Annotated in this window: 51 protein-coding genes, 2 other RNA genes and 1 pseudogene (1 of these 54 running past the window's edge); 35 read left to right on the top strand and 19 right to left on the bottom strand. The window is 65.9% G+C overall.

The window, feature by feature from the left end:
* The 3 genes from NDN16_RS08615 to NDN16_RS08605 form a co-directional block, all read left to right on the top strand.
* Nucleotides 1-544, top strand: partial view of an ArsR/SmtB family transcription factor gene (locus tag NDN16_RS08615; RefSeq protein ID WP_251113209.1) — the 3' portion only. 452 nt of this gene lie to the left of the window's left edge; 544 of the gene's 996 nt are visible here — the last part of the coding sequence; its start codon lies off the left edge, out of view; its stop codon occupies nt 542-544.
* 14 nt (nt 545-558) lie between these two features.
* Nucleotides 559-1,473, top strand: a complete 915-nt coding sequence (gene metF, locus NDN16_RS08610; protein ID WP_251113208.1) for a methylenetetrahydrofolate reductase [NAD(P)H] — start codon at nt 559-561, stop codon at nt 1,471-1,473.
* 451 nt (nt 1,474-1,924) lie between these two features.
* Nucleotides 1,925-3,145 (top strand): ornithine decarboxylase, encoded by a 1,221-nt coding sequence (locus NDN16_RS08605; protein WP_251113207.1) that lies wholly within the window; start codon nt 1,925-1,927, stop codon nt 3,143-3,145.
* Between the two features lie 3 nt (nt 3,146-3,148).
* On the opposite strand, the gene NDN16_RS08600 is transcribed toward NDN16_RS08605, so the two are convergent.
* The 3 genes from NDN16_RS08600 to NDN16_RS08590 all read right to left on the bottom strand — a co-directional run bounded on the left by NDN16_RS08600 (nt 3,149) and on the right by NDN16_RS08590 (nt 5,722).
* Nucleotides 3,149-3,559, bottom strand: coding sequence for a DUF4112 domain-containing protein (locus NDN16_RS08600; protein WP_435301077.1), 411 nt, complete (start codon nt 3,557-3,559; stop codon nt 3,149-3,151).
* 108 nt (nt 3,560-3,667) lie between these two features.
* Nucleotides 3,668-4,861, bottom strand: a complete 1,194-nt coding sequence (locus NDN16_RS08595) for a lytic murein transglycosylase (RefSeq protein ID WP_251113206.1) — start codon at nt 4,859-4,861, stop codon at nt 3,668-3,670.
* Between the two features lie 90 nt (nt 4,862-4,951).
* On the bottom strand, nt 4,952-5,722 hold the full coding sequence (locus tag NDN16_RS08590; RefSeq protein WP_251113205.1) for a glycoside hydrolase family 25 protein: 771 nt from the start codon (nt 5,720-5,722) through the stop codon (nt 4,952-4,954).
* A gap of 192 nt (nt 5,723-5,914) precedes the next feature.
* Between NDN16_RS08590 and NDN16_RS08585 the strand changes: the two genes are divergently transcribed.
* The 27 genes and pseudogenes from NDN16_RS08585 (at nt 5,915) to NDN16_RS08455 (ending at nt 35,073) form a co-directional block, all read left to right on the top strand.
* Nucleotides 5,915-6,139 carry a hypothetical protein gene (locus NDN16_RS08585; RefSeq protein WP_251113204.1) on the top strand — a complete coding sequence of 75 codons (225 nt, stop codon included), beginning with the start codon at nt 5,915-5,917 and terminating at the stop codon, nt 6,137-6,139.
* Nucleotides 6,140-6,291: 152 nt separating this feature from the next.
* Complete coding sequence (locus NDN16_RS08580) at nt 6,292-7,011, top strand: TerB family tellurite resistance protein (protein ID WP_435301076.1); 720 nt, start codon at nt 6,292-6,294, stop codon at nt 7,009-7,011.
* Nucleotides 6,978-7,778 (top strand): peptidoglycan recognition protein family protein, encoded by an 801-nt coding sequence (locus tag NDN16_RS08575; RefSeq protein WP_251113203.1) that lies wholly within the window; start codon nt 6,978-6,980, stop codon nt 7,776-7,778. The genes NDN16_RS08580 and NDN16_RS08575 overlap by 34 nt, the downstream gene beginning before the upstream one ends.
* Before the next feature lie 209 nt (nt 7,779-7,987).
* Nucleotides 7,988-8,506, top strand: a complete 519-nt coding sequence (locus NDN16_RS08570; RefSeq protein ID WP_251113202.1) for a lytic transglycosylase domain-containing protein — start codon at nt 7,988-7,990, stop codon at nt 8,504-8,506.
* A gap of 49 nt (nt 8,507-8,555) precedes the next feature.
* An RNA gene (rnpB, locus tag NDN16_RS08565) (RNase P RNA component class A) lies at nt 8,556-8,948 on the top strand.
* A 463-nt stretch (nt 8,949-9,411) separates the two neighbouring features.
* Complete coding sequence (gene mraZ, locus NDN16_RS08560; RefSeq protein WP_251113201.1) at nt 9,412-9,855, top strand: division/cell wall cluster transcriptional repressor MraZ; 444 nt, start codon at nt 9,412-9,414, stop codon at nt 9,853-9,855.
* A complete protein-coding gene (gene rsmH / locus NDN16_RS08555; RefSeq protein ID WP_251113200.1) occupies nt 9,852-10,844 on the top strand; it encodes a 16S rRNA (cytosine(1402)-N(4))-methyltransferase RsmH in 993 nt (330 codons plus the stop codon). The genes mraZ and rsmH overlap by 4 nt, the downstream gene beginning before the upstream one ends.
* Nucleotides 10,844-11,200, top strand: coding sequence for a cell division protein FtsL (gene ftsL / locus NDN16_RS08550; protein WP_251113199.1), 357 nt, complete (start codon nt 10,844-10,846; stop codon nt 11,198-11,200). The genes rsmH and ftsL overlap by 1 nt, the downstream gene beginning before the upstream one ends.
* Entirely contained in the window at nt 11,197-12,843 is a 1,647-nt protein-coding gene (locus tag NDN16_RS08545) for a peptidoglycan D,D-transpeptidase FtsI family protein (protein ID WP_251113198.1), read from the top strand. The genes ftsL and NDN16_RS08545 overlap by 4 nt, the downstream gene beginning before the upstream one ends.
* An 83-nt stretch (nt 12,844-12,926) precedes the next feature.
* Nucleotides 12,927-14,378 (top strand): UDP-N-acetylmuramoyl-L-alanyl-D-glutamate--2,6-diaminopimelate ligase, encoded by a 1,452-nt coding sequence (locus NDN16_RS08540; protein ID WP_251113197.1) that lies wholly within the window; start codon nt 12,927-12,929, stop codon nt 14,376-14,378.
* Nucleotides 14,375-15,835, top strand: a complete 1,461-nt coding sequence (locus NDN16_RS08535; RefSeq protein WP_251113196.1) for a UDP-N-acetylmuramoylalanyl-D-glutamyl-2,6-diaminopimelate--D-alanyl-D-alanine ligase — start codon at nt 14,375-14,377, stop codon at nt 15,833-15,835. Before NDN16_RS08540 ends, NDN16_RS08535 begins: the two co-directional genes overlap by 4 nt.
* Before the next feature lie 2 nt (nt 15,836-15,837).
* Nucleotides 15,838-16,920: a phospho-N-acetylmuramoyl-pentapeptide-transferase gene (gene mraY, locus NDN16_RS08530; RefSeq protein ID WP_251113195.1), complete on the top strand. Its 1,083-nt coding sequence runs from the start codon at nt 15,838-15,840 to the stop codon at nt 16,918-16,920.
* Nucleotides 16,921-16,927: 7 nt separating this feature from the next.
* Nucleotides 16,928-18,313 (top strand): UDP-N-acetylmuramoyl-L-alanine--D-glutamate ligase, encoded by a 1,386-nt coding sequence (gene murD / locus NDN16_RS08525; protein WP_251113194.1) that lies wholly within the window; start codon nt 16,928-16,930, stop codon nt 18,311-18,313.
* Between the two features lie 19 nt (nt 18,314-18,332).
* Nucleotides 18,333-19,502 carry a putative lipid II flippase FtsW gene (gene ftsW / locus NDN16_RS08520; protein ID WP_251113193.1) on the top strand — a complete coding sequence of 390 codons (1,170 nt, stop codon included), beginning with the start codon at nt 18,333-18,335 and terminating at the stop codon, nt 19,500-19,502.
* A gap of 16 nt (nt 19,503-19,518) precedes the next feature.
* Nucleotides 19,519-20,622 (top strand): undecaprenyldiphospho-muramoylpentapeptide beta-N-acetylglucosaminyltransferase, encoded by a 1,104-nt coding sequence (gene murG, locus NDN16_RS08515; protein ID WP_251113192.1) that lies wholly within the window; start codon nt 19,519-19,521, stop codon nt 20,620-20,622.
* Between the two features lie 25 nt (nt 20,623-20,647).
* Nucleotides 20,648-22,063 carry a UDP-N-acetylmuramate--L-alanine ligase gene (gene murC / locus NDN16_RS08510; protein ID WP_251113191.1) on the top strand — a complete coding sequence of 472 codons (1,416 nt, stop codon included), beginning with the start codon at nt 20,648-20,650 and terminating at the stop codon, nt 22,061-22,063.
* Nucleotides 22,063-23,010: a UDP-N-acetylmuramate dehydrogenase gene (murB, locus tag NDN16_RS08505; RefSeq protein ID WP_435301075.1), complete on the top strand. Its 948-nt coding sequence runs from the start codon at nt 22,063-22,065 to the stop codon at nt 23,008-23,010. The genes murC and murB overlap by 1 nt, the downstream gene beginning before the upstream one ends.
* Before the next feature lie 136 nt (nt 23,011-23,146).
* On the top strand, nt 23,147-24,070 hold the full coding sequence (locus NDN16_RS08500; protein WP_251113190.1) for a D-alanine--D-alanine ligase: 924 nt from the start codon (nt 23,147-23,149) through the stop codon (nt 24,068-24,070).
* Nucleotides 24,058-24,966 carry a cell division protein FtsQ/DivIB gene (locus tag NDN16_RS08495; RefSeq protein ID WP_251113189.1) on the top strand — a complete coding sequence of 303 codons (909 nt, stop codon included), beginning with the start codon at nt 24,058-24,060 and terminating at the stop codon, nt 24,964-24,966. The genes NDN16_RS08500 and NDN16_RS08495 overlap by 13 nt, the downstream gene beginning before the upstream one ends.
* The gene (gene ftsA / locus NDN16_RS08490) at nt 24,963-26,291 is read left to right on the top strand and encodes a cell division protein FtsA (protein ID WP_251113188.1); all 1,329 of its coding nucleotides are present in this window, start codon (nt 24,963-24,965) and stop codon (nt 26,289-26,291) included. The genes NDN16_RS08495 and ftsA overlap by 4 nt, the downstream gene beginning before the upstream one ends.
* Nucleotides 26,292-26,421: 130 nt before the next feature.
* Complete coding sequence (gene ftsZ / locus NDN16_RS08485; protein ID WP_251113187.1) at nt 26,422-27,945, top strand: cell division protein FtsZ; 1,524 nt, start codon at nt 26,422-26,424, stop codon at nt 27,943-27,945.
* 274 nt (nt 27,946-28,219) lie between these two features.
* On the top strand, nt 28,220-29,188 hold the full coding sequence (gene lpxC, locus NDN16_RS08480; RefSeq protein ID WP_251113186.1) for a UDP-3-O-acyl-N-acetylglucosamine deacetylase: 969 nt from the start codon (nt 28,220-28,222) through the stop codon (nt 29,186-29,188).
* A 141-nt stretch (nt 29,189-29,329) separates the two neighbouring features.
* Nucleotides 29,330-30,235, top strand: coding sequence for an outer membrane protein assembly factor BamD (locus NDN16_RS08475; protein WP_285292527.1), 906 nt, complete (start codon nt 29,330-29,332; stop codon nt 30,233-30,235).
* 24 nt (nt 30,236-30,259) lie between these two features.
* Nucleotides 30,260-31,918: pseudogene (gene recN / locus NDN16_RS08470) on the top strand (DNA repair protein RecN); the annotation flags it as partial.
* A 13-nt stretch (nt 31,919-31,931) separates the two neighbouring features.
* Entirely contained in the window at nt 31,932-34,085 is a 2,154-nt protein-coding gene (ligA, locus tag NDN16_RS08465; RefSeq protein WP_251113380.1) for an NAD-dependent DNA ligase LigA, read from the top strand.
* 5 nt (nt 34,086-34,090) lie between these two features.
* A complete protein-coding gene (locus NDN16_RS08460) occupies nt 34,091-34,780 on the top strand; it encodes an AzlC family ABC transporter permease (protein ID WP_251113185.1) in 690 nt (229 codons plus the stop codon).
* A complete protein-coding gene (locus NDN16_RS08455; protein ID WP_251113184.1) occupies nt 34,777-35,073 on the top strand; it encodes an AzlD family protein in 297 nt (98 codons plus the stop codon). Before NDN16_RS08460 ends, NDN16_RS08455 begins: the two co-directional genes overlap by 4 nt.
* Nucleotides 35,074-35,124: 51 nt before the next feature.
* Here NDN16_RS08455 and NDN16_RS08450 read toward each other — a convergent pair whose 3' ends face one another.
* Complete coding sequence (locus NDN16_RS08450; RefSeq protein ID WP_251113183.1) at nt 35,125-36,135, bottom strand: TIM44-like domain-containing protein; 1,011 nt, start codon at nt 36,133-36,135, stop codon at nt 35,125-35,127.
* Nucleotides 36,136-36,387: 252 nt separating this feature from the next.
* On the opposite strand from NDN16_RS08450, the gene NDN16_RS08445 reads away from it, so the two are divergent.
* Entirely contained in the window at nt 36,388-36,903 is a 516-nt protein-coding gene (locus NDN16_RS08445) for a BA14K family protein (protein ID WP_251113182.1), read from the top strand.
* A gap of 58 nt (nt 36,904-36,961) precedes the next feature.
* Here the strand turns inward: NDN16_RS08445 and NDN16_RS08440 are convergent, their stop codons facing one another.
* On the bottom strand, nt 36,962-38,791 hold the full coding sequence (locus tag NDN16_RS08440; protein WP_251113181.1) for an aminopeptidase P family protein: 1,830 nt from the start codon (nt 38,789-38,791) through the stop codon (nt 36,962-36,964).
* A gap of 128 nt (nt 38,792-38,919) precedes the next feature.
* Here NDN16_RS08440 and NDN16_RS08435 point away from each other — a divergent pair, with 128 nt between their 5' ends.
* Entirely contained in the window at nt 38,920-39,162 is a 243-nt protein-coding gene (locus NDN16_RS08435; protein ID WP_251113180.1) for a hypothetical protein, read from the top strand.
* Between the two features lie 76 nt (nt 39,163-39,238).
* Here the strand turns inward: NDN16_RS08435 and NDN16_RS08430 are convergent, their stop codons facing one another.
* Both NDN16_RS08430 and NDN16_RS08425 read right to left on the bottom strand, forming a co-directional pair.
* Nucleotides 39,239-40,099, bottom strand: a complete 861-nt coding sequence (locus NDN16_RS08430; protein WP_251113179.1) for a 50S ribosomal protein L11 methyltransferase — start codon at nt 40,097-40,099, stop codon at nt 39,239-39,241.
* A 22-nt stretch (nt 40,100-40,121) separates the two neighbouring features.
* Nucleotides 40,122-40,748, bottom strand: coding sequence for an SCO family protein (locus tag NDN16_RS08425; protein WP_251113178.1), 627 nt, complete (start codon nt 40,746-40,748; stop codon nt 40,122-40,124).
* 60 nt (nt 40,749-40,808) lie between these two features.
* Here NDN16_RS08425 and NDN16_RS08420 point away from each other — a divergent pair, with 60 nt between their 5' ends.
* The gene (locus tag NDN16_RS08420) at nt 40,809-41,471 is read left to right on the top strand and encodes a DapH/DapD/GlmU-related protein (protein ID WP_251113177.1); all 663 of its coding nucleotides are present in this window, start codon (nt 40,809-40,811) and stop codon (nt 41,469-41,471) included.
* 9 nt (nt 41,472-41,480) lie between these two features.
* Here NDN16_RS08420 and NDN16_RS08415 read toward each other — a convergent pair whose 3' ends face one another.
* Together NDN16_RS08415 and NDN16_RS08410 are read right to left on the bottom strand one after the other, a co-directional pair.
* Nucleotides 41,481-42,650, bottom strand: a complete 1,170-nt coding sequence (locus NDN16_RS08415; RefSeq protein ID WP_251113176.1) for an MFS transporter — start codon at nt 42,648-42,650, stop codon at nt 41,481-41,483.
* A 12-nt stretch (nt 42,651-42,662) separates the two neighbouring features.
* Nucleotides 42,663-43,394: a class I SAM-dependent methyltransferase gene (locus NDN16_RS08410; protein ID WP_251113175.1), complete on the bottom strand. Its 732-nt coding sequence runs from the start codon at nt 43,392-43,394 to the stop codon at nt 42,663-42,665.
* Nucleotides 43,395-43,429: 35 nt separating this feature from the next.
* Between NDN16_RS08410 and NDN16_RS08405 the strand changes: the two genes are divergently transcribed.
* Entirely contained in the window at nt 43,430-44,233 is an 804-nt protein-coding gene (locus NDN16_RS08405; RefSeq protein WP_251113174.1) for a PhzF family phenazine biosynthesis protein, read from the top strand.
* Between the two features lie 19 nt (nt 44,234-44,252).
* Here the strand turns inward: NDN16_RS08405 and NDN16_RS08400 are convergent, their stop codons facing one another.
* The 4 genes from NDN16_RS08400 to NDN16_RS08385 all read right to left on the bottom strand — a co-directional run bounded on the left by NDN16_RS08400 (nt 44,253) and on the right by NDN16_RS08385 (nt 48,297).
* Nucleotides 44,253-44,834: a Fic/DOC family protein gene (locus NDN16_RS08400; RefSeq protein WP_251113173.1), complete on the bottom strand. Its 582-nt coding sequence runs from the start codon at nt 44,832-44,834 to the stop codon at nt 44,253-44,255.
* 268 nt (nt 44,835-45,102) lie between these two features.
* Nucleotides 45,103-47,691, bottom strand: a complete 2,589-nt coding sequence (locus tag NDN16_RS08395) for an ATP-dependent helicase (RefSeq protein ID WP_251113172.1) — start codon at nt 47,689-47,691, stop codon at nt 45,103-45,105.
* 58 nt (nt 47,692-47,749) lie between these two features.
* Nucleotides 47,750-48,076: a type II toxin-antitoxin system PemK/MazF family toxin gene (locus NDN16_RS08390; protein ID WP_251113171.1), complete on the bottom strand. Its 327-nt coding sequence runs from the start codon at nt 48,074-48,076 to the stop codon at nt 47,750-47,752.
* Complete coding sequence (locus tag NDN16_RS08385; RefSeq protein ID WP_251113170.1) at nt 48,073-48,297, bottom strand: antitoxin MazE-like protein; 225 nt, start codon at nt 48,295-48,297, stop codon at nt 48,073-48,075. The genes NDN16_RS08390 and NDN16_RS08385 overlap by 4 nt, the downstream gene beginning before the upstream one ends.
* Nucleotides 48,298-48,497: 200 nt before the next feature.
* On the opposite strand from NDN16_RS08385, the gene NDN16_RS08380 reads away from it, so the two are divergent.
* Nucleotides 48,498-52,175, top strand: coding sequence for an AsmA-like C-terminal region-containing protein (locus NDN16_RS08380; RefSeq protein WP_251113169.1), 3,678 nt, complete (start codon nt 48,498-48,500; stop codon nt 52,173-52,175).
* A 26-nt stretch (nt 52,176-52,201) separates the two neighbouring features.
* On the opposite strand, the gene NDN16_RS08375 is transcribed toward NDN16_RS08380, so the two are convergent.
* From NDN16_RS08375 to dgcA, 6 genes are all read right to left on the bottom strand, one after another.
* Nucleotides 52,202-52,426: a ribbon-helix-helix domain-containing protein gene (locus NDN16_RS08375; RefSeq protein WP_251113168.1), complete on the bottom strand. Its 225-nt coding sequence runs from the start codon at nt 52,424-52,426 to the stop codon at nt 52,202-52,204.
* Complete coding sequence (locus tag NDN16_RS08370; protein WP_251113167.1) at nt 52,423-52,614, bottom strand: DUF4169 family protein; 192 nt, start codon at nt 52,612-52,614, stop codon at nt 52,423-52,425. The genes NDN16_RS08375 and NDN16_RS08370 overlap by 4 nt, the downstream gene beginning before the upstream one ends.
* A 12-nt stretch (nt 52,615-52,626) precedes the next feature.
* The gene (locus NDN16_RS08365) at nt 52,627-53,208 is read right to left on the bottom strand and encodes an SspB family protein (protein WP_251113166.1); all 582 of its coding nucleotides are present in this window, start codon (nt 53,206-53,208) and stop codon (nt 52,627-52,629) included.
* A gap of 166 nt (nt 53,209-53,374) precedes the next feature.
* Nucleotides 53,375-53,731, bottom strand: a transfer-messenger RNA (tmRNA) gene (ssrA, locus tag NDN16_RS08360).
* A 5-nt stretch (nt 53,732-53,736) separates the two neighbouring features.
* Nucleotides 53,737-54,708 (bottom strand): FAD-dependent thymidylate synthase, encoded by a 972-nt coding sequence (thyX, locus tag NDN16_RS08355; RefSeq protein ID WP_251113165.1) that lies wholly within the window; start codon nt 54,706-54,708, stop codon nt 53,737-53,739.
* A 69-nt stretch (nt 54,709-54,777) separates the two neighbouring features.
* Entirely contained in the window at nt 54,778-55,761 is a 984-nt protein-coding gene (gene dgcA, locus NDN16_RS08350; protein ID WP_251113164.1) for an N-acetyl-D-Glu racemase DgcA, read from the bottom strand.
* Nucleotides 55,762-55,873: the final 112 nt, after the last annotated feature.

Genomic DNA, 55,873 nt, shown 5'->3' with positions numbered 1-55,873 from the left:
CGATCCCGTGGACAGGTTCCTGGATATCGGCACGGGAACGGGCCGGATGCTGGAGCTTATCGGTCCGCGCGCCCGGCAGGCCGTCGGCGTCGATGCCTCACGCGAGATGCTGGCCATCGCCCGCGCCAAGCTGGATGCGGCGGCGCTGTCCCACGTGTCGGTTCGCTTGGGCGATGCCTACCATCTGCCGGTCGAGCCGCTCAGCCACGACCTGATCGTCCTGCATCACGTGCTGCACTTCCTGGACGAGCCGGCCGCGGCGCTGCAGGAGGCCGCCAAGGCATTGCGCCCCGGCGGCCGGCTCGTGGTGGTGGATTTCGATGCGCATGACTGCGAATTCCTGCGTGAAGACCATGCCCACGCGCGTTTGGGCTTCAGCCAGGCCATGCTGGCCGGCTATTTCGAAGCGGCCGGCCTCACGGCAACCGATGTCCGGGCACTGCATCCCGGAGAGCGCGGACAACTGACCGTGCTGATATCCACAGCCTGCAAACCCGCACGCTCCAACTCGGCCTGCGCGGCGGCGCCGGCCCGATACGCATGACAGGAACGAACACCATGTCCGCTACGTCACCGGCTCAACGGTCGAACCTTCGTGTTTCCTTCGAGTTCTTTCCGCCGAAGACACCGGCGATGGAAGAGACGCTCTGGGCGTCCGTCCAACGCCTTGCGCCGTTGGAGCCGAGCTTCGTTTCCGTTACCTATGGTGCGGGCGGATCGACGCGCGAGCGCACCCACCACACGGTCAAGCGCATCCTGGAAGAGACCAATCTTGCGCCGGCCGCCCACCTGACCTGCGTCGATGCCTCGAAGGCCGAGGTGGACGAGGTCGTGCGGCAATATCGCGATACGGGCGTACGCCATTTCGTGGCGCTGCGAGGCGACAGCCAGGCAGGGGCGGGGGCCGCCTTCGTGGCCCGTCCGGACGGCTACAGGAACGGTGCGGAGCTGACTGCGGGGCTGAAGGCGATCGACCCGTCTTTCGAGATCTCCGTTTCCGCCTACCCCGAGAAACACCCCGAAAGCCCGGATTTCGCGACCGACATAGACCTGTTGAAACGCAAGGTCGACAGCGGGGCCAGCCGGGCGATCACGCAGTTCTTCTTCGACAATGATACGTATGAGCGCTACGTCGAGCGCGTACGGCGTGCCGGTATCTACGTACCGATCGTCCCGGGCATCGTGCCCATCCACGACTTTACGAAGATACGGCGTTTTTGCTCGGCCATCGGCGCCACCATTCCGGCCTGGCTCGCCGAGCGGTTCGAAGGGTTGGAGAACGATCCGCAGACACGGGCGCATGTTGCTGCGGCCGTGTGCGCCGAACAGGTGCTCGACCTGACTCGGCGCGGCATTTCGGATTTTCATTTCTACACGATGAACCGCGCCGACCTCGTTTACTCGATCTGCCATATCCTTGGTATGCGGCCCAGATCGGAGGCGGCGTCACCGCAGGACGAAGCCGCGGCCTGACGCCGGAGCGGACAAAAAAACCGGGGCCAGTACATGACCCCGGTTTCTTATCGTCGATTGTCAGGAGCAGCGGCAATAGCCGAAAGGGGTATCAGGAGATGACCCCGGTGACCAACGCACCGATAAAAATAAAGGCGGCCCCAATCATAACCATATTGAGCGATCGCGTGATTTCCATCGGATGTAACTCCCTTCTCACGGTGTGTTACAGTGTTAATCAATCCTGAATGAGCGTAAAGGCCAAAACGTTGCGGCACGGCGGCATGAATGGGCGCAAATGTCGCAATCGCTTAATTTAAAACGATAAAATCCGGCCATATTTTTCCGTGAACGACATGGCGCGCGCCGCCTCTCTTGCAGTGCGAAAACAGGCTCGCGTCACGCAAACGGCTTCATGATCGTGCAGTATGCACCATCTAGGGTCTCAGGATTCGCATGAGAGAGGGTAACGTTGCAGAAGTTCGATACAGCCATCGAGACCGTTCATACCTTGCGTCCGGACGTACCCGTATACTGCTTTAGACCAGAGGTCCTGACGCAGGATGCCCGCTCCTTCATGGATGCGTTCCCCGGTGAGACGGCCTATGCCGTGAAGACCAATGGCGAACCCATGGTTCTGGAGACGCTGGCGAAGGCGGGGGTGACGCTGTTCGACGTCGCTTCACCGGGAGAGTTCGCCGCGGTGCGCGCCGTGGCCCCCGACGCCGGCATGCTGTACATGCACCCGATCAAGGCGCAATCGGACATCCGGCTGGCTCTGGAAACATACGGTATCCGGGTCATGTCCCTCGACCACGAGGACGAGGTCGCGAAGATTCTCCGGGTCGTGCGTGCGCTGGACATGGACCCCGGAACGATCACGCTTTTCGTCAGGCTCCAGACGAAAGGGCATGCCGCCTATGAACTGTCCAAGAAGTTCGGCGCCGCGCCCGCTCATGCGGTGGAGTTGCTTCAGCGCTGCCACCGGATCGGATTTCGTACCGGATTGTGCTTTCATGTCGGTTCGCAGATCGAGGATCCGGAGACCTACGAGCGTGCGCTGGCATCGGCCGACTGGGTACGCAACCGCGCCGACGTGCCCTTGGCCGGGCTGGATGTCGGCGGCGGGTTTCCGGCGGAATACGGTTACGACCCGAAAAGGCGAAAGCCCGACATGCCTGGCTTTCCGGAGATCATGGCGCGGTTGCGGGCCGACCTGAACGAATGGGGTTTCGCGGATGTCCCCCTGGTGGCGGAGCCGGGACGGGTGATCGTCGCAAGAGCCTTTTCGCTGATCGTGCGCGTGCTGCTGCGCAAGGGCCGCAGGCTGTACATCAATGACGGCATCTGGGCGTCCCTATCGGATTCCTGGACCGGAAAGATCACCCTGCCGGCGCGCTTCATCCCCGATCCCGCCCGCAGAAGGCGCAACGGGGACCCGGACAAGATTGCCGCATTCAAGGTTTGCGGTGCGACCTGCGACAGCGTCGATATCCTGTCCCGTCCGTTCTGGCTGCCCGAGACGGTGGATACCGGCGACTGGATCGAGATCGGCCACATTGGTGCCTATTCGCTGTCGCTGCGCACACGTTTCAACGGCTTCTATCCCGATACGTTCGTGCATGTGACGACGCCCTTCGATGCCGGCGATGCCGCGCAAGGCTATGCCAGCCTGGAGACGATGGCCGATTGAGCGTCAGCGCCGGATGTCGTCATCTTCCAGGTCGTGGTGATCGAGGATGATCTGGATATTGCGGCGATGCGCCTTGTAATAAATATCGAAAGCGTCGCCGACCACCGGGACCGCGCCGAAGGCGGCGTCCACGCCGACATTGTACAGCATGGTCATCAGCTTGCGTTTCGGCAGCCCCAGTTGACGGGCCTCATTGACGATCAGGAGGCCGATAAGCGCCCCTCCGGCATCGCCGACGATCGGCACCATGCCCATCAGCGCATCCGCGCCGAAGCGAATGTTTGTGCCGGGCAGGCGGAGCGCGGTGTCCATGATGCGCGCCAGCATCGCCAGGCGTCGAATGCGGCGCAACTTCTCCTCGCGGCTCATGCCGCGGATGGCTTCACCCGGAAGGATATATTCGACAGTGGCCATTCGGCGCTCCCATCTGCAACTGGACATTGCATGATGTGGGCATTGCATCCTGCGGTATAAAGGGACGGCGGCCGGATTTCGGTTCCGGTCGCCGTCCGGGTGTTCGTCTCAAAGCGCGGACAGCAATTGCCGTGTCGGCCAGCCATCGGCCGGCATGCCCAGACGGATCTGCTCCTGCCGTACGGCGGCGCGCGTGTTGGCCCCCAGGATGCCATCCACCTTGCCGACATCGTGTCCGCGCGACACCAGCCGCTGCTGAAGCTGCTTCATCTGGTCGCCGTCGAGGCCCGGCTGCGGGTTGCCCTCATGGACAGCGGGCGCACCGGCGAGGCGCGTGCCGAAATAGCCGGCCGTCAAGGCGTAGACGAGCGAGTTGTTCCACGTCAGGTACACGTCGAAATTGGGAAAGGCCAGGAAGGCCGGCCCGCCGCGTCCCTGCGGCAGGACGATGGAGGCGGGGACGTCGTCGCGCTCCAGCGGCGTTCCGTCGGCCTTGGTGACGCCCAGCGCCGCGAAATTGCCGCGCGGCTCCCGGGAGACGAGGGCGGCCCGGTCGAACGGGAAATCTGCCGGCAGGCGCACCTCTTCCAGCCAGGGCTGGCCGCGCTGCCAGCCGAGATGCTGGATGAACTTGCCGGTCGTCATCAGGACGTCCGGCACGTCGGTCAGGAGGTTGATGCGCCCGTTGCCGTCGGCGTCGGTTCCGAAGGCCAGATAATCCTCGGGCAGCATCTGCGTCTGGCCGAGCTCTCCGGCCCAGGCGCCGCGCATCTGCGATGGCTGCAGGTAGCCGCGATCGACAAGCTCGATTGCGCCCATCAGATGCGGGCGAAACAGATCGGGTCGGCGGCAATCGTGCGACAGGGTGGCGAGGGCGTTCAGCGTGTCGAAATCGCCGAGGACGGCGCCGTAATCCGTTTCAAGGCCCCAGAAACTGGTGATGACGGCGGCGGGAACGCCGGTCTGCGCTTCCACCTCGCGGAAGACCGAAGCATATTTCTGCATCCGCTGCTTGCCGTTGGCCAGGCGATTCTTGTTCACCATGCGGCCCTGGAACTGCAGCCACGCCTGCTGGAACACGCCCTGGGCCCGGTCTCTCTGCAGCACCTTGGGATCCTGCCGCACCGAAGCCAGCGCCCTGTCGACGCCCGCCGGTGAAAGCCCACGGCCGATGGCCTCGCTGCGCACGCCCTGCATGAATGCGCCGAAATCGCCGCCGCATGCGGCGCCTTGCGCCATGGCGATCGAGGAACTGGCCCCGAGAAGAATAAGCGCGGCACCGAGCCGCTTGTCGGTGTTCATGATTTCAATTCCCGACAAATCTCGAATGCGTATGGCCTGAACGCCGTGAACATGGCCGTTTGAAGATCGACCGCAGAGCGCCCGGGCGGTTTACCGCCTTGTGTGTGACGAGAGCCACCGTTGCCAATCCTGGCGCGATCCGGAAAACGCATTGCGATCGACGTCCCCCTCGATGCCGGCCACGGTGCCCGTTGCCGTATATTGCCAGAAGTGGAAGTCGCGCGCCTCGTAGACGTTGTCCGGGTGGTCGGCCACCGCGCGCAGCCAGAACCGGTGGTTGGGATAGGTGCCCACCAGCCGGTCGCGATGAATGTCGATCGGCGCGTAGATGATGGGGCGCATCCCGTAATGGCGCTCCAGTGCATCCATGAAGGCGGTCATCTCGCGCTGCATCTCGGCGCGGTCGGGCCTTCGGGTGCAGGTGGGGGAATGCGGTGTCCATTCCACGTCGAGGACTGGGGGCAGGGATAGCGCGTCCTGGGGCACGTTCTTGATGAACCAGCGCGCCTGTTCGATGCCGGGCCGGCACCAGTAGAAGAAGTGGTACGCACCATGCGGAATGCCGGCATCGCGCGCGCCACGCCAGTTTTCGTGGAAGCGCTCGTCCAGCCGGTCGCCGCCTTCGGTGGCCTTTATATAGACGAACTCGACGCCATCGGCCCTTGCGGCGCGCCAGTCTACGTCGCCCTGGTACTTCGAGATATCGATGCCGTGGACGGGGTAGTGATCCGGCCGCTCTCCCGCAATGCGCGTCAGGCCGAGTTCGACCGGATCGAGGCTTGCCGTTCGGCAGCCCGAAATGCCGAGCGCGCCCGCGATGAGCAGAATTCCTGTCGCGATGACGCGCACGTTCAATTTCATACAGTCATCCGATCCTGCTCGATGTGACGGCGAAAATGGCCAAGCAGCCTTTCGTCAGGCTTGAGACGATTCTACGGCCATGGAGATCACGATCGTAAGATTGTGCAACATGCTTTGATCCGGCCTCTGCAACTCGATGCTCCCTACCCCTGTTGTGTTGCTGAAGGACGAACGGAACAGGACAAGAAAATCATGAGGAAGCCCCTTATCGCTCTTGGCGCGGCTGCGCTGCTTGGCCTTGCGGCGTGCTCCGACAACAATTCGACCGAGCCGGCTGCACCGCCCGCCGGTGGAACGACCCCGCCCGCAACCACGACGACGCCTCCGGCCACGACGGCTCCGCCGGCAGCCGAGCCCGCACCGGGCGGCACGACTGGCGGTACAATGGGCGGGTCGAGCGGAACCACCAACCAATAATTGCCTTTGCTGATATCATGGACGGAACCGGCAGTTTAGCACTGCCGGTTCATTGCTATTGGCGGTAGGTTTCAATCCGCATGGTCCACCGTTTATGATGGCCGCCGACGATTCCGAGCCGGCCTTTCCGGCATAAGGGTACAAACTGCCGCATGTCGATACTGACCACTCTTGGCGCCTTGATGCGGGATCTTGCCATCCAGGGTCTATCGGCGCTGGAGGCGATTTTCGAACGGCTGCGCGCGCTCTACGAGGGCGATGCCGAAACGCGCCGCCGCGTTGCCTTTTCCGTCGCGATGATCGCCTTGGCGGCCAAGATGGCCAAGGCCGACGGCGTCGTGACGCAGAACGAGATTTCCGCGTTTCGCCGTATCTTCGCGATTCCCGCCGAGGAAGAGCGCAACGTCTTTCGGCTCTACGACCTTGCGCGGCAGGATACCGCCGGGTTCGAGCTCTATGCGGCCAAGCTCCGGGGCCTTTGCAGCAACTCCTGCGACGGAGAATGCGCGATGCTGACGGATGTCCTGGACGGGCTCTTCTTCATTGCCGGTTCCGACGGGATCGTGCACGAGCGGGAACTGGCGTTCCTGGAGCGGATCGCCCAGATCTTCGGCCTCAGCGAAAGCGAGTTCGCGCGCATAAAGGCGCTGCACGTTCATGAGGGGGAGGGCAGTTCCTATGCCGTGCTAGGCGTTTCGCCGACCGATCCGATGCCCGTGATCCGCCGCCGCTATCTGGAACTGGTGCGCGAGAACCACCCGGATCGACTGGCTGCGAGGGGTGTGCCGCAGGAGTTCATGTCCATTGCGGTGGAGCGGATGAAGGCCATCAACGCCGCATGGGACAGCATCTCGCGGGTACCGGCCGCGTGACGTTTCCAGGCGACAGCCCGATCGTCGATCGCGTCGTAAGCTCTCCCAACCACGGAGAGCGGCGCGGCATCGGCAAGCCCGATATGCTGGTACTGCACTATACCGGCATGCGACCGGGCGATTCCCCACTGGACCGTCTGACCGATCCTTTAAGCGAGGTATCTGCCCATTACCTCGTCATGGAGGATGGCGAGATCGTCCAGATGGTGCCGGAGGCTCGCCGGGCCTGGCATGCCGGGGAAAGCTTCTGGCGCGGCGAGCGTGACGTCAATTCCAGGTCCATCGGGGTCGAAATCGTCAATCCGGGCCATAATCACGGCCTGCGACCTTACCCGGCGCAGCAGATCTCCCGCGTGATCGAATTGTGCAGGGATTGTGTCGCAAGATGGGCGATTCCCGCCGCAAACGTGGTGGCGCATTCCGATATCGCCCCGTCCCGGAAGGAGGATCCGGGCGAATTGTTCCCCTGGGATCAACTCTCCGCCGCCGGTATCGGCCTTGCCGTGGAGCAGGTTCCGGTGTCCGGAGGGCGGTTCCTGTCGCCAGGCGACAAGGGCGAGCCCGTCGCCGCCTGGCAGGCGATGCTGGCCGCCTATGGCTTCGATGTCGCGGCGGACGGAATCTACGGTGACACAACGCGTCTGGCCACCCTGGCCTTCCAGCGTCATCACCGTCGTACACGGCTGGACGGCATCGCCGATTCGAGCACGGTCGGCACAATGCACCGCCTCCTGTCCTGCCGGCTCGCGGGCGACCGCACACGTTGATCGCCGCGCCGTCATTGTGACACGCGTTAATATTCCGTGAACGCACCGACACATTGCCGTTTCTTTTCCTGACGAGAAACCGCCCTAACGGCAGTGGCGTCGCTTGCGGCGCCGATGCCGCTCGGCGCTGCAGCGTTTCTTGCCGCCGCAACAATCCGTGTGCCGGCTTTAATGCGTGTTCCGCAGCCGGCGATATCGACAGGACGATGATGAACAGACTGCCCCTTATGGCTGGGGTCGTGATGATGTCGCTTGCCGTCATCCCAGCCGCTCATGCCGATACCGCCTCTTCCACGTCCACCGCGCCTGTGGAAACAGGAGAGCCCGACAGGACCGTGGAAACCCCCTTCGCCGACATGCCCTATGCAGAGTTGATCGCCGCCGAGGCCGAGCGTGCCGGCGTGCGTCTCGAGCTTGCCCATGCGGTGATCTTCGTCGAAAGCAATTACCGGTCCGACGTTACCGGTTCGGCCGGGGAGGTGGGGTTGATGCAGATCAAGCTCGGCACCGCCCGCGACATGGGATTCAAGGGAAACCGCAAGCAACTGTACGATCCGGCGACCAACCTTCGCTACGGCATGCGCTATCTTGCTGGCGCCAAGGAAAAGGGCGGCGGCACCCTTTGCGGTACGATCCTGAAATACAATGCCGGGCATTATGCGAAGCGCTCCAACCCGACCTCGCGCCAGTACTGCCGCAAGGTGCAGGTGCGGATGGCCAGTTTCTGAAGCCAGAGCTGGCTTGACATTGGCGGCGCGCGGGCACAGTTTCCGCGCGCCAGCCGGCCGGGCGACCGCTGCCGCAAGGGCCGAAAGGCCGCGGAAGAGGAAAGTCCGGGCTTCACGGAGAATCGGTGCCGGGTAACGCCCGGCGAGGGTGACCTCAGGGAAAGTGCCACAGAAAGCAAACCGCCGGCGCGCCGCATGGCCCATCGGTAAGGGTGAAAGGGTGGGGTAAGAGCCCACCGCGCGCCTGGCAACAGGCGTGGCAAGGTAAACCCCACCGGAAGCAAAACCGAATAGGAACGACACGGCGCTTGCGCCAGCCTTCTCCGGGCCGGTCGTTCGGGTAGGTTGCTTGAGGCGCGGTGCGAGCCGCGTCCCAGATGAATGGTCGCCGCCCGGCCGCAAGGCCGGTGCACAGAACCCGGCTTACAGGCCGGCTGGCTCCTCGACCGCCTCCCTTTGCCAGCCCGGCCGAATTCGCCAGCCTGGGCAGCCATGGGCAGGCTGCAGCCGACGCCCCCAGGCACATGAATTATTTCAGTTTTTTACAGTCCAGGGCAGGCTCCGGAAGGGGCTCGTGTTCCTGGGTCGCGCAGTCTTGGGATCATTCCAAACTGTTGTTTTCAATCGAATATTTATAAGTTCAGTCGCGATGCCGACAGGCCTGGATGCCCGTTAGTGGGGGTAAATCCCATTGACGCCCACGTGATCCCATGGTAAACCAAATGACAATTCGGGGTGCCTGCTTTGGCGGGCGATCATCAGTTTGAAATTTCGGCATGCGGGCACGGTCGGCGCGGGGTGCGGTGCGTTCATTCGCGCTGCTGTCGGGGGTGCTTTGCCGAAATTTCGCTGAAAGCGGGGGTCGCATGGGATGCAACCGGTCGGAAAGGCAAGTGTGACGCTTGATGAACCGGTTTCTCTCCAACGCGGTCAACAATGTCGACTCCAAGGGGCGGGTCTCCGTTCCGGCGATGTTCCGGCAGGTTCTTGCGGCGAAGGGCTTTACCGACCTCTATGCGCTGCAGTCGATCGCCCATCCGGCTATCGACGTCGGGGGCATGGACCTTCTGGAGCGCTACGAGACCCGGATGGCCCAGGAAGACCCCTTCGGCGAAACCTTCGCCGACATGTCGCTCTTCGCCTACGGCGATGGAGCGTTTCTGAAATTCGATGCCGAGGGGCGTATCACGGTGACGGACTTCCTCCGCGCCCACACGGGGATTACGGACAAGGTCGTCTTCGTGGGTCGCAACGATTTCTTCCAGCTTTGGGAGCCGGAGCGGTTCGAGGCGCATCGCGCCGAGGCGCGGCAGCGTCTGCAGGCCATGCGGCCGGGGGCTGCGCGATGAGCGGGCCGCGTCATCTTCCGGTATTGCTGAACGAGGTGTGTGCGGCCATGGCCGTCGCGCCCGGCGATATCGTCGTGGACGGAACCTTCGGAGCCGGTGGCTACAGCCGGGCCCTTCTGGAGGCCGGGGCCACGGTGGTCGGCATAGACCGGGATCCCACCGCGATCGCCGCAGCCGGCGCCATGCGCGCCGAATTCGGCGCCCGCCTTCGCCTCGTGGAGGGTCGCTTCTCGCGTATGGAAGAGTATGTCGACGGCCTCGTCGACGGCGTCGTCCTCGATATCGGCGTCTCTTCCATGCAGATCGATACGGCGGAGCGGGGCTTCTCCTTCCAGAAGGATGGCCCGCTGGACATGCGGATGGAAGCAGGTGGTCCGTCCGCGGCGGATGTCGTCAACCGCCTCAAGCCCGGCGATCTTGCCCGGGTGCTCTCCTTCCTGGGTGAAGAGCGTCAGGCCGGGCGTATCGCCCGCGCCATCGAGGCGCGCCGCGCCGAGCGGCCCTTCGAGACGACGTCGGACCTGGCCGGGCTGGTTGGCAAGGTGCTGGGCCGGCGGCCGCAGGATAAGATCGATCCTGCTACCCGGACGTTCCAGGCGCTGCGCATCTACGTCAACGACGAACTCGGCGAGTTGATGAACGCGCTCGTCGCCGCGGAGGCCATCCTGAAGCCGGGCGGGCGCCTCGTGGTCGTGACCTTCCATTCGCTGGAAGACAGGATCGTGAAGCGGTTTCTGCGCGATCGCTCGCAAGCTGCTTCACAGTCACGGCATTTACCCGATCTTAGCCATGAGGATGCGACATTCGCGACGCGCAACAAGGCTGAAGGCGGCACGGCGGAAGAGATAGCGGACAATCCGCGCGCCCGCTCCGCCAAGCTTCGTTCCGCGGTGCGCACCTCCGTTCCGGCGCGGCAGGGGCCGCATGCCTATCGGTTCTTCGATCTACCCGCGCTGGCGGCATTGCCGCACTCCGGAGCACAACGCTGATGCTGAAGACGCTCGACATCATCCTCGTCGCCATCATGCTCTGCGCGGCCACATGGACGTTCGGCGTCAAGCACGAAGCGGAGTCCATCGAGGAGCGCCTGCGCAAGGTCGATGCCGAGATCGCCATGGAGCGCGACACAATCTCCCTGCTGGAGGCCGACTGGAGCCTGCTCAACCAGCCTTATCGGCTGCAGAGGCTGGCCGACGTCTTTGCCGCCGACCTGAACCTGAAGACGATCTCGCCCACGCAGATCGTCGGACCGGAAGACCTGCCGTCCGAGCCGGTCCCGGCAGCCCCGGAGCCGAGCGCATTCGAGGGTGGCCTGGCGGCCAATCAGCGAGGTGTCCTTCGATGAAGCTGCGGCGCCGCCTTCGCGATGAGCCACCGTTGAACAAGTCGCGGCTCGCCATCGCCATGATCGTCTTCTGTGGCGTCTACGCCGTCATCGGCGGGCGCCTGATGGCATGGGGCACTATGCCCGAGGCCGAGGCGTCGGCGCAGCGCCAGGCCGAGCCGGCCCTGCGTCCGGACCTCTTGGATCGCAACGGCGAAGTGCTGGCGACCGATATCCGCAGCGCGTCCGTCTTCGCCGAGCCGCGCCGTATCCGCGACATGGACGTGGCGGCCGAACGCCTCCTGGCCGCGTTGCCGGGCCTCGACGGCGAGACCGTGCGGGAAAGGCTTTCGCAGGGCGGCAGCTTTGCCTGGATCAAGCGGAACGTCACCCCGGCCGAGGCGCAGGCCGTGGCGAGACTGGGTGTCGACGGCATCGGCCTCCGTACGGAAAAGCGGCGCTATTATCCGGGCGGCAGCACGGCATCCCATGTGGTCGGCCATGTCGACGCCGACAATCGCGGCGTCGCGGGCATGGAAAAGTTCGTCGACATGCAGGCACGGGAAGGGCAGCGCCTTGATGAAGGCAGCCAGCCGGAGCCGGTGCGCCTGTCCGTCGACCTGCGGGTGCAGCATGTCCTGCGTGACGAGCTTGCCTCCGCGATGACGAAATACCAGGCGACGGCTGCCGGCGGCGTGGTCCTCGACGTCGAGACGGGCGAGGTCGTCGCCATGGCCTCGCTGCCCGACTACGATCCGAACAATCCGGACGCCGCCGATGCCGACGGCAGCGTCAACCGCATGTCGGCGGCGACGTTCGAGATGGGGTCCACCTTCAAGACGTTCACCACGGCGATGGCGCTGGAAAGCGGCAAGGTGGAACTGACCGACACGTTCGACGCGCGCGCGCCGATCCGCATCGACGGCTTTACCATTTCCGATTCCGGCGCGCAGAAGCGTCCGCTGACCGTGCCCGAAATATTCATGTACTCGTCCAATATCGGCGCCGCGCGCGAAGCCGAGGCCGTCGGCGTCGAGGGCCATCGCGCCTTCCTGTCCCGCATCGGCCTCCTGTCGCGCATGCAGACGGAACTGCCCGAGACGGCAACGCCCGTGCAGCCGCGCCAATGGCAGGCGATCCATTCGGTTACCGCCTCCTTCGGGCATGGCGTGGCCACGACCCCGCTGCAGACCGCCGCGGCGGGCGCCGCGCTGATGAACGGCGGCTATCTTGTCCGGCCCACCTTCCTTGCCCGCTCCCGGGCGGAGGCGGAAGCGTTGCGCGTTCCCGTCGTCAGCGGCCGGACGTCCGATGAAATGCGCTATCTGTTCCGTCTCAACGGCGAGCAGGGCTCCGGGAAATCCGCCCGCGTGGACGGTTTCGACGTCGGCGGCAAGACCGGAACGGCCGAGAAGATGGTCGACGGCCGCTATCGCGCCGACAAGCGGCTGAATGCCTATATGGCGGCATTCCCGATGGCGAGCCCCCGCTACGTGGTCTTCGTCATGATCGACGAGCCGCAGCGCGCCGCAGGAGAGCCCTATGCCACGGCCGGCTGGAACGCCGCGCCGACGACGGCCGGCATCATCCGCCGCGCCGCCGGTTTTCTCGATGTCCGCCCCGATTTCGGCAACGCCGGACGACAGCTTCTGGTGAGCTACTGATTCTATGCTATCGGGCGAATCGTTTGCCGGCAGCCGCGTGTCGGAGCCCGGCATGAGTGAAGAGAACGCCCGAGATGCCTGAGATGAAGCTATCAGACCTGGCCGACGGCCTCGCCGACATGGCGCCCGATACGGCGGCGATCCCGGTGGCCGGCATGAGCGCCGATTCGCGCAAGGTGCAGCCGGGCTTCCTGTTCGCCGCGCTGTCCGGAACGCGGCTCGACGGGTCCGTCTTCGTGGCGGAGGCCCGGCGCAAGGGCGCCGCCGCCGTCCTGGTGGAGGGCGATGTCCACGTGGCCGAAGGGTTGCCCGTGCTGCGGGCGGCCGATGCCCGCCATGCGCTGGCCGTCATGGCGGCCCGCTTCTTCCAAAGGCAGCCTGCCACGCTCGTCGCCGTCACGGGCACCAGCGGCAAGACGTCCATCGCCTCGTTCACCCGGCAGATCTGGGCGCGATGCGGGCAAAGCGCCGCTTCCATCGGAACGACGGGGGTCGTCAGCCCGACGCGCGACGAATACGGAACCTTGACGACGCCGGATCCGGTGGACCTGGCGCGGCTGCTTGCGGAACTGGCCGACGAGGGCGTCACCCACGCGGCCATGGAGGCATCCAGCCATGGGCTGACCCAGCGCCGGCTGGATGGTGTCCGGCTTTCCGCCGGCGGCTTCAGCAACCTAGGTCGCGACCATATGGACTACCACCCGACGGTCGAGCATTACTTCCAGTCCAAGATGCGGCTGTTCGACACGCTGCTGCCCCAGGGCGCGCCGGCCGTCATCTTCGCCGACGACGCCTTTTCCGAGCCGGCGGCGCGCGCGGCGCGCGCGGCGGGGCTGGCGGTGCATCTGGTAGGGCGCGGCGGAGACCTCCTGCGCCTGAAGCGGCTGGAGCTCGAGCGTGCACGGCAGATCGCCGAGATCGAGGCCGCCGGCGTCATCCATCGCGTCGTGCTCCCGCTGGCCGGCGAGTTCCAGATGTCGAACGCGCTCGTGGCCGCGGGGCTGGCCATCGCCACCGGAACGCCGGCCGGCAAGGCGCTGGCCGCGCTGGAGTATATCCAGGGGGCGCCGGGCCGTCTCGATCTTGCCGGCACCAAGCCGGGCGGCATCCCTGTCTTCGTCGACTATGCGCACAAGCCCGAGGCGCTGGAGAACGTTCTTTCCTCGGTGCGTCCCTTCACCACCGGCAAGGTCATCGTGGTGTTCGGCTGCGGCGGCGACCGGGACAGGCTCAAGCGCCCGATCATGGGCGAGATCGCCACGCGGCTGGCGGATACGGTGATCGTGACGGACGACAATCCGCGATCCGAACATGCCGATGCCATACGGGCCGAGATACTGGCCGCTGCGCCGGGCGCCATCGAGATCGGCGACCGCAGGGCCGCCATCGGGGAAGCGGTGCGGCTGGCCGTGCCCGGCGACACGGTCGTCGTGGCGGGCAAGGGCCACGAGGTGGGGCAGACGGTTGGCGATACGACCCACCATTTCAGCGACCACGAGGAAGTGGCGCGGGCAATTTCGGAGAACAGCCGATGACGGAGTCGCTCTGGACAGGCGAGGCGCTGCTGGCGGCCACGGGTGGCCGCCCGATCGGCAGCCTGCCGCCCTCGGTGACGGGCGTTTCCATCGATACGCGCAGCGTCAGGCCGGGCGAAGCCTTCTTCGCCATCAAGGGCGACCGCTTCGACGGGCATGATTTTTTGAGTGCCGCCGCCGCCGCCGGGGCGGGCCTGCTCGTCGTATCGGAGCGCAAGCTGCCGGCCTTGCAGCGGCTGACGACGCCGCTTCTGGTGGTGGACGACGTCCTGAAGGCGCTGGAGCGGCTTGCCGCCGTCGCGCGCATGCGCTCGCAGGCGCAGGTGATCGCCGTGACGGGCAGCGTCGGAAAGACGACGACCAAGGAGGCCTTGCGCCACGCGCTGTCGGCCTGCGGCACGGTGCACGCCTCTGCCGCGTCGTTCAACAACCATTGGGGCGTGCCGCTGTCGCTGGCACGGTTGCCGCAGGATGCCGACTATGCCGTCTTCGAAATCGGCATGAACCATCCCGGCGAGATCCGGCCGCTGGTCAAGCTGGTGCAGCCGCATGTGGCCATCGTGACGCTGATCGCGCCGGCGCATCTGGGCCATTTCCGGGACCTGGAAGAGATCGCCGATGCGAAGGGCGAGATATTCGAGGGCGTCGTGCCGGGCGGCAGCGCCATCATCAACGCCGACGACCCCTACGGGCCGCACCTGGCCGACCTGGCCCGGACGGCGGGCGTCACGCGCATTGCCCGCTTCGGCGAGGCGGGCACCGCCGATTTCCGCCTGATCCGCTTCCAGAAGCTGGACGACGGGGCCAACATGGAAGCGCGGATCGACGGCACGAATGTCGACGTGCGCATCGCCTCGGCCGGACGGCATATCGCGCAGAACATGCTGGCCGTGCTGGGCGCGGTCGACCTTGTCGGGGCGGATCTCGGCAAGGCAGCCGAAGCGCTGTCGGGCTGGCGCACGGGCAAGGGGCGCGGCGCGCGCCACGACGTGCCCGCCGGTAGCGGGATCATCCGCGTGATCGACGAAAGCTACAACGCCAATCCCGCCTCCATGCGGGCGGCGATCGCCGTCCTGGCCGGGGCGGAGCCGCGCAGCGACGGACGGCGCGTGGCGGTCCTCGGCGACATGCTGGAGCTGGGCGGCGAAAGCGCGCGGCTGCACGAAGAACTGGCGGAACCGCTTCTGGCGGCGGCGGTGGACGCGGTCTTCCTGACGGGCCCGGAGATCCGCCCGCTGCTGGACGTCATCGCAGGCCAGGCCGACGCGCAATGGCTGCCCGACCTCGAGTCGCTCGGCAGGTCGCTTGCCGCCTATCTGCGCCCCGGCGACGTGGTGATGTTCAAGGCATCCAACGGCATCGGCCTTTCCAGGTTGGTCGACGCGATGGTAGAGCCCCGGTCCGAGAGTTCGACAAGACAGGAAGCGGCGCCGCGCGTGTCCGCGCCGGAGGCCTGAGCGTGCTGACATACCTTGCCCATTTCGCGGAAGACGCGCAGATCTTCAACGTCTTCCGCTACATCACCTTCCGCACCGGCGCGGCGATGATCACCTCGTTCATCGTCGTCTTCCTGTTCGGCCCCTCCATCATAGCGACGCTGCGCATCCGGCAGGGGCGGGGCCAGCCGATCCGGGCCGATGGCCCGCAGACACATTTCAAGAAGGCCGGCACGCCGACCATGGGCGGGCTGATGATCTTGTCGGGCGTCATCGCGGCGACGCTGATCTGGGCCGATCTGCGCAATCTCTACGTATGGGCCGTTCTGCTGGTGACGGTCGGCTTCGGGGCGATCGGCTTCTACGACGATTACCTCAAGGTGACCAAGCAGAGCCACAAGGGCTTTTCGGGGAAGGCGCGGCTGGCGCTGGAATTCCTGATCGCGGGCATCGCCTCCGCCATCATCGTCTATGCCGGGTCGGACGATCTGGCGACGTCCATCCCCGTGCCCTTCTTCAAGCAGTTCCTGCTGGATCTCGGCATCTTCTATGTCGGGTTCGCCGCCTTCGTGATGGTGGGGGCCGGCAATGCCGTCAACCTGACGGACGGGCTGGACGGACTGGCCATCGTGCCGATCATGATCGCCGCGGCGGCGCTTGGCCTGATCGCCTATCTGGCCGGCAACGCCAATTTCGCCAACTATCTGCAGATCCACTTCGTTCTCGGCACCGGCGAACTGGCCGTCCTGTGCGGCGCGGTGCTGGGCGCGGGGCTTGGGTTCCTGTGGTTCAACGCGCCGCCGGCCGCCATCTTCATGGGCGATACGGGCTCCCTGGCGCTCGGCGGGCTGACCGGGGCGGTCGCCGTCGCCACCAAGCACGAGCTGGTCCTGGCCATTATCGGCGGCCTGTTCGTCATCGAGGCGCTATCGGTCATCATCCAGGTCGCCAGCTTCAAGCTGACCGGCAAGCGGGTCTTCCTGATGGCGCCGATCCACCATCATTTCGAAAAGCTGGGCTGGACGGAAAGCCAGGTCGTGGTGCGCTTCTGGATCATCGCCTTCATGCTGGCCTTCGTCGGCCTGTCCACGCTCAAGCTGCGGTGAGGCGGACATGATCGCGGCACGCACCTTCAAGGACCGCTCCATCGCCCTGTTCGGCCTGGGCGGTTCCGGCACCGCCACGGCGCTGGCGCTGGCGGAGGGCGGCGCGCAACTGACCGCCTATGACGACAACCCGGCGGCGGTGGCGGCGGCGGAGGCCGCCGGCCTTCCGGTCGGCGATCTGCACGATCTGGACTGGAGCTCGGTGGACGCCCTGGTTCTGGCGCCGGGCGTGCCGCTGACGCATCCGCGCCCGCACTGGAGCGCGGAGCTTGCCCGCGATGCCGGTGTCGAGATCATCGGCGACGTGGAGATATTCTCGCGCGAGCGGGCAGCCAGCGCCCCCGACGCGCCCTTCATCGCCATCACCGGCACCAACGGCAAGTCCACGACGACGGCGCTGATCGCCCACTGCATCGCGGCCAGCTGCCGCGACACGCAACTGGGCGGCAATATCGGCGTGCCCGTGCTGACGCTCGCCCCGCCGCAAGCCGGCCGTTTCTACGTGGTGGAGTGCTCGTCCTACCAGATCGACCTCGCACCCTCGCTGCATCCGACCGTCGGCATCCTCATAAACCTGTCGCCCGATCATCTGGACAGGCATGGGACGATGGAAAACTACGCCGCCATCAAGGAGCGTCTGGTTGCGGGCTCTCACACCGCCGTCATCGGCATCGACGACCCGTATTGCGCCGCGATCGCCGACCGGCTCGAGGCTGCCGGCCACAGCGTGCGGCGCATTTCGCGGCAAGGGCAGCCGGACGACGGTTACGGCTTCGACGGAACCGACGTCGTGCGCCGCATCGGCGGCGCTGAAACGGGGCGCTTCCGGATCGCCGGCATCGGCTCGCTGCGCGGCCGCCACAACGGCCAGAATGCCGCGGCGGCCATTGCGGCGCTGTCCGCCGTGGGCCTGTCGGACGCGGAGATCGCCGCCGGGCTTGCCGGGTTTCCGGGGCTTGCCCACCGCATGGAACAGGTGGGCCATGTCGGGCAGGTGCTTTTCGTCAACGATTCCAAGGCCACGAATGCCGACGCCGCGGCGCCGGCGCTGGCCAGCTTCGACAGGATCCACTGGATCGCCGGAGGTCTTCCGAAAGAGGGTGGCATCGCACCGCTGGAGCCGCTCTTCGGCCATGTCGCGAAGGCCTATCTGATCGGCGAGGCGGCGCCCGCCTTCGCCGCCACTCTTGGTAAACGAATTCCTTACGAAATATCCGGTACTCTGGATCAAGCGGTGGCAAGCGCCGCGCGTGATGCGTCGGGCACGGGCGGGGAGGAAGTCGTTCTTCTGTCTCCGGCCTGTGCGAGTTTCGATCAATTCCGCAATTTCGAGGTTCGTGGCGCGGCCTTCCGCGATGCGGTTTGCGCGTTGCCGGGTTTCCGGCCCATCTGACGCGACAAGGGGGTGTGGCATGGCCGTGAGCCGCGCGAAAAAAGGCCTGATTGCCGATTGGTGGTGGTCCATCGACCGGTGGCTTCTCGCCGCCTTCCTGATCCTGATGCTGGGCGGCATGATGCTGTCCTTCGCGGCCAGCCCCCCGGTGGCGGAACGCATCGGGCTGGAGCCGTTCCACTTCGTCAAGCGCCATGCCCTGTTCCTGTTTCCCTCGATCGCGGTGATGCTGGCCACCTCGTTGCTGACGCCGCACGGCATCCGCCGCATGTCGCTGATCATGCTGTGCGTGGCGCTGGTGACGATGGTTCTGGCGCTGTTCTTCGGCATGGAGGTCAAGGGTGCCCGGCGCTGGATGTCCTTCGGCCCCTTCAGCGTGCAACCATCCGAGTTCATGAAGCCCGCCTTCGTGATCGTCTGCGCCTGGCTTTTCGCCGAACGCGCGCGCCGGCCCGACGTGCCGGGCAACCTCCTGTCGCTGATGCTGCTGATCGTCGTGGCGGCGCTGCTGGTGGCGCAACCGGACCTCGGCCAGACAATCCTGACGGCGGGGGCGTGGGGCGGCCTCTTCTTCATGGCCGGCATGCCCTGGCTGTGGATCATGGTGCTGGGCGGCATCGGCGGGGTCGGCTTCTTCGGCGCCTATATCGCCTTTCCGCACGTCGCCAGCCGCATCGACCGCTTCCTGACGGGAGAGGGCGACACCTTCCAGACGGACACCGCGCGCGAGGCGATCATGCGCGGCGGCTGGCTGGGGCAGGGCCCCGGCGAGGGCACCGTGAAGCGCATCCTGCCCGACAGCCACACCGACTTCGCCTTTTCCGTCATCGCGGAAGAGTTCGGCATCATCACCTGCATGCTCCTGGCGGCGGTGTTCTGCTTCGTCGTCATCCGTGGCCTGCAGGTGGCCTTTCAGCAGCGCGACACCTTCGCCAGGCTGGCCATTTCAGGCCTCGTCATGCTGTTCGGCATGCAGTCGATCATCAACATGGCGGTGAACCTGCAATTGATGCCCGCCAAGGGCATGACGCTGCCCTTCATCTCCTATGGCGGCTCGTCCATGCTGGCCGTCGCCATATCGGCCGGCTTCGTCCTGGCGCTGACACGCAAGCGCGCTGAAAACTCGTCCCAGACCGACAGGCTGATGACGCGCACGCTGGCACTCGGCGGCACGTTGCAGCCGCGCTGACCTACAGGCATCGTCCATGACAAAACGCATCCTTCTGGCCGCCGGTGGAACCGGCGGTCATCTCTTCCCCGCAGAGGCGCTGGCGCACGAATTGGCCCGCCGCGGTCACGAGGTGCACCTGGCGACGGACGAACGGGCCGGTCGGTTTTCGGGCAGCTTCCCCGCAACGGAAACGCATGTCGTACCCTCGGCCACCTTCGGATCGCGCAATCCGGTGGCCGTGGCGCGCGCCCTCCTGAAGCTGTGGACAGGCCTGCGCACGGCCAGCGCCCTCCTGCGTCGCCTGAAGCCGGATGTCACCGTCGGCTTCGGCGGCTACCCCTCCGTTCCGCCCGTGCTTGCGGCCACGCAGGCCGGATGGCCGAGCATGATCCACGAGCAGAACGCCGTGATGGGCCGCGCCAACCGCTTCCTGGCGCGCCGGGTGGGACGCATCGCCGCCGGCATCCCCCAGGACAAGGCGCCGCAAGAGCTGCGCAACAAGATCGTCGTGACCGGGAACCCGGTGCGCCCGTCAGTGCTGGAGGCGGCAAAAAAACCTTACCGTCCAAGTGGTTCCGGAGAAGTTTTCAACTTGGTCGTGTTTGGCGGCAGCCAGGGAGCCTCGTTCTTTTCGCAGGTCTTGCCGGAGGCGATCGCGCTTCTCGACCCGACGCTGCGCGCGCGCCTTCGCGTGACGCAGCAGGCCCGCAGCGACGACGAAGAGCGCGTGCGCACCTATTATGCGGATGCCGCCATTCCGGCGGAGGTTTCGCCCTTCTTCGCCGACATGGCCGACCGGCTGGCCGCCGCGCATCTCGTCATCAGCCGCTCCGGCGCGTCCACCGTATCGGAGCTTGCCGTCATCGGCCGGCCGTCCATCCTGGTCCCGTACCCCTATGCGCTCGATCATGACCAGGCCGCCAATGCGGCCCGGCTGGAAGCGCAGGGCGGAACCATCGTCGCGCGGCAGGCCGACCTGACCGCCGAGCGGCTGGCCGCAATTCTGACGCGCCTTGCCGATGAGCCCGACGAAGCGGCCCGCATGGCCGATGCCGCGCGCGCGACCGGCATTCCCAACGCGGCGGAGTTGCTCGCCGATCTCGTAGAAGCTATGCCGCCCCGGACTGCCCGGTCCTGACAGAACGCTTGGAAAGGAAATTCCCATGAAGATGCCGCGCAATATCGGGCCGGTGCATTTCATCGGCATTGGCGGCATCGGCATGAGCGGCATCGCCGAGGTGCTGGTCAATCTCGGCTATACGGTGCAGGGGTCGGACCAGAGCGAGAACGCCAATGTGCAGCGCCTGCGCGACAAGGGCGTAAGCGTGCATATCGGCCATGACGCGGCCAATCTCGGCCAGGCGGAAGTGGTGGTTGTGTCGACGGCGATCCGCCGCGACAACCCCGAATTGGCCGCCGCGCGCGAGCGGCTCCTGCCCATCGTCCGCCGGGCCGAGATGCTGGCCGAGCTGATGCGCTTCCGGCAGGCCATCGCCATCGGCGGCACGCATGGCAAGACGACGACGACATCGCTTGTCGCCACCCTGCTGGATGCCGGCGGGCTGGACCCCACTGTCGTCAATGGCGGCATCATCAACGCCTACGGCACCAATGCCCGCATGGGCGGCGGCGACTGGATGGTGGTGGAGGCGGACGAATCGGACGGAACGTTCCTGAAGCTGCCTGCGGACGTGGCCGTCGTCACCAATATCGATCCGGAGCATCTCGATCATTACGGCACCTTCGACAAGGTGCGGGAGGCGTTCCGCGCCTTCGTCGAGAACGTGCCCTTCTACGGCTTCGCCGTGATGTGCCTCGACCATCCGGAGGTGCAGAAGCTGGTGGCCCAGATCGAGGACCGGCGCGTCATCACCTACGGCGAAAACCTGCAGGCGGATGCTCGCTTCCACAATGTGCGGGCCTCCGGAGCGCGCTCGACCTTCGATGTCACCATACGCGACCGCATCACCGGCGAGACGATCGAGATGCGGGACCTGGTGCTGCCCATGCCGGGGCGGCACAACGTGTCCAATGCCACCGCCGCCATCGTGACGGCCCATCGCATCGGCATGTCGGAGGCCGACATCCGCAAGGGCCTCGGACAGTTCGGCGGCGTCAAGCGCCGCTTTACCCATACCGGTACGGCCAACGGCATCGAGGTGTTCGACGACTATGGGCACCACCCGGTCGAAATCCGCGCCGTGCTGTCCGCCGCGCGCTCCGCGGCCAAGGGTCGGGTGGTCGCGGTGATGCAGCCGCACCGCTATTCGCGCCTGCAGAGCCTGTTCAACGATTTCGCGGCATGTTTCAACGATGCGGATACGGTCATTCTGGCGCCGGTCTATGCCGCGGGCGAGGAGCCGATCCCGGGCGTGGATTCCCGCGCGCTCCTCGATACGCTGAAACTGGGCGGCCACCGCGAAGCGCGGCTGATCGACGGTCCGGCCGAGCTGGCGCCGCTGGTCGCAAGCATCGCGGCTCCGGGCGACATGGTCGTGTGCCTCGGCGCCGGCTCCGTCACGCAATGGGCCTATGCCTTGCCCAGGGAACTGGAAGCACTGGCCTCGGAACCGGCCTGATGGACGGAGCCCGCCTCGAGGCGCGCCTGCGCCTGCCGTCCCTTCGCGGGCGGCTGACACCGGGCGCATCCATGGACAAAGTTACATGGTTCCGTACCGGCGGCCCGGCGGAACTCCTGTTCCAGCCGGCCGACGAAGAGGATCTGGCCGAACTCCTGGCGGCCGTCCCGACCGACATTCCGGTCACCGTGGTCGGGATCGGCTCCAATCTCATGGTGCGCGATGGCGGTATCGGCGGCGTCGTGATCCGCCTGCCGCCGAAGGGGTTCGGGCAGGTGGAGGCGGCGGGTGAGGGCCTGCTGCGCGCCGGCGCCGGCGCATCCGACAAACGCGTCGCCGCCGCCGCGCTGGAGCTCGGGCTTGGCGGGTTCCATTTTCTGCACGGTATTCCGGGCTCCATCGGCGGCGCCTTGCGCATGAACGCCGGGGCGAACGGGGTGGAGACATCCGAGCGCTTCGTTTCCGCCGCCGCCGTCGACAGGCAGGGGCGGCTGGTGCAACTGACGCCCGCCGACATGGCCTTCCGCTACCGGCATTCCGGCGCGGATGACGGGCTTATCTTCACGTCGGCGCTCCTTGCAGGCCCCTCGGACGGGGCCGATTCCATCCGCGCGGCGATGGAGGCCGTCCAGCATCACCGCGAGACGACCCAGCCCGTACGCGAAAAGACCGGCGGCTCCACCTTCAAGAATCCGCCGGGCACATCGGCCTGGAAGGAGATCGACCAAGCCGGATGCCGGGGGCTGCGGATCGGCGATGCGCAGATGTCGCAGATGCACTGCAACTTCATGATCAATACAGGTGCGGCGACGGCCCACGATCTGGAGCTTCTGGGAGAAACGGTGCGCCGCCGGGTATTCGAGACGTCCGGCATCCTGCTGGAATGGGAAATCCAGCGCGTGGGCCTGTTCCGGCCGGGGGCGGAGGTAGACCCGTTCGAGCCTTGAGCGGGCCGCACGGTTCGGGTGTCGGCGCATTTGCCTTACGATTTTATTGCCGACGCCGCGCCGGGTTAACCACCGCTTAACCATCCGCACAGCATGAATGGAAGGCGTAACCTTCTGTTGATGGAGTGCGGAGTCGATGCAGCGGCACGTGGCGGTTCTGATGGGCGGCCTTTCCAGTGAAAGACCCGTCAGCCTTTCCTCGGGCAAGGCCTGTGCCGACGCCCTCGAGGGCGAGGGCTATCGCGTGTCGCGCATCGATGTCGGGCGCGACGTCGCTTCGGTGCTGGCCGAACTGCGGCCGGACGTCGCCTTCAACGCGCTGCACGGACCGTTCGGCGAGGACGGCACCATACAGGGCATCCTCGAATATCTCGAAATTCCCTATACCCATTCGGGCGTTCTGGCCTCGGCCCTTGCGATGAACAAGGAGAAGGCGAAGGCGATCGTGGCCGGCTTCGGCGTCACCGTGGCCGAATCCATCCTCGTCGATCGCATGGAGATCGCACGGCAGCATGTGATGCCTACCCCGTATGTCGTGAAGCCGGTGGCGGAAGGCTCCAGCTTCGGCGTCGTCATCGTGCGCGAGGGCGAGGCTCATCCTCCGCAGCAATTGTCGGCCGTGGACTGGACTTTCGGCGATACGGTGATGGTGGAGCGCTACGTGCCCGGGCGCGAGCTCACCTGCGCCGTCATGGGCGACGAGGTGCTGGGCGTCTGCGAGATCGTTTCCAACGACCATGCCTTCTACGATTACGATGCCAAGTATGCGCCGGGCGGATCTTCCCATATCGTGCCTGCCGAGTTGCCGGACGAGATCACCGCGATGGTGGGCGAATTCTCCCTCGCCGCGCATCGCGCCGTGGGCTGCCGAGGCGTCTCCCGCTCCGACTTCCGCTACGACGACCGCAACGGCGCCTCGGGCGAGGTGGTGTGGCTGGAGGTTAATACCCAGCCCGGCATGACGCCGACTTCGCTGGTGCCCGATATCGCCCGTGCCCGTGGCCTCGAGTTCGGAAAGCTGCTCGACTGGATGGTGAGGGACGCGTCATGCCGCCGGTAAGACTGCGTCACGACCATTCCGACATGCGGCCGGCCGGCCGGGTGGCGATGCGCGTGCAGATCGCGCTGCGCCGCGTCTCGGGCTATGCGCGCCGCCTGCAGGCGCTGCCGCTGCCGAGCTTTTCGGTGCTGGCCACCGTCGTGCTCGGCTCCAGCGCCCTCTACGGCATGTCGAGCGGCGGGCACACGACCAAGGTCATCGATACGCTGGCCGAGCCCGTCGGCTTCGCCATCGACAGGGTCGATGTGACTGGCGCGTCCGAAACCTCGCAGATCGACATATTGCAGACCGTGTACGGGGTCGGCGCGCAAACCCTGCCGGCGCTCGACGTGGATGCGGCCCGCACCGCCCTGGAAGCCATGCCGTGGATAGAGACGGCTTCGGTGTCCAAGGTGTATCCGGGGCAATTGCTGGTCGAGGTGGTCGAGAAGCAGCCCTTCGCCATCTGGCAGCGCGGGCAGGACCTGACAATCATCGACCGTCATGGCGTGCCGATCGTGCCCTTTGCCACGACGCGCTACACCGAGTTGCCGCTGGTCGTCGGCGTGGGAGCGGATACGGCCGCCGCCGACCTTCTGGACGAAATCGAGCTGGTGCCCGAACTGAAGCCGCGCATCCGCGCCTATGTCCGCATCGGCGAGCGGCGGTGGGATCTTCGGCTCGACAACGGCGTCACCGTCCGCCTGCCGGAAGAGCAGCCCGTGGAAGCTGCCGCCGAAGTGGTGCGGATGGACCGCAGCTATGGGCTTCTTGCCCGCGATATCGCGGCGGTCGACATGCGTCTTCCCGACCGCATCACCATCAAGCTTACGCCGGAGGCGAAACAGCGGCGCGACGACGCAGCCGCCGAGCGCGCCAAGCTCGCACGCCAGGCCAAGAGGGGGAATCCGGCATGAGCCTGTTTCTGGGCGGAAAGGATGCGCTGCCGCGCATCGAAAAGCTTTCGCAGCGGCGGACGCACCTGTTTTCGATTCTCGACGTCGGGTCGTCGAAGGTCACGTGCCTGATCGCGCGGCTTCGTCCGCGCCCCGAAAGCGAAGTCCTGCCGAACCGCACCCATGTGGCCGAGGTGATCGGTATCGGGCATCAGCGTTCTCGCGGCATCAAGTCCGGCGTCGTCGTGGATATTTCCGCGGCGGAGCAGTCCATCCGCGCCTGCGTCGATACGGCGGAGCGACAGGCCGGCCTGACCATCGAAAGCCTCATCGTATCGGTGACGGCCGGCCGGCTCAAAAGCCTGCGCGGCAAGGCCGAGCTGACGGTGGCCGGAGCCGAGGTCAGCCCGGCCGACCTGCGCCGCGTTCTCAACCAGGCGGCGCGCACGCAGATGTCGCAGGGCCGCGTCGCCCTGCATTCGGTGCCGTTCGACCTTTCGCTCGACGGCGAGGGTGGGCTGGACGATCCCATCGGCATGATGGGCGAGGTGCTCGGCGCCGAGTTGCATGTGCTGACGGCGGAAGAGACGCCGTTGCGCAACCTGGAGGCCGCCATCAACCGCGCGCATCTCGTGGTCGAGGCCTTCGTGGCCGCCCCGTATGCGTCGGGCCTTGCAACCCTTGTGGAAGACGAGGCCCGGATGGGGTCGGCCTGCATCGACATGGGGGCCGGCACCACCACGATCTCCATCTTCCAGAACGGGCATTTCGCCTATGCCGACGCCATCGCCATGGGCGGCCAGCACATCACCATGGATCTGGCTCGCGGCCTGTCCATCCGCCCCGAGCAGGCCGAGCGGCTGAAAGTGATGCACGGCAACGCGCTGACCCAGCTGATGGACGACGGCGAGCCGGTTACGGTAGAGCCGCTGGCCGAAGACGACGGCGAGGGCGAGGTGCATGTGTCGCGCTCTCTCATTGCGCGCATCATCCGTCCCCGCGTGGAAGAGACGCTGGAGCTAATCCGCGACCGCATGGCCAGCTCCGGCCTCGGCCACGTCATCGGCAAGCGCGTCGTGCTGACCGGCGGCGCCAGCCAGCTCGCGGGCATGGCCGGTGCGGCCCACGACATTCTTCAGCGCAACGTGCGGCTGGGGCGTCCCGTCGGGGTCGCCGGCCTCAGCACGACCAACAAGAGCCCGATCTTCGCAACGTCGGTCGGGCTGCTGATCTACCCCCAGATCGCCTGGCAGGAATATGTCGCCGAATCGTCACCGCTGGATTTCGCCTTCGACGAAACCACGCGGGTCGGTCGGATCGGCTCCTGGCTCCGGCGTAGTTTTTGAGCTCCGCGTAACCGGTCCGCAAGTTTCAGGCGGGCCACCGAATGTACGGTGCACCCATACGCACTGGCAATACTTTGAAACGAACTGAGGCGCGCGCCGAGGCGGCCAACTGCGAAAAGGAAACCTTTACATGAGCATCAACCTGCAGAAGCCGGACATCACGGAACTCAAGCCCCGCATCACCGTGTTCGGCGTTGGCGGCGGCGGCTGCAATGCCGTCAACAACATGATCAATGCCGGCCTGGAAGGCGTCGAGTTCGTCATCGCCAACACCGATGCGCAGGCGCTGCGCTCCTCCAGGGCCGAGCGCGTGATCCAGATGGGCGTCGCCGTCACCGAGGGTCTCGGCGCGGGTTCGCAGCCGGAAGTCGGCCGCGCCGCCGCAGAGGAATCCCTGGACGAGATCTGCGATCACCTGCTCGGTTCGCACATGTGCTTCGTGACGGCCGGCATGGGCGGCGGCACCGGCACGGGCGCTGCGCCCGTGGTCGCCAGGGCGGCGCGTGAAAAGGGTATCCTGACCGTCGGCGTCGTGACCAAGCCGTTCCACTTCGAGGGCCAGCGCCGCCTGCGGATCGCCGAACTCGGCATCGAGGAACTGCAGAAGAACGTCGATACGCTGATCGTCATTCCGAACCAGAACCTGTTCCGCATCGCCAACGACAAGACCACCTTTGCCGATGCCTTCGGCATGGCCGACCAGGTCCTCTACTCGGGCGTCGCCTGCATCACCGACCTGATGGTCAAGGAAGGCCTTATCAACCTCGACTTCGCGGACGTCCGCTCCGTCATGCGCGAGATGGGCAAGGCCATGATGGGCACGGGCGAAGCCTCGGGCGAAGGCCGGGCCATGGCGGCCGCCGAAGCGGCCATCGCCAACCCGCTCCTGGACGAAACCTCCATGAAGGGCGCCAAGGGCCTGCTCATCTCCATCACGGGTGGTCGTGACCTGACCCTGTTCGAAGTGGACGAGGCAGCGACCCGCATCCGCGAGGAAGTCGACCAGGACGCCAACATCATCCTGGGTGCAACCTTCGACGAAAGCCTGGAAGGCGTCATCCGCGTGTCGGTCGTGGCGACCGGCATCGACAAGACGGCCGCCGAAGCCTTCGACCGCCAGCCGGAAACGCGTCCGGCAGCCGTTGCCCGCCAGGCCGCAGCCGGAGCCCCGGCCGCCCGCCCGACGCAGGAGGCCCCGGCCTATCAGCAACCGGTTGCGCCGGCGCCGCAGCCCGCTGCCTCCGGCTTCGATCTGGACGACGATTTCAGCCGCATGCTGACCGAGGAAATCTCGGAAGTCGCACCGCAGATGCCGGCGCGCCAGGCTGCCCCGCAGCAGACCCGCATGCCCCGCGTGGACGAGTTTCCGCCGGTCGTGCAGTCGGAAATGGACCGCCGCGGCGGCCACGATCACGACCATGCGGAAGAGCGCGGTGCCCTCGGCCTGATCCGCAAGCTGACGAGCGGTCTTTCCCGCCGCGAGGAGGAAGTCGAAGCGCATCAGGGCGAGCGTCGCCAGCAGCCGGAGCACAGCCCCTATGCGCCGCGGCGTGTGGCGGCAGACTCGGCGGCGCGCCCCGTAAGCCAGGTGCGCCCGCAGTCGGAAGACGAGCAGCTCGAGATTCCGGCCTTCCTGCGCCGCCAATCGAGCTGAAGTTTTTCAGCGGACTTCACAAAATAGTCGCATGAGACGAGCGGGTCCGCCCTGAAAGGGGCGGGCCCTTTCTGTTAAGATTATGAAAACACTCGATTTTACACTCGGTTAAGCTTGTCGCCGGTAACATGGGGAAAAGAAGCGTGATTTGGCCCGAAAGGGCGTAACTCCTAGTTTTCCGGCAACAAATCGGTTTCGGCTGCGCGTACATGGCGGCCGACGCCCGGGCCACAGCCCGACATGCTTTTCACAGAATGCATGCCATCGGCGGACCATGGGCGATTTCAAGGATACGAGTGTGGCGAAGCAGCAGCAAACGATCGGAGCCAGCATCGGCTTTCGCGGTGTCGGCGTTCACTCCGGTTCAGCCGTGGACATGACGCTTCATCCGGCCGACGCGAATACCGGCGTCGTCTTCCATCTCGGCAACGGGTCGGGGCGTGTGCGCGAGATCGCCGCCGTTTCCGCCAATGTCTCGTCCACCGATCTTGCCACCGTCGTCGGAGAGCCGGGCGGGCCGCATGTCGCCACCATCGAGCATCTCATGGCGGCGCTGTACGCCATGGACGTCGACAACGTGGTAATCGAAATGGATGGCGGCGAAATTCCCATCATGGACGGCTGCTCGACGGCCTTCGTGGAAGCCATCGACGAGGCGGGCCTCGTGTCCCAGTTGGCGGCGCGCCGTCATATCCGCGTCCTCAAGCCGGTTCGGGTAGAGATGGGCGGCGCCTTCGGCGAGTATCGCCCGCATGACGGCACGCGATTCGAAATCGATATCGACTTCGCTTCCGGCGCCATCGGACGGCAGAGCTTCTCCGGCGATCTGACCCCGTCGCTCTTCCGTGACGAGATTTCCCGGGCACGCACCTTCGGTTTCATGAAGGATGTCGAGCGCCTTTGGGCGTCGGGCCACGCGCTCGGATCCTCGCTCGAGAATTCGGTCGTCATCGGCGACGACGACAAGGTCATCAATCCGGGCGGCTTGCGCTACGTGGACGAGTTCGTGCGGCACAAGACGCTGGATGCGATCGGCGACCAGGCCCTTGCCGGTGCGCGTATCCTCGGCTGCTACCGGTCTTATCGCGGTGGCCACCGGCTCAACGCCATGGCGTTGCAGGCGCTTCTGTCCGATCCGGCGGCGTTCGAGATCGTCGAGATGCCGGTGCGCTCGGGCGGCCGGACCCGCGCGGAGCCCGCCGTGGCGGTGGCCGTGCCGGCTTTCGAAGCCCAGAAAATCTAGACTTCGCGTGCTTGGCCATGGGCGCCGCCTCAAAAAAGGCACGTTGAACGGCCTTGAAACATTGTCGGCTCCCTTCGCTGCAAGTAGAAGGGCGTCAGGGCGGGCGATCCGCCGCCGGGGATGCAGCAGGGGAACGTTCTAATGCGCCAATTCTTGCCCACAATCGGCCGGTCCAGCATCGTGCGGCCGCTCGCCGTTGTTCTTCTGGCGGGCGCCGTCTCCGGGCTTGCCGGCTGCATGTCCGGCAAGGACAACGACATCGACGCGCTGGCGCTCGCTTCGCAGACCGAGCCGGCCGACGTCCTCTACAATCAGGGCCTTGCCAACCTGGAGGCCGGGCGCCTGGGCGAGGCTGCCGCCAAGTTCGAGGCGATCGACCGCCAGCACCCCTATTCGGAGTGGGCCCGCAAGGCGCTGGTGATGCGCGCCTTCACCTCCTACCGCAATGGCGACTATGACGAGGCCGTCTCATCGGCACGGCGGTATCTGTCGCTTTATCCGGGTTCGGAGGAAGCGGCCTACGCACAGTACATCATCGGCCTGTCCTACTTCCGCCAGATGCCCGAGGTCACGCGCGACCAGACGGATACCGCACGCGCGGCGCTGGCCATGCAGGAGGTGGTGGACCGCTATCCCGATTCCGAATACGCGGAAGATGCGCGCACAAAGCTGCGCCAGGCGCGCGACCAGCTCGCCGGCAAGGAAATGCAGGTCGGCCGCTATTATCTGGAGCGGCGCAACTACATCGGCGCGGTGAATCGCTTCAAGAACGTCGTCGACAATTACAGCCAGACCCGCCACGTCGAAGAGGCGCTCTACCGCCTGGTCGAGGCGAACCTTGCCATGGGCATCCGTCCCGAGGCGCAGGCCGCCGCGTCGGTGCTGGGCCAGAACTTCCCCGAATCCGAATGGTACAAGGATGCCTACGCGCTGCTGCAGCGCGATGGCCTCGCACCGCAGGCGGGTACCGCCGGCTCCTGGTTCGGCAACGCCTCGCGCCGGCTTGCCGGCGGTGGTGCACAGGCCCCGGCCGCGCCGCAGGGCTGAGGGTGGGCGGGCATGGCGCGATAGATGCTCGTACACCTCGCGATCCGTGACATCGTCCTGATCGAAAAGCTGGATCTCTCCCTTGCGGGCGGCCTTTCCGTCCTGACGGGAGAGACCGGCGCCGGAAAATCCATTCTTCTCGATGCCTTGTCGCTGGCCCTCGGCGGGCGCGGCGACGGATCTCTCGTGCGGCACGGCGTGCAGCAGGGTGAGGTGACGGCCGTTTTCGATGTGCCGGCAAACCATGCCGCGCGGCTTCTTCTGGCCCGGAACGGGCTGGACGACGATGGCGACATCATCCTGCGCCGCGTGCAGAACGCCGACGGTCGCACGCGGGTCTTCGTGAACGATCGCCCGTCCAGTGTCGCACTCATGCGGTCCTTCGGCGAAACGCTGGTGGAAATCCACGGCCAGCACGACGACCGGGCGCTGGTGGATGCCAGCGCGCACCGCCTCCTGCTGGATGCCTTCGGCGGCCTGACGGCCAGCGCCGATGCCGTCACCGCGGCCTTCGAGGCGTGGCGCAGCGCGGAGGCGGACCTGCGTCGCCAGCGCGAGCGCATCGACGCCGCCGCGCGGGAAGCCGATTACCTGCGCGCCGCGGTCGAGGAACTGTCCGACCTGGCGGTCGAAACGGGTGAGGAAGAAATCCTTGCCGAGCGGCGCCAGACGATGATGCGTTCCGAGAAGATCGCCGGAGACGTCAACGAGGCCAACGAGGAATTGTCCGGCACGGGCTCGCCGATCCCGGGGCTCGCCAGCCTGCTGCGGCGCCTGGACCGGCGGCGCGACGAACTGCCGGGTCTGCTGGACGGGGCCATCGAACGGCTGGATGTCGCGCTTGACGCGCTTTCCGACGCGCAAACCGCGCTGGACGAGGCGTTGCGCCGGATCGAATTCGATCCGCGCGCGCTCGAAGCCACGGAGGAGCGGCTGTTTGCCCTGCGCGCCGCCGGCCGCAAGCATTCCGTGCCTGTCGATGAACTTCCCGCCCTGTGCGCGCGCATGGCCGCGGAGCTGGCCGAGTTCGACGCCGGTGAAGAGCGGGTCGCCACGCTGGAGCAAGAAGCTGCGCAGGCGCTGGATGCCTATCGGGCGCTTGCATCCGACCTGTCGGGCCGGCGGGCCGAAGCGGCCGCGGAGCTGGAGCGCGCCGTGATGGCCGAACTGCCCGATCTCAAGCTGGAGCGGGCCGCCTTCATCGTGGAGATCGGCACCGATACGCAGACCCCGTCGGCCTCCGGCTTCGATACCGTGGAGTTCTGGGTGCGGACCAATCCCGGCTCGCGCGCCGGACCGATGATGAAGGTAGCGTCCGGCGGCGAGTTGTCGCGGTTCCTGCTGGCGCTGAAAGTGGCTCTGGCCGACAGGGGCTCGGCGCCTACGCTGGTGTTCGACGAGATCGACACGGGCGTCGGCGGCGCCGTTGCCGATGCCATCGGCCGCAGGCTTGCCCGGCTTGCGCAAGGGGTGCAGGTTCTGTCCGTCACCCATGCGCCGCAGGTTGCGGCGCGTGCGGGCACGCATCTGTTGATTTCCAAATCCGGAGAGGAACGCGTGTCGACACGCGTTGCGGAAATGGACATGGATGCGCGGCGTGAGGAGATCGCCCGCATGCTGGCGGGGGAGCGCATCACCGAAGCGGCGCGCGCTGCCGCCGCGCAATTGATGGGTGAAGGAGGCGGGAGCGGTGATGCTGCGGGACAAGCCGGTGGAAAACCTGACGCTGGAAGAGGCGGCGGAGGAACTCGCCGCGCTGGCCGGTGAGATCCGGCATCACGACCAGCTCTACTATCTGAAAGACAGTCCGGCAGTTTCCGATGCGGCCTACGACGCCTTGCGCCAACGCAATCTGGCAATCGAGGCGCGGTACCCGGAGTTGAAGCGCGCGGACACGCCGTCCGAAACGATCGGTGCGCAGGTGTCGGAGAAATTCGGCAAGATCACCCATTCCGTGCCGATGCTGTCGCTCGACAACGCCTTTTCCGATGAGGACGTCGCCGATTTTGCAAGGCGCGCACGCCGCTTTCTCAAGCTGGCGGACGATGCTCCGCTGGCCATAACGGCCGAGCCGAAGATCGACGGTCTTTCCCTGTCGCTGCGCTACGAGGGCGGCCTGCTGGTCAGTGCGGCGACGCGCGGCGACGGAAGCGTCGGCGAGGATGTGACGGCCAACGCCCGCACCGTGGACGACATTCCGACGAAACTGAAGGGCAAGGTCCCTGACATCCTGGAGGTGCGTGGCGAGGTCTATATGAGCCACGCGGATTTCGCCCGGCTCAACGAGGGACGCGTCGAGGCGGGGCTTGCGCTGTTCGCCAACCCGCGCAACGCCGCTGCCGGCTCTCTCCGGCAGCTCGACCCGTCCGTCACCAGGGCGCGTCCGCTGCGGTTCTTCGCCTATGCATGGGGCGAATGCAGCGCCGTGCCCGGCGATACGCAGACGGAGGTGGTCGCCGCCATCGGCCGCATGGGATTTCCCGTCAACCCGCTGATGAAGCGCTTCGACGACGTCGACGGACTGATCGGGCACTACCATGCCATCGAGGAACAGCGCGCCGCGCTCGGCTACGATATCGATGGCGTGGTCTACAAGGTGGACGACCTCGCGCTGCAGAAGCGGCTGGGTTTCGTATCCCGTTTTCCGCGCTGGGCCATCGCCCACAAATTCGTGGCCGAGAAGGCGATGACCGTGCTGCGGGCCATCGACATCCAGGTCGGGCGCACGGGCGCGCTGACTCCGGTCGCCAAGCTGGATCCCGTCACCGTGGGTGGCGTCGTCGTTTCCAATGCCACCTTGCACAATGCGGATTATATCAGGGGCATCGGGCAGGGCGGGCAGAGCTTGCGCGACGGACGCGATATTCGTGTCGGAGATACGGTGGTGGTGCAGCGCGCCGGCGACGTGATCCCGCAGGTGCTGGACGTCGTGCCGGACAAGCGTCCCGCCGGGTCCACGCCCTTCGTCTTTCCGGATCGCTGTCCGGCCTGCGGCAGCCATGCCGTACGCGAAGAGGGAGAAGTGGTGACGCGCTGTACCGGCGGCCTTGTCTGCCCGGCGCAGGCAGTGGAGCGCATCCGCCACTTCGTATCGCGCAACGCCATGGATATCGAAGGACTTGGCGACAGGCAGGTGGAGTTTTTCCACGGGCTGGACGATCCTGCGCTGTGGATTCGCTCTCCCGCCGATATCTTCACGCTGGAGAAGCGGCAGGAAAAGTCGTTGACCCGGCTTGAAAATTTCGATGGGTTCGGCGCGCGCTCGGTGCGCAACCTGTTCGAGGCCATCGATGCGCGCCGCGATCCGCCGCTGCCGCGCTTCCTCTACGCGCTCGGCATCCGCCACGTCGGTGAAACCAACGCCCGGCGCTTCGCTCGCCATTACGGCAGCCTCGGCGCCTTCCGAGCGGCAGCAGAGGCGGCGGCGGTGCCGGCCGACCGCAAGGACGCCGGCAACGAAGCCTGGCAGGAGCTGAACGGCGTGGAGGGCATTGGCTCCATCGTTGCCGGCGCCGTGGTTGAGTTTTTCCACGAAGCGCATAACAGGGATGCCATCGATGCGCTGCTCGAGGCCGGGGTGAGGCCGCAGGACGAGGCCCGGCCGGCAGCGACGGTCGGTTCTCCGGTCGCCGGAAAGACGATCGTCTTCACCGGCGCGCTGGAGCGCATGTCGCGGGAGGAGGCGAAGGCGATGGCGGATGAACTCGGAGCCAAGGCGGTGGAATCCGTCTCCAGGAAGACCGACCTGGTTGTGGCCGGCCCGGGGGCCGGTTCGAAGCTCAGGAAGGCGGGCGAACTCGGCATCGAGGTCATCGACGAGGACGGCTGGTTCACCCTTATCGGGCGCTGACGGCCATGCTCGACATTCGCGAACTGCGCGCCGCCCTGCGCGACGTGGCGCCCGTGCTGGTGCCCATGGTGCCCTTCGGCGCGCTGTACGGCACCCTGGCGATGGACGGCGGCTTCACCGTGGCCGAGGCCATCGGCATGTCGGCCTTCGTTTACGCCGGGGCTTCGCAACTCGTGGCGCTGCAACTGCTGGCGATCGAATCGCCGCTCTGGGCCGTGGTGCTGTCGATGTTCATCCTCAACTTCCGCCATGTGCTCTATTCGGCGTCGATCGGGCGGCATCTCGGCGCCTTCACTCCGCTCCAGAAGACAGCCGGGTTTTTCTTCCTGGTGGACCCGTCCTATGCGGCCGCGGAGGCCCGGGCGCTGCGCGGCCGCCTGACGAAGACCTATTATTTCGGCTATGCGCTGGCGCTTTATGTGGTGTGGCAACTCTCCACCGCCGTCGGCGTCGTCTTCGGCGGGCTAATCGCTGACCCGCGCGTCTTCGCGCTGGATTTCGTGCTGCCCGTCTATTTCCTGGCGCAGACGATGGCCTTCCAGAATCGGGATGGATTCTTTCCGGTGGCCGGCGCGAGCTTCGCCGCATCGGCCCTCGTCTACATGACGCTCGGCGCACCCTGGCACGTGACGCTGGGTGGGCTGGCAGGCCTGGTCGTTGCGGCGGTACGGCGCCTTCCGGAAGACCCGGCATGAGCGGAATCTGGCTTCTGGTGCTCCTGGCGGCGGTGACCACCTATGCCACCCGTGTCGGCGGCTATCTCGTCCTGCAGCGGATGGGGCGCATATCGCCGCGTCTCGACGCCATTCTGAACGCCGTACCGGCGGCCGTGCTGCCGACGATCTTCGTCCCGGCCTTCGTGGACGGCGGGTGGGTGGAACGCTGCGTTCTTGTCCTGTGCGGCTTGCTGGCCGTTCGCCTGTCGCTTCTCTCGACCGTCGCCATCGGGACGGCCATCGTGATCGTCGCGCGGCTTGCCGGCCTATGAAAAAAGGCCGGTCGGTGGCGACCGGCCCTTGTTTTCGATTGCGGATGAAGCTCAGGCTTCCTGAATCGCGGTCAACTTCCATTCGTCGTGATGGTCGCGCAGGAAAGTCCAGACTTCCGTCGATTCGACCGGTTCGCTGTCCGAGCCCTCGACGATGTTCCCGCTTTGCCGATCGCGCAGAACCTGGATCATCGAGTAGCGCATCGCGACGGTGGCGAACTCACGCGAGCCTTCCTTCCAGCTTTCCGCAATGTCGCCCTGCAGAAGCTTGACGTCGCGGACTTCGCTTTTGACGCCGCGCGTGGCGTTCTGCGACAGCTCTTCCGAAAGATAGGACATGATCTCCGGCGTCGTGATCTCCCGGATTGCGGCATAGTCTTCACGGCCGAAGGCATCCTGCAACTGATAGAGACGCTGTTCGAAGATGCCGAGATCGTCCGGGGTAATCCCAAGCTCGTCCGGGTTGCCGCTGCGTTCCGGTGCCGACGCCGATGCCGCGCCCGTGGCGGCGCCGCCGCCCAGGCCGGCCCCGAGGTGGCGGAAATCGCGTCCGCCACCGGCGGCGGGATCCTGCCGCTCATAGTTCATGGCATTGCCGCGCTGACGCTGGTTGCCGGCCGTTGCGGTCTGCGGGCGCGAGCGGAACAGGCGCATCGCCAGCCAGATGACGCCGGCGATCAATGCGATCTGGACCAGAAGCGCCATGAAGCCGCCAAGGCCGCCGAAACCAGCGCCCATCAGCAGGCCGAAGAGACCGCCAAGCATCAGTCCGCGCATCAGCGGGCTGCCGAACAGGCCGCGATTGGCCGCAGCGCCGGCGGCTGCGCCTGTCGCGGCGCGGCCGGCATTGGGCTGCGCGGCGGTGCCGGGCGTGATGGAGCGCTGCACCGGAGCGGCCGAAGGGGCGGTATTGGTGGCGGGGGCGGACTGGAAGGTCCGTGCGCCGCGGCTGCCGAAGCTGCCGCCGCGCCGCGCCTCTGCATAGTCCACGGCCACGACCGAGAAGACGAGCGTGAAGATCGCGAGCAGGGCTCCAAAACGATATTTGTGCAGTGCAGCCATGCTGCGGCCTCCGATTCTTGTATCTGCTTGCTGCGATATAGTGTCGAGCGCACCTCCGCTTGAAGGGCCAGACAAGAAGTTCCGCCGCACCGGCGATCAATTTATCGCCAGCGCAGATCCATTTGGCCGCAGGCGCGTTAACCATCATCGGGATCTGAGCCGATGCCTCTGGCCCAGTCCAATGTCCGCATTCAGCGGCCATTCAGGTGACGGATGGTTGATAGGGGCGAAGGATCTCCAAGGAGACACGCCATGTCATTGGTTAAGAAGTTGAGTGGAAAAGCCCTGATCGTCGCAATGGCGATGGCGATGTTGCCGGCCAGCGTGGCCGTGCCGCAGAACGTCAATGGTGCGATGGGCAACGTCGTCGCCGGTCTGTTCGGCGCAACGCAAGCCAAGGCCGATCCCTGGCGCCAGCGCCATTGGGATCGGGGTGGCTATCGCGGTTATCATGGCCGCCGCGACTGGCGCGATTCCCGCCGCTGGGACCGCGGCCCGCGCTACTACCGGCGCGATCGCGGGAACGCGGCAGGCGCCGCGATCATCGGCGGCATCGTCGGGCTGGGGGTCGGAGCTGCGATCGCCAGCGCCAACCAGCCGCGCTACATAGAGCCTGCGCCGCGCCGTTATGTGCAGCCGCAGTACTCCTATGCGCCCCAGCCCTGGACCCGGGAGTGGTATCAATACTGCTCGCAGCGTTACCGGAGCTTCGATCCCGGCAGCGGCACGTTCCAGCCCTATAACGGGCCGCGCCGCATGTGCCGCTAGTCGGCAATCCGGCATTGCAACAGGCCCGCCGTCCGGACAGGACGGCGGGCCTTGCGCGTCAGCTGCCCAGCGGCGCCGTTGCGCCGGCCAGCCATGCGCGGTCGGCCTCGTCCGGCAGCAAGGGCGCAAGCCTGCTTCGGACCTCCGCATGGTAAGTGTCGAGCCATGCGCGCTCGGCCTCATCCAGAAGCTCGGCCATGATCAGTCGACGGTCGATCGGTGCGAAGGTCAGTGTCTCGAAGCCGTGCATGGGCAGGTCGCCGCCGTCGATTTCGGCCGGTGGCGTCACGAGAACGAGGTTCTCGATCCGAATGCCGAAATGCCCTTCTCGATAATAACCCGGCTCGTTCGACAGGATCATTCCGCTTTCGAGTACCGTTGCCCCGCGCCTGGATATGGACTGAGGCCCTTCATGGACGGCGAGGTAGGAGCCGATACCGTGCCCCGTGCCGTGCGCGTAGTCGCAACCGGCTTTCCACAAGGCCACGCGGGCCAGCGGATCGAGGTCCATGCCGCGCGTGCCGACCGGAAAACGGATCGTTGAAATGGCGATCATGCCCTTGAGGACCAGGGTGAATTTGCGGCGGCGCTCCGCATCCACCGTGCCGATGGAGACGGTGCGGGTGATGTCCGTTGTGCCGTCGCGGTATTGCGCACCGGAATCGATCAGGAACAGTTCGCCATCGCCGATCGTCCGGTTCGACCGGTTATTGACACGGTAGTGCGGCAGCGCGGCGTTGGGCCCGGCGCCGGCAATGCTGTCGAATGAGATATCCAGCAGCGGCATGCCGTCGCTTGCCGCCGTCTCCGTGCGGAACGCTTCCAGACGGCGCGCCGCGTCGATCTCGGTGATCGTGCCGCCGGGCTGGAGGTCCAGCCAGTGCAGAAAGCGCACCATGGCCGCCCCGTCCCGTAGATGCGCGGCGCGGCTTCCGGCGATCTCGATATCGTTCTTGCGCGCCCGCGGCAGCCGAGCCGGGTCGGGCTTCAGCACGACGCTCGCGCCGCTTTCCTCGATCAGCTCGACGATGCGCTCGGCTTCCAGGGCGGGGTCCACGAGAACCCTTTCACCGGCCCCGAAGCCTCGTAGGGCAGCGTCGAAGGCGTCCGGAGCGGCCAGGTCGGCAAGGGCGGAAAGATAATCCTTCACCGCGCCGTCCAGCTTGTCCGGGTCCATGAAGATGGTCGGCCTGCCGTCGCCGCGCAGGATCGCGAAGGAAAGGGGCAGGGGCGTGTGCGGTACGTCCTGGCCACGGATATTGAAGACCCAGGCGATCGAGGACGGATCCGTCAGGACGGCCGCCGTGCCGCCGGCCGCGCGCACGGTTTCCGCCATTTCTTCCAGCTTGGCGGCCGCGCTTCGGCCGGCGAGCGTTTCCGGATGCTGCACGACCTTGCCTTTCGGCGCCTGCGGCCGGTCCTGCCAGATACGGTCGATGGGGTTGTGCGGCAGGGGCACCAGCTTGAAACCGGCTTCCTCCGAGGCCTTGCGCAGCGCGGCGGCCTCTCCCTGCGTATGCAGCCAGGGGTCGAAGCCGATCGTCATTCCGGCCGCCGCACCGGACAGATATTTGGCCAGCGGCGTATCGATGGAGCTGGCAGTCTGCATCACGGCAGGGTCTACCTGCTCGCGCGCCTGCGTCGTGTACCGGCCGTCCACGAACAATGTCGCCGAATCGGCAAGCACGACGGCGTAGCCCGCCGAGCCGGAGAAGCCGGTCAGCCACGCAAGGCGCGCCGCGGCATCCGGAATGTATTCGCCCTGATGTTCGTCGGCGCGCGGAACGATGAAACCATCGACGCCGAGATGGGCGAGCTCGGCGCGAAGAAGTTCGAGGCGGTTGGCGCTGGCGGCCGAGCTTGCGCTCTCTTCGAATGACTGGAACACCGCTGATGGCCTTTCGGGACATATGAACAAATGATGAAGACGATGCGAGAATCGCCTTGCGGTTTGCGAAACGGACCTATGCAACGGGAGGCATAGCTCGATCCGGCGCAATGACGCATATAGGGTTCATGAGAGGTTACGAAGACCTTTCCGCAGAGGCTTCCGACATGTTGACGACCCAGACCCACCGCCCCACGCCCGTTTCTCCGCGCCTTGCCTTCACGTCGCGTCGGATCGCCAGCGCAGAAGGCCGCCGGATCCCGTCTCGTCTGCAGGTTGCCGGCGGACGTGGTCTCCAGATGGACGAGATGGTCAGTCTTCTGGGCCGCCGGGGTTCCTTCTTCGAGGTTGCGGCGCCCGAACGGCACTGATTTCCCGGTTCGGCAGCCCTTCATCGGCACTATGCTTCAACGCCGCGTCGGCCCTTGCGACGCGGCGTTCGTCGTTTCAGCGGCCGAGATGCAGCGTGACCCAATCGCCCATGCGGATCGTGCGCCGGTGATAGAGCGCCTGGTCCCGATAGGCGGCCAGGACGGCCTGGCGCTGCCGCGCGAGTATGCCGGACAGGACAATATCGCCACCGCGCTCCAGCCGCCGCTCCATCGCAGGGGCCAGCCGCATCAGGGGGCCGGCGAGGATATTGGCGACGATCAGGTCGAAGCGCGCGCCATCGGCGAAGGCAGGGCCGTTGAAACCTACGGCGACCGCGGTTCGCACAAGCGCCGAAACGCCGTTGGCCCGCACATTGCCCCGAGCGACATCCACGGCCACGGGGTCGATGTCCGTGGCCAGCACGGGAATGCGCGCAAGGCGCGCCACGGCGATGGCAAGGACGGCGCTGCCGGTTCCGAGGTCCAGCGCGTTGCGCGGGCCCTTGCGACGCAGGATATCGCCGATCATCGTCAGGCATCCGGCCGTGGTGCCGTGATGGCCCGTTCCGAAGGCCTGCCCCGCCTCGATCTCGATGCCGATGTCATTGGCTCCGACGCGGGCGCGGTCGTGCGCTCCGTGCACGAGGAAGCGGCCGGCCCGCACCGGCTTGAGGTCGGCCAGCACGCTCTGCATCCAGTCGATGGAGGCGTCGATGTCCTCGCGCTCCGGCGCCAGCGGTTCGAACAGGGCGAGGATGTCCGCCGACTGCGCCGGCGCCTCTTCGAAGTAGATGGACACTTCGAAGATCTGTTCGTCTTCGTCTGCCTCGAAGATGGAGACCGGCGCTCCATAAGCCTCGAAGGCGGCGTCCAGCCGCTCATAGGCCGCTTCGGCCGCCGCGCGCGGGCCGCGCGCGAAATATCGTAACTGGCTCAAGCGCCGCTCCGGATTCAAATCGTCAAAGGGTCGTCAGGCGGTCCAGCTTCTGAAGCGCGGTTTCCGGGTTTTCCTGATAGGCGATGGTGCCGACGAACTGGCCTTCCGTGCCCAGCATGATGACGCTGGCCGTATGGTCCATCGTATAGGTGCTGCCGGTTTCGACCCTGGCATGGTGGACGCCCCAGCCCTCCAGCATCGCGTTGACCGCTGCCGGCTCACCGGTGATGCCGGTTATGTCGGCGTCCATCGATTCCACATAGCGCTTCAGAACCTCGGGCGTGTCGCGCTCCGGGTCGACGGTCACGAAGACGACGTTCAACTCCTTGCCTTCGTCGGCCAGCTGGCGCTGGTAGCCGGCCAGTTCGTAGAGTGTGGTCGGGCAGACGTCCGGGCAATGCGTGAAGCCGAAGAAGACGGCGGTGGCGCTGCCCTTCAGGATGCTTTCCGTTACGGGCTGTCCATCCTGGTCGACAAGCTGGAAGGGTGTCCCGTAGGCTTCGGCCGCCTGCTCCGCGGTCGAAAACTGGCGTATGCCGACCGCCCAGACGATAACCAGCAGCGCCGCGACGAGGGCGACCAGAAGCCAAAGACCCATACGCAGGGCGGCCATGCGGCGCGGACGACGCTCGAGCGGATCTTGGGACATGACGCTTCTCCAATCTTATCCATCGCGATACATGAAGCCAGCGCGGACGGGAAGGCGGGCATGACGAAAACGGATTGGGACGGCACCGATATCCGCTTCCGCCCGGAGGCGGCGCGGATCCATGGCAGCGCCGAGGTGAAGCAGAGCACCATCGGGCGCTATTGCGAAATCGGCCCGCGCTGCGTGCTGCGCGAAACGGAACTCGGCGATTTCAGCTATTTCGAGCGGGGCGGCGAGGCGATCTACGCCCGTATCGGACGTTTTTCCTCCATCGCCGCAAACGTGCGCATCAACGCGCTCGATCATCCCATGGAGCGGCTGACGACTCACAAGATTAGCTATCGCCCGAACGAATATTTCCGCTTTTTGCCGGTGGACGCCGCATTCCGCGAGCGCCGGCGCAGCCGCGCCGTCAATATCGGGCACGACGTCTGGATAGGGCACGGCGCCGTCATCATGCCGGGCGTCACAGTCGGCAATGGAGCGGTCATCGGCGCGAATGCGGTCGTGACGCGGGATGTGGAAGCCTACACGATCGTGGCGGGTGTGCCGGCCAAGGTCCTGCGGCGGCGCTTCCAGCCCGCGACGGCGGCCCGTATCGAGGCGCTCGGCTGGTGGAACTGGCAACCGGAACGGCTGTTCCAGGCCATTCCGGATATGCAGGAGCTGCCGATAGAGACCTTTCTGGACAAATGGGAGGCGGCGACGGCCGGCACGCTCTGACCGACCCCGTCAGCGGCTGCGTTTCTCCGTCATCACGAAGGCGAGCGCCGTTGCCGGGAAAGCCGCTCCCAGCAAGGCGACGGCGGGCCAGCCGAAGGCTTCGAGCACTGGGCTGGTGAGCGCGGATCCGACAGCGCCCCCCAGGAAGAAGATCGCCATGTAGACGGCGTTCAGGCGGCTTCGGATATTGTCGTCGAGCGCGAAGATTTCGCGCTGGCCGATGACCAGATTGGCCTGCACGCCGAGGTCCACGAGAATACCCGCCAGAATGAACAGCGCCATGGAACCGCCTGCCACACAGGCCGTGAGAAGCGCGGCGACCGCAAGCGACATGGCCGCTATGGTGCCGGTGCGGATATATCCACGGTCGGCGAGGCGGCCGGCGACCGGCGCGGCGCAGACGCCGAATACGCCGCTAAGGGTGAACAGCGCTACCGCGTAGCCGCTGTAGTTATAAGGCTCGCTCATCAGGACGATGGGCGCGCCTGTCCAGAAGATCGCGAAGGAAGCGAACATCGCGGCGTGGTAGAGGGCGCGCCGCCGCAGTACGGGTTGGCTGCGGAACAGATGCCCGAGAGAGCGGATCAGCGCCGGGTAGGGTTGGCTGGCCGGAGGTTGGCGACGCGGCAGCGCCAGCGCGCACAAGGCAGCCAGAACCAGCATGAGGCCGGCGGAAACGAGGAATATCCCGCGCCAGCCGAGATACTCGGCGGCAAGGCTGGAAACGGGCCGCGCCAGAAGGATGCTGCCGAGCAGGCCGGCCATGACGTTGCCGACGACCGCGCCGCGCCGCTCCGGCGGAGCCAGGTGGGCGGCAAGCGGGACGATCATCTGGGCCGCGCAGGCGGTGACGCCGATGACGACCATGGAGATGAAAAGCGTCGGCAGCGACCCGGCTGCCAGGAGCCCAAGGCAGCCGAGCACACAGAAAGCCATCGTCGTCAGGATGAGCTTTCGATTTTCCACCACATCGCCCAGCGGGACGAGCAGGATAAGGCCGAGCGCGTAGCCGAGCTGAGATGCGGTGACGACGCCGCTTTCCAGCGCGGGCGGCATGGCGAAATCGCCGCCGATCAGCGATAGCACAGGCTGCGCGTAATAGAGGTTGGCGGCGAGGACCCCGCAGGTCAACGCCATCAGGATGGTCAGGATACGGCCGATACCGGTGGTTGCAGTCATCTGTTCCGGTCCTTACTGCCGTTGCGCGGCGATCATCAGGATCATCGGTCGCTCCTGCTCCTCGGCGAGGGAGGGTGTCACGGCGATCTGCTGGGGCGAGGGGGAGAATTCCTCGACCCGGCGAATGGCGAAACCTGCGTGGATCAGCGTATTCAACGTCGTCGCCGCCGTTCTGTGGTACTTCAAAACGCCCTTGGTGAACCAGTCGGTGCGACGGTCACCCTCGATGGAATACTGGTTGACCGGCCAGGTTCTGCGTCCGTCTTCGTCTGCCAGCCAGCGGGGATGCGCTGCCGCCATGAAAATGGGATGCTCTATGGTGAATACGAGATGCCCCTCAGGTTTGAGCGCAGAATGCATCACGGCGCTCAACCGCCTGAAGTCCTGAACGTAATGGAATGCGAGAGCGCTGAAGATGCAGTCGAACGCCGATGTAGGTAAATCCAGCGTATCGAGATCGCCGATCCTGTAGTCGATGCCGTCGACGAGCGTGTCTCGCACAGCGCGATCGATCATGTTCCGGGAGAGATCGATGCCGAGCACCGATGAGGCTCCATGTTCCCGCATCCAGCGGGAAGCCCAGCCGAAGCCACAACCGAGGTCAGCCACGACACAGCCCGCCAGGTCCGGCAGCATGGCGCGCAGAACCGGCCATTCCGGGGCGCCGTAAAGGCCCAGACGCTGGCGGGGCAACTGACTGTAGCCTTCGAAAAACTCCGGGCTGTCGTACACGTTCTGTGCCATGGTCGTTGACTCGTACTTTTGGGGGAACAGGCAGGATGCCGGAATTCAGGATGTTTCAGGTCGACGCTTTCACGCGAACCCGGTTCGCGGGCAATCCGGCGGCCGTCGTCCTCCTGGACACATGGCTGCCCGATGCCGTTCTGACGGCGATCGCTGCCGAAAACAACCTCGCCGAGACGGCCTTTCTCGTCGCCGCGGACGAGGACGGGCATGAGCTTCGCTGGTTCACTCCCACGACCGAGGTGCCGCTGTGCGGCCATGCCACCCTTGCCAGTGCGCTCGTGCTGGCCGACGAGATCGGCCTGGCGCCCCCTTTCCGCTTTCATACCCGCAAGTCCGGTACGCTGCTCGTGGACCGATCGGAAGCGGGATTTTCCATGCGCCTGCCGCGCCGCAGGGTGGACCCCGGCGGCGATCCGGCCGAAATCGCCTCGGTGCTCGGCACGCCGGTGCTGGAAACGCGCTTCGTTCCGGTGGACGGCGACGGTACGGTGCTGGCGCTGGTATCGGACGAGGGCGCGCTGATGGCCATGCGACCGGATATCGCCGCCATTGCCGCACTGGATGCGCGCAGCCTGCTGGTGACGGCGAAGGGCGACAGCGTGGACTTCGTATCCCGCTACTTCGCGCCGCGCTTCGGGATCGACGAAGATTCCGTCACGGGGTCGGCGCATTGCGCGCTCGCTCCGTTCTGGGCTGAGAAACTGGGCGGGACGGAGTTTACGGCGCGTCAACTGTCGAGGCGAGGCGGGGACCTGGCGTGCCGCCTCGAGGACGACGCCGTCATCATCGCCGGCGATGCCGTGCTCTACCTGCGCGGGACGATCATCGTCGACTGATCAGGCAAACTCAGTTTCCTTATAGTTCGCTCAGTCCTTTGCCGATCAGCAGGGCAAGGGGACGCTCGTCGCCGTGAAAACTGTCGATCATCGCAGACAGCACGTCATCCGGCTGGAGGATCGTCTCATCAAGCCGATACCCGGCGTTGGCAGCCATCATGCTCAGAAAGGTCAATTGAGTTCGACCGTTCCCATCCCTGAACGGGTGAATGGCGTTGATCTCCGCAACGAGGTGCGTTGTCTGCGTAACAAAAAGATCGAAAGGAAGCGCCGCCACGGCGTCTGGAGGGCCATACTCGTCGAATGCTCTCCCAAGTTCATGCGTGATAAATTCGGGATAGCAGAACCAGTTTCCAGCTTTACCGATTCGGACGGTGCGCGGCCGTCCAGCCCAGATGAATACGTCCTGGAACAGATGCCGATGGATATCCAACAGATGCGCAGCATCGAAGTTGCCTTTTGGTAGCGCCTCGTCCGCTCGCAGTAGAAACAGCAGCGTCTCCGCTTCGTCTAATGCCGACTGTTCCCGAATATCCAACAGATTCCGCAGAACAGTGGTGCCCGGATAGCAGTCCGGATCGTCGTGAACGGCATAAGCCAAGGTCGACTACTTCGATGCGAGAATTTTCTTCAACGCCGCCCTGCGATCGGCACCACTCATGTCCCGCAGCGCGCCGGACCGTAAGACGATTTCCATCCGAGGAGAGAGCTTGAGGCCTTCTACGGCGCAGATGGCTTCCCCTAATCGTGGTGACAGAATGAAGCCCCCGGACTTCGTTCGGGAATGCAGAGGATCTCGGCTCTTGTCCATATCTTGAACTCCGGCATGCCCGCTTCGGTGCAGGCGGGCAGACGCTTGTCATCATCCATTAGATCGGTTGAACGAAGCCGTCCAGCACCCGCTTCTGGCCGGCCTTGTCGAAGTCGATGGTCAGCTTGTTGCCTTCGACCGAGGCAACCGTGCCGTTGCCGAACTTCATGTGGAACACCCGGTCGCCGGTCGAAAAGGCGCTGGCCTCCTCGGCAACCGATTTGGCGACCAGCTCTCCCGAGATTTCACGAGGGCCGCCGTCCCGTGCGGACGAGTACAGGCCCGCGCCCTTGCGCGGCGGCTGATTGGAGCCCCGCGACGGGCGCATCGAATGGGCCTCCGTCATGCGGCCGGCAAAACCGGGGGCGCCCTCATCACGCAGGGTTCCGTCGCGGTTGATATAGCGGTCAGCCTGCGCGGCGGCCCGGTCCCGGGCGCTGGTCGGGCCCTTGTCGGCATAGGCGATACCGCCGCCGCGCCCGCCCGAGTAGCCGCCACCGCCGCCTGCAGCCTGTGCGCGCCGCCAGCCCGGCGTCTGGTAGCTCGACGTCGAGAAGCTGGACTGATCCCATCTGCTGGCGCCATAGCCGCCATAGGTGGACGGCGCTTCGATGACTTCCACATGCTCTTCCGGCAACTCGTCCAGGAAACGCGACGGAATGGTGCTCTGCCACAGGCCGTGGATACGCCTGTTGGAGACGAACCATATCTTGACGCGCTTCTTGCCGCGGGTCAGGCCGACATAGGCCAGCCGTCGCTCTTCCTCCAGGCCGGAGCGTCCACCCTCGTCCAAGGCGCGCTGATGCGGGAACAAGCCTTCCTCCCAGCCGGGCAGGAACACCGTTTCGAACTCCAGCCCCTTGGCCGAATGCAGCGTCATGATGGAGATCGCATCCATCTGCTCGTTCTGCTCGGCGTCCATGACGAGCGCGATATGCTCGAGAAAGCCGGGAAGGCTTTCGTAGTCGTCCATGGAGCGGATCAGCTCCTTCAGGTTTTCCAGCCGCCCGGGCGCCTCCGCCGACCTGTCGTTCTGCCACATGGCGGTGTAGCCGGACTCGTCCAGGATCATCTCTGCCAGGTCGGTATGGCGCATGGTGGGCACGAGGTCGCGCCAGCGATGAAAGTTCGCGACGACCTCGGCCAGCGCGGCGCGCGGGCGCGGCTTCAGCTCGTCGCCTTCGATCAACTCGGCGGCGGCGGCCAGAAGCGGAACCTGCCGTGCGCGCGCATATTCGTGGATCAGTCGGATCGCGGCCTCGCCGAGGCCGCGCTTGGGCGTGTTGACGATCCGCTCGAAGGCGAGGTCGTCGGCCGGCTGCACCGTGGCGCGGAAATAGGCCAATGCATCCCGGATCTCGAGCCGCTCGTAGAAGCGCGGGCCGCCGATGACGCGATAGTTGACGCCGAGCGTGACGAACCTGTCCTCGAACTCGCGCATCTGGAACGAGGCCCGCACGAGGATCGCCATGTCGTTCAGCGCATGGCCCTTGCGCTGCAACTGCTCGACTTCCTCACCGACGGCGCGCGCTTCTTCTTCCGAGTCCCATGCGGCGTTGACGCTGACGAGTTCATCTTCGGGGTCCGCCCTCTCGGTGAACAGGGTTTTCCCGAGCCTGTCCTCGTTATGGGCGATCAACTGGCCCGCCGCTCCGAGGATATGGGCAGTAGAGCGGTAATTGCGCTCCAGGCGGATCACGACGGCTCCCGGAAAGTCCTTTTCGAAGCGAAGGATGTTGTCCACTTCTGCACCGCGCCAGCCATAGATGGACTGGTCGTCGTCGCCTACGCAGCACACGTTGCGCGCGCCGTCCTGACCCGTACGCTGCGCCAGGAGACGCAGCCACAGATACTGCGCAACGTTCGTATCCTGATATTCGTCGACGAGAATGTAGCGGAAGCGTCGGTGATATTCGTCGAGCACGCTCGCATTGTTCTTGAAGATCTCGATCGGATGCATCAGCAGGTCGCCGAAATCCGCCGCATTCAACTGGCGGAGCCGTTCCTGATAGGCCTGATAGAGCAGGCGTCCCTTGCCGTCGCCGAAGGCGCGGGCGTCCCCCTCGGGGATGCGGTCGGGCGTCAACGCCTTGTTCTTCCAGCCATCCATGAGATTGGCGAAGGTGCGCGCCGGCCAGCGCTTGTCGTCCAGGTTCTCGGCCTGGATCAGCTGCTTGATCAGCCGGATCTGGTCGTCCGTGTCGAGGATGGTGAAGTTGGGCTTCAGTCCGACAAGCTCGGCGTGGCGACGCAGGATCCGGACGCCGATGGAGTGGAAGGTGCCGAGCCATGGCATGCCTTCGACCTCCTCGCCGACGAGCAGGCCGATACGGGTCTTCATCTCGCGCGCGGCCTTGTTGGTGAAGGTCACCGCCAGGATCTGCGAAGGGTAGGCGCGTCCGGTCGCCAGGATGTGGGCGATCCGCGTCGTCAACACGCGCGTCTTGCCGGTTCCCGCACCGGCCAGCACGAGAACGGGCCCTTCCGTCGTTTCCACGGCTGCGCGCTGCTCGGCATTGAGCCCGGCGAAATAGGCCGGCTCCTGCCCGGCCGGCATGCGTGGACGCATGCCGGCCAAGGCCCGCGCGGCGATCCCCGCCTTGGGTGACGCGGGCGGCGTGCCCGGATTGTCTGTGGAATCGGTCATCGCACCATATCTAGTGAAATTTTCCGCCAACACTAGAACTCCGCGACATATGCCGCCGTCAGTCGGCCATGCCGATCATTACGGACAGCATGTTACCCAGCGCCAACAATTCGGCCCCCGAAAGGCGACCTATTACCGGCCCACATTTCGCGCGCGGATAGGCCAGGACCTTATCCACCATGACTTGCGAGACAGCCTTGAGGCCGTTCCCAGCCGTCGGCTCGACGGTGAGTCGGTAAAACGGCGCATCGGCGATCGCGCTGGTGAGCAAGGCCACGAGCACACTGTCTGCGGCGTTGAGTGCGTCGGATTGAATGACGACCGCCGGGCGTGGCTTGCCATAATCGCCTTGGGCCGAGACCGTGACGAGATCGCCTCTCTTCACGATTCCGGCAATTCCACAGCGGCGGCGATGAAGTCCAGCGCTTCGCATTCCTCAGGGCGACTACGCAAGCTCAAACCCTGCCGCCTGGCTTCAGCGGCAAATTCCGGCCTGTGGGGGTCTGGAACCCAAATGCGCAACTGCTTCATGCCCCGGTGGCGCTGCTGCTGCCGGTAGCGTTGAAATTTGGTCAGACCGTCGTCGGTTTGCCTGGGTCGCGGCATGTTCTCTCCATAGGTTGCCGCTACCATATCAGATAAGTAGCGCGCTACCTAATGATTTTGGTCTCGCCCGCGTGCGTGGTTTCGGCGCCGCAATCGGGATCGCACCATCATGCCCCTGGATCAAACACCCTCGACAATGTCGCATTGTCGTGGCCTATCTGCCAACTGCCGGCAACGCCATGGGAAGGAGGCTGCAAGGGGTGCGACTGTTCATCGCCATAGGTGGCCTCATCGTCGCGCTGTTGATCGCGGCCCTTGTTGCACCCGTCTTCATCGACTGGACGTCGTGGCGCACCTCCTTCGAGGCGGAGGCGAGCCGACTTCTGGGACAGAAGGTGGAGGTCCGGGGCGAAGCCCATGCGCGCCTGCTGCCGTTTCCCAGCCTGACCTTCACCGATGTGACGGTGGGCGAGCCCGGGCATGGCGAGGCATCCATGACGCTCGACAGTTTCCGCATGGATGCGGAACTGGCACCGTATCTTTCGGGCGAAATCCGCATCTTCCAGATGGAGCTCGGGCGACCGCATCTGACTGTCCCCTATGGAGCCGGCTCGCGGCCGCCGCGTCTGGGCGAGGGGCTCGGCGCCGGGGGGGCGAACGTCGTTCTGGAAAACGTCGTGATCACCGATGGCGCGCTGAGTCTCAACAATGGCAGCAACGGCCAGCGGCGCGAGTTCGGCAATATCGACGCAGCCTTCTCGGCAAGCACGTTGCGCGGGCCCTTTCGCGGCGGCGGCACGCTGACCAGCCGTGGCGAACGCCTGGAGTTCACCCTCAGCTCCGGCACCATAGAGGATGGCGGCCACTGGCCCTTCCGCATCGCGATCCTGTCGCCGCGGCTGGCGAGCTCCTTCACGCTGGATGGCGCGACTCAGCTCGGCGACGGCGTCTCCGACTTTGCCGGCGCCGTCGAGATCGCATCCCCGGCACAGGGCCTGGAGCCGGTCGCAGACATGCCGGTTCTCCGCGCGACGGGCGAGGTCGCCTCGCAGAACGGCGGTGCGGCGTTCCAGAAAATCCGGGTGGAGGTGGGCGGGGGCGAAAGCCCCTACGTTCTGACCGGCGAGGGGACACTGGCCTCCGGGCCCATCCCGCATTTCAGCCTCAAGCTGGCCGGCGAGCAGATCGATATCGACCGGCTGACGCAGGAAACCCTGGAGAAATCCGGTGGATTGACGCTGGCGGACCGGGTGGAAGCCGTACGACGCATGCTGCACGCGGTGCCGGCCCTGCCGGTGGCCGGAGAGCTGGAGTTGAACCTTCCGGTCTTCACAATCGGCGACACGACGGTGCGCGGCCTTTCCCTGACAGCCTCGCCCAGCACGGACGGCTGGGCGTTGCGCCGGCTGAACGCGGAATTGCCCGGACGCACCCTGGTGGAAGCCTCCGGGCTGGTGACGGTCGGCGATAGCCTGGCTTTCCGGGGCCCGCTCCTGTTCGCCTCGCGGCAGCCCGCGGGGCTCGTCGCCTGGCTTGGAGGCGCGGGCGAGCGGGGCTTGTCGGATATCCAGCGGGCCGGCTTCTCGGCCGATGTCCAGCTTTCGCCGGCGCGGCAGGTTTTCGAGAACCTGGAAGCGGACGTGGCCGGGCAGAGCCTGCGAGGACGCCTCGAGCGCGCGACTGCCGGTGACGGCGTCGCAGTCTCCGCCGATCTCGCCGGCGATGCCGTGGACCTCGACAGGTTCTTCGCCTTCGCAGAACTGCTTGCCGGAAAGGACGTTCTCGCCTCCGGGGTCGACAGCATCGACCTGCGACTGTCGGCCGGGCCGTTGCGGCTATATGATCTCGTGGCGGAGACGGGCGAGGTGGACCTCACCTATGCCGGCGACATGCTCGACCTGCGCAACCTGTCGCTCGGCGGCTTCGCCGGCGGAAATCTGGAGGCGCGCGGCACCGTCGGGCGGCCGGATGGCGGGCTTGTGCCCGACCTCGCCTATGAAGTGAACCTGGACGACCCAGCGCGGCTGGCAGGCCTCGTTCGGGCCCATCGCGCCTCGATCGCCCCACGGATGGGTGGCGCGCTTGCCGACGTGCTTGCGCGGTCCGGGCAGCTGACCGGCAGCGGGCGCGTGGCTCCCGGCGGCGATGACGACAGGCTGGCGCTCACATTCAATGGCAGCGCCGGCCCAAGCGAAATCACCGCCAGCGTATCGCTGCCGGCATCCATGGACGAGGCGCGGGCCGACTGGCCCTTGGATGTGTCGCTGCTGTTGGCAAGCGACCGCCCGGTCGAGATGCTCAACCAAATGGGCGCCGCTGGGATCGACCTCGGCGTCGCCGCGCCTCTGGAGCTCCGCGTCCGCATGTCGGGCCCTGCCGACAAGGTTGTCACGAGCCTCGGCGCTCATGCACCCGGCCTCGACCTGACCGTTGAGGGCACGGCGGACTGGAGCGCCGACGGCCTGGCGGCTGCCGATGCAGACGCCAGCCTGACAGCAAGCGATCTTGGTCCATGGCTCTCTGCCCTCGGCATCGCTGCCGGCCAGGGCATCGATCGCCTGCCCGCCGATGGCTCGATGCGTGTCGCATGGCGGCCTGATGGATGGAGCGTGGATGGCCTTGCCGGCTCCATAGCCGATACGGCGATCGACGCGGCGGAACTGGCGCGCAGCGGCAATGGCCCCGTCACCGGCGCCGCAACCATCGGCGCCATGTCGTTGCCCTGGCTGGCCACGACCGTCCTCGGCATCGGGCCGGATGCCATCGATGGTACGGATGGCTGGCCGGACACGGCCTTCGCGGGCTCCTTCACGGCGCAACTGCCGCCCTTCGAACTGGCCATGACCGTTCCGCGCATCGACCTGTTCGACGGGGCGGCTCTTCATGACAGCCGTTTCACACTGAGCGGAGATGCGAACGGCCTGTCCGTCGACGGGCTGGAAGGCACGATCGGCGATGGATCGCTCACGGGGCGTGCCAGCCTTGCCAACAGCGGCGGTTTCGCACGCGCGGGGCTGGACCTCGCGATGGACGGGGTTTCGCTCGACCCTGCCGTTCTGCCGCTTCAAGGCAAGGCGACGGGCCGGCTTGCGTTGCAGGCTGCCGGGCAATCGTGGCGCGAACTCTTCTCCTCGGCGGACGGCGACGGTTCCGTCAGCATCACGGACGTGGTCCTCGACGGGGTTTCGGCCCCGCCCCTGGACGAGATACTCGATGCAACGGATGCGCAGGGGTTCGAGGCCACGCCCGAACAGGTATCCATGCTGCTTCGCGATTTGCCTTCGCAACCGCTTCGCGTCGACCGGTTGGATGTCCCCGTGGACATCGCGCTCGGGGCGATACGGTTCGGCCCCGTTTCGGCTGCCGTGCCCGGCGCGCAACTATCCGGGGAGGGAGCGTTCAGCCTCGTCTCTCGAAGAGGAGAGGCGCGGGCGGCAATTCTCTACCTGCCGCCGGAGGAGGAGGCGATCGAGGATACGGCTCCGTTGGTTTCCTATGTTGCGGGTTGGCCGGGGGGCGCGGCGTTCAACCTTGCAAGTGCGGATGCCTTGACGAGCTATCTTTCGATCCGCGCCTATCGTGCCGAACAGGCCCGCCTGCAGGCCATGCGGGACGATTTGCAGGAAACGCTGCGTCTTCGCCGCGAGGCGCGCTACTTCAACGACCTGTCGCGCCTGCGCGCCCAGCGTGCCGAGGCGGCGGCGGAAGCGGAACGCCGGCAGGCCGAAGAGGCGCGTCTGCGGCAAGAGGAGGCCGCCCGTGCAGCGGAACGGGCGCAGGGCACCATCGCAGCGCCGGCGCTTCCGGTGCCGGATCTGCGCGTGCCGCCGCCTGCCGTCCGGACTCCGGGAGAGGTCGCGCCGCCATTCGAATACGAGCTGACGCCGCAGCCGGCGCCGCTTTCCGATCTGCCGGGCGTCGATCCAAGCCTTCGGTAAGGTTGCCAGCCGCCGAGAGTAGTTCCTTAGCCCAGCTCCCGGCCCTTGCTCAAGGCATAGTCCAGGACCGCAAGTCGCAGGCTGGACGACAGATTCTGTTCGGGGGCTCGCGCCGTGTCGATATCGGCGACCAGGCGCGCCAATGGCAGGCTGCGGCTTTCCGCCATCTCACGCAGCAGCGTCCAGAAGGCGTCTTCCAGGCTGATCGACGTGCGGTGCCCGCGTATGGACAGGGATCGCTTGACGATCATTCGTCAGGCTCGGGCTTCTGGAGACGGGCGCCGTCCAAGCCTTTCAGGATCTTTTCACGCTCGCTGCCGGCCTTGGCCCTGTCCTTGCGCGACATCCCGAAGGTGACGCGGTTTTCGGCGGCCGTCTTCTCCGCCTTCTCCCGCGCAATGCGCTTGCGGGCCTGACGCAGATTGACGATTTCGGCCATGCGACAGTCTCGTCAGGGTTTCTTGCGGAATGCGTCCAGCGAAACGACATCGGCGGAGGGCTTGTTGCCGTCGTCGGCTTCGGCTCCCTCGTCGCCGGCGGCATCATCGTCGGACGCTTCGGCGTCGGCCTTGGCACGCGCCGGTTCCGCAGCCGGGCGGCGAAGCGGCACCTCGGTTACGGAGGCGGACGCAGCCTCCGCCCCGGACGGCTCGGGCTGGCCATTGGCCGCTTCGACTTCCCGTACGTCGAACTCCAGCTCGAAATTGACCGCCGGATCGTAGAAGCCACGAATGGCGCTGAAGGGAATCAGCAGCCTTTCGGGAATGTCGGAAAAGGACAGACCGATCTCGAAGGCGGTATCGGTAACCGAGAGATCCCAGTACTGGTGCTGGATCACGATCGTCATCAGCTCCGGATATTTCTCGCGCAGGCGGGAAGAGATCCGGACGCCCGGCGCCGATGTGAGGAACGTGATGAAGAAGTGGTGCTCGCCTGGAAGTCCGGTCTTCACGACTTCGGATAGAACCTTCCGGATCACGCCGCGTAGCGCGTCCTGCGCCAGAATGTCATAGCGGATAAGATCCTGACCCATTGGCCACCTGTGTTCGAACCGACATGCCCGGGATACGGGCTGATCATTGATGGCCGGGGGTGGTGCCCTCGGCCTGGACAGTCGTTTCATAGCCGGAGTTTGCAGCGCATGAAAGGCCTGTCGCGGGCGCATGCGACGGAATGAAGTGAGGCAGAAGGGTAAGGGAAGTGGAGGCTTCTGTTGCCAGGCGCCTCCGGGCCCCGCCTGAAGGTGCGAACCCCCAGGGCTTAATCGAAGCTATCGCACCGCATTAAGCGGCGAGACGCGCTTCCGCATAGTTGTCGTTGGCAACTATTTTAACAGCCCGATAACGGCGGTACCATGCCGAGCGAAAGTCCGATCTTTACACCCTCGTCGATCCTATTTCGCCCCCGCCTCAACCCCTCCGGCAGAAGGGGTTCAGGTGGAGGCGCCGGGTACCGCCCCCGGGTCCGAATGGCTTATTTCATCGGCAGTTTATCGCCATAGCCGGGTCAAGCCCGACGCTGCGAATATAGGCATGCGCGCGGCAAATGAAAAGGGCCTGCGTCAGGCCTCCCGCCCGAGCACGGCACAGAGTTCGCCCCATTCGCGCTTGGTGAGGCCGCTCGTCTCCGCTGTCACGGCCTCGCCGTCGATCATGCGACGTATGGCCTTGACGGCGGTTGCCGAAAGCTGCGCGGCGCCCATGCGATGCTCCAGGAACGCCTCATGCGTTACCGGTACCCAGCGCTTCAGAATGTCGATCATCACGTCGGCATAGGCCCGGATCTCGTACTGGGCGTGAGGGTCGGCCCGCAGGCGCAGGAAGCCCATGAAATTATGCAGGTCGGCCTTCCAGTACCACTGCGTATAGAAGTTCAGGGGAAGGTTCATGCGCGCCAGCTCGCGGGCAAGGCCCTGCCTGTCCTCGCGCTTCGTCTCGCCGTCGCCCTCGTTCAGCATCAGGGCATAATGGTCGTAGGCCTGCATCGCGTCGGTGCGCAGAAGGTCGAGAACCTCCTCCGCCTCTGCGCCTTCGAGGATCGCGCCGCGACCCTGCCGGTTGGATGCGGACTGGGCCGCCAGGTGCTGCGGTTCCGGAATGTAGAATTCGCGGTCAAGCACCGAGTAGCGCGCCGAATACTCGTTCACGCTGGCCATGCGATGGCGGATCCACTGGCGGGCGACGAAGATGGGCAGCTTCACATGCAGCTTGATCTCGGCCATCTCGAAGGGCGTCGTGTGCCAGTGACGCAGGAGATAGTTGATCAGCCCGCGATCTTCCTGAACGCGCTTGGTGCCCCGCCCGTAGGAAACGCGTGCCGCCTGCACGACGGCGTCGTCGGTGCCCATGTAGTCGATGACCCGCACGAAGCCGTGGTCCAGGACGGGAAGGGGCTTGTAGAGGATTTCCTCGAGCGCCGGGGCGACAGGCCGTGCCGTCTCTGTCCGCTGGTCACGCAGCGCGGCGATCTCGGCCTCTTGTTCTGCCGTCAGACGTGCCTTTACCGAGGCTTCCATTGCCGCCACCCTGCTCATGATCATTTTCATCCTGCATTAGAGAGTTTAATGCGGCGTGAGAACCCGTTCAGGGGATACGCGGGCCGCTTATCCCCACAAGGCGCGGTCGGGTGGCGAAACGAGCGATGGACCGTAGACCAGCCCGTTCGGCCTGTCGCGCGCCAGCAGGAGCGGGCCGTCCAGATCGACCAGATCCGCCGCCTGCGCCAGAAGCACGGCCGGCGCCATGGCCAGCGATGTGCCGACCATGCAGCCGACCATGACGCCGAAACCGAGGCGCCGCGCCTCCCGCACGAAGGCGACGCCCTCCGTCAGCCCGCCGGTCTTGTCGAGCTTGACGTTGACGTAGTCGTAGCGGCCGCAGATGCCTTCGAGATCGATTGTTGAATGCACGGATTCGTCCGCGCAGATCGGCACCGGGTGCGGAATGCGGGCCAGGATTTCGTCGGCGCCGGCCGGCATGGGCTGTTCCACCACGGTCGCGCCGATCGCGGCTGCGACCAGCAGGTTCTGGCGCACCGTTTCTTCCGTCCAGCCTTCATTGGCGTCGATGATCAGGCGCGCGTTGCGGGCGGCACTGCGCACCGCGCGCATTCGGTCGGCATCGCCCTCGCCGCCGACCTTGATCTTCAACAGGCTGCGATGGGATACGCGCGCCGCAGCGGCTGCCATGGCCGACGGGGTGTCGAGCGAGATCGTATAGGCGGTCTCCAGCGGCCGCGCCGGCAGACGGCAGATGGCTTCCTCGACCAGCGTGCCGGTGGACTTGGCCTCGAGATCCCAGAGCGCGCAGTCGAGCGCATTGCGCGCGGCGCCTGCCGGAAGCAGCGTCGACAGCGTCCGTCGCGACGAGCCCCCTTCGATCGCCTCGCGGACCGTTTCGATGGCGTCCACCACCGATTCCGGCGTCTCGCCATAGCGCGCATAGGGCACGCATTCGCCGCGACCGATGCCGAACTCGTCGGATATGGTGGCCACCACGACGACGGCTTCCGTCTTGGAGCCGCGCGAGATGGTGAAGGCCGCTGCCAGCGGAAATCGCTCCACTGTGACCGAAAGACGACGCGCCATGAAAACCTCTGCGGATTGAAATCGGTATGATTGAAGCTTCGGTGACAAGCCCTATTGCTTTAGGTAGCGTCACGGCGACGAAGAATCGGTTTGCGCTGCCCCGGCGGGCGCC

This window comes from Aureimonas altamirensis, from assembly GCF_023702225.1.
Classification (GTDB): Bacteria; Pseudomonadota; Alphaproteobacteria; order Rhizobiales; family Rhizobiaceae; genus Aureimonas; species Aureimonas altamirensis_B.
The sequence above is the reverse complement of the archived record's forward strand: the minus strand, read 5'-3'. Positions and strand labels throughout refer to the sequence as shown.

What these genes read in the sequence shown, in the direction of transcription:
- NDN16_RS08590 (WP_251113205.1), bottom strand. Translation starts at nt 5,722, where the DNA reads ATGAAATTGAACGTGCGCGTCATCGCGACAGGAATTCTGCTCATCGCG.
- NDN16_RS08460 (WP_251113185.1), top strand. Translation starts at nt 34,091, where the DNA reads ATGCTCGACATTCGCGAACTGCGCGCCGCCCTGCGCGACGTGGCGCCC.
- NDN16_RS08410 (WP_251113175.1), bottom strand. Translation starts at nt 43,394, where the DNA reads ATGGCACAGAACGTGTACGACAGCCCGGAGTTTTTCGAAGGCTACAGT.
- NDN16_RS08500 (WP_251113190.1), top strand. Translation starts at nt 23,147, where the DNA reads ATGCAGCGGCACGTGGCGGTTCTGATGGGCGGCCTTTCCAGTGAAAGA.
- NDN16_RS08445 (WP_251113182.1), top strand. Translation starts at nt 36,388, where the DNA reads ATGTCATTGGTTAAGAAGTTGAGTGGAAAAGCCCTGATCGTCGCAATG.
- NDN16_RS08545 (WP_251113198.1), top strand. Translation starts at nt 11,197, where the DNA reads ATGAAGCTGCGGCGCCGCCTTCGCGATGAGCCACCGTTGAACAAGTCG.
- ftsW (WP_251113193.1), top strand. Translation starts at nt 18,333, where the DNA reads ATGGCCGTGAGCCGCGCGAAAAAAGGCCTGATTGCCGATTGGTGGTGG.
- NDN16_RS08570 (WP_251113202.1), top strand. Translation starts at nt 7,988, where the DNA reads ATGAACAGACTGCCCCTTATGGCTGGGGTCGTGATGATGTCGCTTGCC.
- thyX (WP_251113165.1), bottom strand. Translation starts at nt 54,708, where the DNA reads ATGAGCAGGGTGGCGGCAATGGAAGCCTCGGTAAAGGCACGTCTGACG.
- NDN16_RS08375 (WP_251113168.1), bottom strand. Translation starts at nt 52,426, where the DNA reads ATGATCGTCAAGCGATCCCTGTCCATACGCGGGCACCGCACGTCGATC.
- dgcA (WP_251113164.1), bottom strand. Translation starts at nt 55,761, where the DNA reads ATGGCGCGTCGTCTTTCGGTCACAGTGGAGCGATTTCCGCTGGCAGCG.
- mraZ (WP_251113201.1), top strand. Translation starts at nt 9,412, where the DNA reads ATGAACCGGTTTCTCTCCAACGCGGTCAACAATGTCGACTCCAAGGGG.
- metF (WP_251113208.1), top strand. Translation starts at nt 559, where the DNA reads ATGTCCGCTACGTCACCGGCTCAACGGTCGAACCTTCGTGTTTCCTTC.
- NDN16_RS08405 (WP_251113174.1), top strand. Translation starts at nt 43,430, where the DNA reads ATGCCGGAATTCAGGATGTTTCAGGTCGACGCTTTCACGCGAACCCGG.
- NDN16_RS08475 (WP_285292527.1), top strand. Translation starts at nt 29,330, where the DNA reads ATGCGCCAATTCTTGCCCACAATCGGCCGGTCCAGCATCGTGCGGCCG.
- NDN16_RS08575 (WP_251113203.1), top strand. Translation starts at nt 6,978, where the DNA reads ATGGGACAGCATCTCGCGGGTACCGGCCGCGTGACGTTTCCAGGCGAC.
- murG (WP_251113192.1), top strand. Translation starts at nt 19,519, where the DNA reads ATGACAAAACGCATCCTTCTGGCCGCCGGTGGAACCGGCGGTCATCTC.
- NDN16_RS08365 (WP_251113166.1), bottom strand. Translation starts at nt 53,208, where the DNA reads ATGGGTCAGGATCTTATCCGCTATGACATTCTGGCGCAGGACGCGCTA.
- NDN16_RS08370 (WP_251113167.1), bottom strand. Translation starts at nt 52,614, where the DNA reads ATGGCCGAAATCGTCAATCTGCGTCAGGCCCGCAAGCGCATTGCGCGG.
- ftsZ (WP_251113187.1), top strand. Translation starts at nt 26,422, where the DNA reads ATGAGCATCAACCTGCAGAAGCCGGACATCACGGAACTCAAGCCCCGC.
- NDN16_RS08600 (WP_435301077.1), bottom strand. Translation starts at nt 3,559, where the DNA reads ATGGCCACTGTCGAATATATCCTTCCGGGTGAAGCCATCCGCGGCATG.
- NDN16_RS08415 (WP_251113176.1), bottom strand. Translation starts at nt 42,650, where the DNA reads ATGACTGCAACCACCGGTATCGGCCGTATCCTGACCATCCTGATGGCG.
- ftsA (WP_251113188.1), top strand. Translation starts at nt 24,963, where the DNA reads ATGAGCCTGTTTCTGGGCGGAAAGGATGCGCTGCCGCGCATCGAAAAG.
- NDN16_RS08535 (WP_251113196.1), top strand. Translation starts at nt 14,375, where the DNA reads ATGACGGAGTCGCTCTGGACAGGCGAGGCGCTGCTGGCGGCCACGGGT.
- NDN16_RS08580 (WP_435301076.1), top strand. Translation starts at nt 6,292, where the DNA reads ATGTCGATACTGACCACTCTTGGCGCCTTGATGCGGGATCTTGCCATC.
- NDN16_RS08595 (WP_251113206.1), bottom strand. Translation starts at nt 4,861, where the DNA reads ATGAACACCGACAAGCGGCTCGGTGCCGCGCTTATTCTTCTCGGGGCC.
- rsmH (WP_251113200.1), top strand. Translation starts at nt 9,852, where the DNA reads ATGAGCGGGCCGCGTCATCTTCCGGTATTGCTGAACGAGGTGTGTGCG.
- murD (WP_251113194.1), top strand. Translation starts at nt 16,928, where the DNA reads ATGATCGCGGCACGCACCTTCAAGGACCGCTCCATCGCCCTGTTCGGC.
- NDN16_RS08455 (WP_251113184.1), top strand. Translation starts at nt 34,777, where the DNA reads ATGAGCGGAATCTGGCTTCTGGTGCTCCTGGCGGCGGTGACCACCTAT.
- NDN16_RS08395 (WP_251113172.1), bottom strand. Translation starts at nt 47,691, where the DNA reads ATGACCGATTCCACAGACAATCCGGGCACGCCGCCCGCGTCACCCAAG.
- NDN16_RS08420 (WP_251113177.1), top strand. Translation starts at nt 40,809, where the DNA reads ATGACGAAAACGGATTGGGACGGCACCGATATCCGCTTCCGCCCGGAG.
- NDN16_RS08495 (WP_251113189.1), top strand. Translation starts at nt 24,058, where the DNA reads ATGCCGCCGGTAAGACTGCGTCACGACCATTCCGACATGCGGCCGGCC.
- ftsL (WP_251113199.1), top strand. Translation starts at nt 10,844, where the DNA reads ATGCTGAAGACGCTCGACATCATCCTCGTCGCCATCATGCTCTGCGCG.
- murC (WP_251113191.1), top strand. Translation starts at nt 20,648, where the DNA reads ATGAAGATGCCGCGCAATATCGGGCCGGTGCATTTCATCGGCATTGGC.
- NDN16_RS08540 (WP_251113197.1), top strand. Translation starts at nt 12,927, where the DNA reads ATGAAGCTATCAGACCTGGCCGACGGCCTCGCCGACATGGCGCCCGAT.
- NDN16_RS08385 (WP_251113170.1), bottom strand. Translation starts at nt 48,297, where the DNA reads ATGCCGCGACCCAGGCAAACCGACGACGGTCTGACCAAATTTCAACGC.
- NDN16_RS08425 (WP_251113178.1), bottom strand. Translation starts at nt 40,748, where the DNA reads ATGTCCCAAGATCCGCTCGAGCGTCGTCCGCGCCGCATGGCCGCCCTG.
- NDN16_RS08585 (WP_251113204.1), top strand. Translation starts at nt 5,915, where the DNA reads ATGAGGAAGCCCCTTATCGCTCTTGGCGCGGCTGCGCTGCTTGGCCTT.
- NDN16_RS08435 (WP_251113180.1), top strand. Translation starts at nt 38,920, where the DNA reads ATGAGAGGTTACGAAGACCTTTCCGCAGAGGCTTCCGACATGTTGACG.
- lpxC (WP_251113186.1), top strand. Translation starts at nt 28,220, where the DNA reads ATGGGCGATTTCAAGGATACGAGTGTGGCGAAGCAGCAGCAAACGATC.
- NDN16_RS08450 (WP_251113183.1), bottom strand. Translation starts at nt 36,135, where the DNA reads ATGGCTGCACTGCACAAATATCGTTTTGGAGCCCTGCTCGCGATCTTC.
- murB (WP_435301075.1), top strand. Translation starts at nt 22,063, where the DNA reads ATGGACGGAGCCCGCCTCGAGGCGCGCCTGCGCCTGCCGTCCCTTCGC.